The sequence below is a fragment of the Burkholderia metallica genome (genome assembly GCF_902832845.1).
In the GTDB taxonomy this organism is placed as follows: Bacteria; Pseudomonadota; Gammaproteobacteria; order Burkholderiales; family Burkholderiaceae; genus Burkholderia; species Burkholderia metallica.
Map to the genome: position 1 here is coordinate 342,731 of NZ_CADFDB010000001.1, position 57,671 is coordinate 400,401.

A 57,671-nucleotide genomic window follows, 5' to 3' on the forward strand; every position below is an offset into this window, starting at 1 on the left:
GTCAGGCCCTGGCGCTTCGCAGCCTTGGTCGCGGCCTTGATTTCCTTCTTCAGCGTGTTGCGTGCGCGGCGCGTTTCGCGTGCCTCGTCGCTCGCCCATCTGCGCAGCGACGCAAAGGTGCTCGGCGACGGATCCTGCTCGATCCCTTCCAGATACTCGACGCGCCGGTTCAACGCGGCAAGGCGCGTGCCGCGCGCGTGATCCGCCAGTTCGTTCGGCGTGAGCTCGGTGAGCAGCAAATGGGTGTCGGCGCCGTAGGGCCCGGCGCCGATCGGCGAGGACTCGAGCGGCACACCCGGCGCGCCCGGATTCTGCCCGTCGTGCCAGGTCAGCTTGCCCTTCGCGTCCGGCACCAGCACGCCCCGCGGTGTGTCGAGCCGGTACGTGAGCGCGTCGCTCGTGTCGTACACGTAGATGCGATGCTTGCCCGCATCGAGTGCGCCGAACTCGGCCGCACTCAGCAGATGCACGGCATTGTGGCCGCTGAAATCGAGCGCCGCATGCTTGCCCGCCGGCAGCACGTTCTGGTCGAACAGCGGCACGGTCGCGGCCGCGGCGGCGGGCAGCGCGGCGCCGGCGCGTGCGCGCCCGAGCAGCGCCGCGGTGCGGTTGCGCGTCAACAGCGCGACGCGGCGCGGCGCGTTCAGCGTCCTGGTGAGACCGAGATGGCCGAGATAGCGCAGCCCCGGCCGCGGCAGCTTGTCCGGCTTGTCCGCTTTCGGCGGCTTCGGCGGATCGAAGCGATTGCCGACCTGCTCGAGCATGGCCGGATCGACGCTGCTGACCACGAACGACACGCCGTGCCGGCGCGCGCGCGTGAGCGGCACGCCGTGCGGTTTGCCGTGCGGCCGCACGCGCACCTGCGCGCGCCGCGGATACGCGTCGCGCAGCGGACGGTTCTCGATGCGGGTCTTCGCAAGCGGCGCATTCTCGTGGTACTTCCACGACCCCGTCGCGGCATCGTACGTCGCATGGCCGCGAATCTCGCCGCTCGTGCGATCGATCGCGTAGAGGGTGTCCGACGGGCCGGCCGCGCCAATGGCCTTGTGCGCGCTGCGGAAGTGCTTCGAATCCGCGAGCGCGCCGATCGCATCGACGTACCGGCTGCTCACGCGGCCGCGTCGCGTGAATTCGACTACGTTGCCGTCGCTCGCATGCTCGATCTTCGACACCCCGCCGAGCGCCTGCAGCTGCGTGAGCGGCACCGGCGACGCATGGAACGCGAAGCCCGCGCGTGCCGCCGCGGCCTGCGCGGGTTGCGCCGCATCATGCGCGGCATCGAGCGCGGCGGCGAGCGATTGCTGCTCGTCGGGCGTCAGCTTCCGGCCGATGAACCTCGGCGCCGTGATCGCGCCGTTCGCATCGATCCGTGCGGTCGCGACGAAATCGGGCGCCGTCGCCGGCGTGAGCTTGCCGGCGCGCGTGATCAGCAGCGCGGTATCGACGCCGGCCTGCCGCACGAGCGTGCGCAGCGACGACGCATCCGCGCCGTCGATGCGCTTGAGCGTGCGCATCCCGCGCGCGTCGAGCCACGCGCGCGCGCGCGTCATCTCCGCGCTGTCGAGCGCATAGCGGCCGCGCCGGGCGCCGCCGGCCCGCGCGCCGCCACGCGCCGGCGCCGCGAGCGTGAGCGGCGCCGGCGCACCGGCGAGATCGGCCCGCGCCTGCTCGCCGTACAGGGCGCGATAGGTCGGCCGGCCCGGCAGCGACGTGCGCATCTCGCCGAACGCGTCGGCGAGTGCGTCGAGCGCGGCCGGATCGCCGCTTGCAAACGCGTGTTCCGCCGCGCGCGCGAGCGCCGGCGGCAGCTGCACGTGCATGGCGATGTCGGGGCCGCCCGCAGCGAGGATTTCGGCGCGCACGCGATACGCGTTGAGTTGCGCACGGGCTTCGGCCAGCAGCAGGCTCTTTACATACGCGTCGTGGCTGCTGCGGTCGAGGCCGAGCGTGTCCGTCGCGAGGTCGACGCTGTGCTGCGCTTCGTGCGCGAGCGCGAACACGAGCGTGCCGGCGCGGCGCGTGTTGCCGTCGAGGACGATCCTGCGCCGCGCCGCATCGACGTACTGACCGCCGTCGGGCGCACCGAGCTTCACCTTCCAGCCGTCGGCGCGCGCGAGCCGCATCTGGGCACGCAGCGTCGGCGAACGGCGCGCCAGCGCATGCGCCTGCATCGTCAGCACGATGCCGCGGAAGGTCATGACGACGCGCGCGATCGCGCCGCGCCGCGGTGCGTACGCGCCGGCCTCGTCGAACGCGGGATGCGCGAGCTTGATGCGGCCGTGCGCGATCCCGGAATGGATTTTCGCGGCGACTTCGTCGATTCGCCCGAGTACGCTGCCGTCCGGGTCGGCGCCCGGCATCACTTCGCCGGGATCGTGCAGCATCACGTCGCCGTTGCGGCCGAACAGGACCTGGAAGTCGTACAGCAGGTGGTGGGCCTGCGTGACGCGGCGAATGCGCGCGAGATCCGCCAGACCGCGGCTCGACACCACGGCCGGCAGGCCGATGTCGAACTCCACGTCGACGCTGCTGAGTTGCGCGGACGGCTTCAGCACGACGCCGACGCGGTTGGCGACCGAGAACGGCCCGTCGGTGGTGCTGGTCGGCAGCTCGTACGCCTCCTTCAGCATCCTGAGCCCGTCCTGCTCGAGCTCGACGGCTTCGTACGCGTCGGCGAGGCCCTCGATCGAGCCGTCGCGATATACGCCGATCGCCTGGCCGGCGCCGCCGTCGAACACCGTCTTGTACGCGCCCGAGCCGAGCACCGGCCCGAGGAAATCCGCAGGGTCGGCAGGCCGCGCGGGATCGCCGTCGCGGTAGAGCGTGCGGTGCACGCTGTCGACCGACAGCTCGCCGAGCGACGGCTGCCGATAGCTGGCCGGGCGGTAGCGGTTCAGCCCGGACAGGTCGTCCGGCAGGCCGCCCGCGCCGATTGTGTCCGGATGGACGGTGTAGATCGCGCGCTGCCACAGGTTCGCGAGCTGCGCGGCCGCCCCTTCGTTCGCATGCCGCGCCGACAGGATCGTCGTGTAGCCAGGGTCGGACGGCGGCGCGTTGAGCAGCGTGAATTCGTGCGGATCGACCGGCTGCCCGTCGGGCCCGAGCAGCGTGCCGTCGCGCAACGTGTCGGCCGGCACGATCGCGATGCGCTGGCCGACGTCGAGCAGCACGCGGCCGTCGCGCAGCAGCGCCAGCGTGTCGACCGCCGGCGGGCCGCCTGCGCCGAACGGCGACGCGTCGTGTTCCGCGTGGGCCTGCGACCATGCCGCGCGCTGCGCCTGGATCTCGCGCATCGATGGCGGTGCGTCGCCGCCGTCGCGCGCGGCGCGCGTCTCCGGTGCCGGCATCGCGCGCGTGCGCCGGCCGGGGCCGCGCTCATACGCGTTACCGTAAAACTCGGCGTAGGTCTTGCCGCGGCCGCCCGACACCGGCGCATCGGCGAACGCGTCGACGAGCCGTGCGAGCGCGCCGTCGTTGCCGCGCGCCGTCTGCCATGCGTCCGCTTCCGCCTGCAGCGCGTCCGGCAGCCGCACCTTCGCGGCGATGTCGACGCCGCTCGCCATCCGGATCTCGTAGCGTGCCTCGAACGCGCTGAGCTGCGCGCGCGCTTCGGCTTCGAGCGCCGTGCGCACGAAGCGCCCGCGGCCGCTGTAGTCGAGGCCGAGCGTCCCCTCGATCGCGTCCACCGCATGTTTCGCTTCATGCGCGAGCACGTACGTCATCCATCCGGGGCCGGCCGCCGCGCCGTCGATCGTCACGCGCTTGCGCTTCGTGTCGATCCGGCTGCCGCCGCCGCGCTTGCCGACCTTCACGCGCCAGCCGTTCGCGTCGAGCATGCGCAGTTGCGTCGCGAGCGTGCCGGAGCGCTGCGCGAGCGCGCTGACCTCGACCGGCAGCGGCGCGCCGCCGACCCGCATCCGCACGCGCGTGATCACCGACGGCTTCTGCACGAACGCGTCGTCGGCAACCGGTGTCGTGTCGCGTTGCGAATCGAGCGCGTCTTCGCCGTGCAACTCGATCCAGCGCATCATGCCTTTTTCGATCTCGAACAGACGCGATTGCGACAGCGCGTGCGCCGCGTAGGTGTGCAGGATCGGGCCCGGATCGCAGACGAGGAAGTCGCCCGTGCGCGTGAAGATGCCCTGCAGGTCGAAACCGATTTCGAATTGCGTGAGCAGTTCGCGCAGCTTCACCACGTTCCGGATGCCCGCGCGCGACAGCGCGGGCGGCAGGCGGCCGGTCGCGAACTCGTCGCTGTGGAACACGCCGAGCGGGCGGGACAGCGCGGAGACGCGCTCGCCGAGCGCGCGAAACGGCCCGTCCAGCCGAACGGTGCGGATGCCCCACTGTTCCAGCTGCGCGAGCGCCCGTTGCTCGTCGATCACGAGCTGCTCGTTGGCCGCGCGCTGCGCTTCGGGCGTCAACGGTTCCTGCGGCGCGCCGGGCGGCGGCGGACTGCGGTCGACGGTGGCGAGCGCGGCGTCGTCGCCGAGCGCGAACGCGGTCTTGCGCGCGCCTGCGCCCAGCAGTTCGCCGACGTTGCCGTCGATGTCGATCCGGGTGGCCGGATCGCCGTCGAGATGAACGCCGTCGGCGTCGGCCGCGAGTTCGCCGAGGGCGTGCGGTGCGGCAGGGGCCGGGTCGAAGCGGCGGAACACGCGCGCGTCGTGCACCGTCGCATCGGCGCCGGCCGCATGCTCGGGCGGCGCGTAGACGGCGCGCCGCCACACGTTCGAGAGCCGCGCGGCCGCTTCGTAGCCGCCGTGCCCGGCGGACAGCACGATCGCATCCGCCTGCTTGACCGTATGCCACGGCGCCATCGCGATCGCGTATTCGTGCGCACCGACCGGCTGGCCGTCGACGAGCAGCGTGCCGTCCGGCAGCGTGTCCGCGTGCAGCATCAGCACGTTGCCGTCCGCAAGCGTCGACAGGTGTCCGTCGCGGCGCGCCTGCAACGTGGCGGCATCGGGCGCCGGGCCGTCGCCGAACGGCGACGCGAACACCGCATGCGCGTAGCTCCACGCGGTGCGCTCGTCGAGGTGCTGCCGCCCGGCCGGCGCGGTGCCGTCCCGGCCGTCGCCGGCGTGCATCCGCGGCACGGGCATCCGGTGCGGGATGCCGCCCCGGCGTTGCTGGCGCGACCATACGTCGTCGTAGAATTCGCGGTAGGTCTGCTCGTCGCGGCCGGAGACCGGCGCATCGGCGACGTTGTCGGCGAGTCGCGCGACCGTACCCGTGTAATCGCTCGTCGGGCCGTGCCAGTCCACGCCTTCGCGCGCGATCGCGTCGGGCAGATGCGCGTGTTCGGCGATGTCGACGCCGGTCGACAGCGCGATCTCGTAGCGTGCCTCGAACGCGTTGATCTGGGCGCGCGCCTGCGCTTCGAGCGCCTTGCGCGTAAAGCGGCCGCGGCTGCCGTAGTCGAGGTTCAGCACGCCGGCCATCGCTTCGACCGCCTGGCGCGCCTCGCTCGCGAGCGTGTACGTGATGCTGCCGGGGTCCTGGAGCGCGCCGTCGATCGTCATCACGCGCTTGCGCGAATCGATGTGGCTGCCGCCGCCGCGCTTGCCGACCTTCACGCGCCAGCCGGCCTCGCTCAGCATGCGCAACTGCGTGACGAGCGTCGCCGACTGCCCCGCGAGTGCCCGCGCGGCCTCCGGCACCGGCGCGCCGCCGAAGCGCATCTGCATCCGCGTGAACCAGCCCGGCCCGGACGCGGCCGCGTCGGGCGGCGCGGCTTCGGTCGTCTCCGGATGCGCGGCCACGAGATCGGCATCGTAGGCGCCGGCGACCTCGTGGTCCGACACCGGGCGCGGGTGGGCGCCGTCCGCGCGGGATCGCGCCGGCGCGCTCTCGTCGTGCGCCGGCGCGCGCTCGGGCGCGGCGGCGCGTTCGGGCCTGACCAGCACCAGGACCCGGTTCGGCGGGCTGAAGCGGCCGTCGAGTGCCTTCATCGGCTGCGGCGTCGCGGCGGGGCGCGGCATCGCGGGCGCGTTCGGTCCGCGCTTGCCGGCGAGCACGATCACCGGCCCGTCGTTCGCGTCGCGCGCCGGCGCGGCGTGCGACGCCTGTTCGGCGGCGTCGCCGCCGGCCGGGCCGCCTGCGACCGCGACGCCGTCCGGTGCCGGATCGAAGCGCAGCATGCGCGCGTCGGTGCGCAGCTGACCGTCGGCGCCGAATGCGTCGGGCGTCGCCGCGTAGACCGGCTTCTGCCAGCGGTTCGCGAGTTCGGGCGCGAGTTGCGCGTCACGCTCGCCCGCGACGACGACGATCGGTTCGTCGAAGTTCTGCGCGCGCGCGGTGGCGGGCGACGCCGCGTGCGGCGCGTCGCCGTCGCGGACGATGTAGAGCGTGCGACCGCCGACCTCGAGCGGCTCCGCGCCTGGGCCGCGCGGCACCGAGATGCCGGCCGGATCGGCCGTGGCCGCGCGCGCGGCGGGCTCGGCGCCGGTCAGGTCGACGACCCGGATGTCGACGCGCGGGCGTGCGGCGGTGGGCGTCGCGCGCGCGAGCGCACCGGCCGGCGCGTCGGTATCCAGCGGCCGGTACCGCATCGCCTGTGCGTCGGCGCTGCGCCGGTCGAGGTTCGCGTCGGTCACGTGCTCGGCAGCGCGCTCGTCTTGCTGCGCGTCGACGCGCGCGCGTTCCTCGCTGGTGCGCCGGGTGCTGCGCGCGTCGTTCGCGGCGCTGGCCGTCTCGCCTTGCTGCGCCGCTTGCGCGAGGCTGCGCGGCGCCTGTTCGCCGCGAGCGGCGACGTACTCGTCGCGCGCCTGCTGCAGCGCACTGTCGAGCAGGTCGAGCGGCGTTCTCGCGAGAATCTTCGGCGTCGCGCTCATTCGGCCGCCGGGGCCGAACGACAGCCGTTCGCCGGTGTCGGTCACCGAGTCGACCCGCGTGCCGTTGGTCCAGTTCTTGTCGGAAGCGGAGACGACCGACAACTTGCCGTCGTCGCCGAGCACCACGGATTTGCCCGCGGGCAACGCGTTGCGCGATGCGCCGTCGAGCACGCGAATCGGCTGGTCTTCGTAGGTCAGGATCTTGTCGCCGACCCTCAGCGTGCCGTCGGGCGCGACCGTCACGCGCTCGCCGTCGAACGTCGCGCGATTGCGGCCGGCGGCGAGCGATGCGTCGTCGCCTTGATTGAGCAGTCGCCCGATCGTCCGGCCGTCCACGGTGACCGTGCGGCCGTCGGGCGTGCGCGCGGCGAACGGCCTGCCGGTGCGCTTGACGACGCTCGTGACCGCACGCTCCTTGAGCCCGCCTGCGCCCATCAGCGCGAGATTCGTGACGCCGCCGACGAGCGCCTGGTTGCCTGCCTTGGTGTCGTGATTCCAGTAGTCGACGCCGGCCTCGACGAACGATTCGCCCGCACCGATCGCGCCCGTCGTGATCGCCGTGGCCTTCATCGCGCCCCTGAAGACCGACGCCACTTTCGGCGTGCGCGTCAGCGCCGTGACGGTGCGCGTGAACAGTTTGCTGCCGGCCAGCTTCGCGGCGCCGGCGGCGCCCATCGGCACCAGGTTGATGAAGTCCGCGCGCGCGCCCGGGTCGGTCAGCGGATTGATGCTGCGGCCGTGATCGAGGCGGGTCTTGATGTCGAGCGCCGAGCTCGTCATCGTCGCGGCGATCGACGTGTACGTCATGCCGGCGCCGACGACGTTCAGCGTCGCGCCGAGCGGCAGCCCGACGCCGGTCGCGTCGAGCACGCCGCCGATGCCTTCGAGCACCATCCCGCCGATCAGCATGCCGAGATTGACCTTGGTGCCGGTCAGCGTTTTCATCAGGCTGTCGAAGCCGCTGTCGTGGTGCGCGGCGCGCGACGTGATCTGCAGCGTGCCGTTGTCGTTGTGGCCGGTCGCGATGTCGACCGTGCCGTCCGACGACAGTTCGTTGTTGTCGATGTAATCGTTGATGTCGTTGTACGTGCTGGCGGTCTCGTCGACGAACTGGGTGTCCCCGTCCTTGTCCTTGACCTTGAACATCGCGGTCGTCTGCATGCCGGCGTCCTTCGCCGCATACACGATCGGCAGCACGTTGATCTGCGTGGCCGCGCCGCCACCGATCTTCAGCAGCTTGTCGCGCACGCCGTCGATCGTCGACAGTTTGTCCTTGTTGGTGAAATGCGTCTGCGTGTCGGTGGCGATGGACGGGTTCGACGACGGGTCGCCGGCGACGTCCGGCTCCATGCCGAGCGCGACGCCGATCAGGTTGCGCTGCTGTGTGTCGCTCAGCTTGCCGAAGTCGATGGTCGCGCCGTTGCCGGTGCTCGCGCTCGCCGCGTCGAGCAGCGTGTTCGACAGTTCGCTGCGATGCGCCTCGTAGAAGTCGTGCTGCGCCTTCTGGTAGTCCTTGTACGCGTCCGAATCCGGCGCGGCATAGCGCAGCCGCTCGTCGAGCCCCGCATCGAACTGGTCCAGCAACACCTGCTGGTGAGCCGACTCGCTCAGCAACTGCAGCCGCTGCACGGTGTTGTCGGCGTTCTGCGCGTCCTTTTTGGCCTGATCGAGCTGGCTCTGGTTCGGGTTCGGCAGCGGCGGCGTATACGCGGGCAGGATGTCGCCGTCGGCGAGTTTCCGAATGCGCAGCGGCGCCGGATGCGCGGCCTGCCAGTCGTCGTATTGCTGCTGGATCGTCGCGAGCGCCGCGTGTTTCTGCGATTGCTGGTTGCGCGCTTCGGTGAGCGCCGCGCCGGTCGCGCGCTCGTTGACCAGATTCGACAGCCGGTTGTCGGCGGCGCGGATGGCGCCCGCGGCGACGCGCAGGCGCTTCGCATCGAGCAGCGTCGGGCCGGACGGCGTGGCCGGGTTCGCGGCCGCATTCGCCGGCGGGTACGGGAGCGCGCCGTTCAGTAGCGGCGACGTGTTCCACAACGGCTGGCTGCCGTTCGGGGCGCCTGCGGCGTTCGTCGTCGGCAGCGGCGACGAAAACAGCGGCGCCGCGCCGGGCAGCTTCGACGTGCCGTTCGCGGGCGTGCCGGTGGTGTTCCACGGCGGCGGCGCGAACAGCTGCGACGGGTTCGCCGTGCCGAACGGCGAGGTTCGCGCGGGCGGCTTGACGGTGGCCTCGATCTGCGCGGCCTGGTCGTCGTACTGCTGCGCGAGCGATGTGCCGTACGCGACGACGAACGCGTCGTGCGCGATGCTCGCCTGCTGCTTCGCGAGCTGGAGCTGCCGGTACGGGTCGCTCGGATCGTCGGAGAGGCGCGCGAGCTTGCCGTTGTAGTTCGCCTGCAACGTGTCGGCCTGCTGTTGCGCGGCCAGCATCTGCAGATAGCTGCTGCTCGTGCCTGCCGCGACCTGCGCGTGATCGAGCGCCGTCTTGTCCTTCTCGATCGCGCCGGGCACGATCACCGTCGGGCCGTCCTTGCCGTTGTCGGCATCGGACTGCTGCTGCGCCCGTGCGAGCGTCACGTTGTCGTTCGCCGCCGCAAGCGCGGCATTCGCGTAGTTCGCATCCTTGGCGGCGGCCGTGACGGCTTTTTGCGCGGCATCCGCGGAATCCGGCGGGTCGGGCATCGACACCTGCAGGTCGAAAGGCTGCAACGCATCGTTGAGCCGGCCGACGCCGGCGTCGAGCGCCGCCTTGTAGTCGGGGTCGGCGAGGGTCGACTGGAACTGCGCGTACGCGAGATTCGAGTTTGCGACGTCCGCGAAATATTTCGCCGAGCCGGCCGACGCATGCGCCTGCGCGGTCTGCCAGTCGTCGTATGCGCGGATCTGCAGCGGGTTCTTGCAGTCGCTCGCCTGCGGCACCCAGTTCGGATCGTCCGGATGATCGGGGAACGCCGCGAGCAGCGTCTTGAGCTGCTGGTCGGCCGCATGCTGCGCGTCGCCCGGGTCCGTCACCTTGCCGGAATCGTCGATCTTCATCCCGGCCGGCATGTCGGCGTTTGCCTGTTCGCCGTACAGGATCATGTAACCGGCGTCGGTCGTCACGTTGAGTTCGCGCTGCGCGGTATCGGCGGCAGTGCGTGCCTTCGCATAGTCGGCCTGCGCGGTCTTGCGCTCGTCGGCTGTCGTCTCCGGGTCGCGGTTCGCCAGGTGCAGCACGTTCTGCGCGCCCTGCAGCGCCTGTGACGCGTTGTCGTACTTCGTCTGCGCGTCCTGGATCGCCTTCTGCACGGCGGTCGTCTTGTCGTTCTCCACCGTGATGTCGGGCGGTGGCGGCGTGTACTGCGCGGCCATGCTCTGGATCAACGCCGTGGCCGACTGGATTTCCGCGTTGGTCGGCTTGGACGGATCGGTCGACGGCGTCGCGGTGACCGGAATCGGCGGCGTGACGGTCGGGTTCGCGGGCCCGGCCGCGGGATCGTCCTTCTTCGGCGGCGGGGGAGGCGGCGGCGCGACGACCGGATCCAGCGTTTCCGACAGGAAGCGCTGCCAGTTGACACCCAGTCCCAATCCGTCGATCAACAGCATGCTCGTCTCCGATGAACCGCGCGATGCGCGGCACCCACGGCGCGCTGCACGCCGCGCCGCGATCGTTCGAGTGTACGGACGCGTCCGGCGGCGGGAACGCCGCTGTTTCGTAGCGATGACGGGCGGCCGGCGAACCGGCGCCGCGCCCGCTACGAGACGGGCGCGGCGTCGTTCGGGCCCCTGAAAGCGGTACGGGCGCGAGCCGATGGCGCCGCGCGCGATCCCGCGCTCACTGATCGAGACAGCGCACGCACAGCCGCTTCGCCTGGCTCGCCGGCAGCCCGCGGCACATCATCACGACCGGGCGCGCATGGCACGACGGCGCGTCCGCGGAGGCGGCCGGCGCTGCCAGCCGGCGGGCGCGTTCGGGCGGCGTGACGGCCGCCGCGTCCATGCGCCGCTGCCGCGCGGGCGGCGGCACGTCGCGCACCACCGGAATCGGCTCGATGCCGCCTTCGCGCGCGTTGCGCTGCGCGCTGGCGACGACGCGGCTCACGTAGCCGGTCGAGAAGCCGGTCGTGAAGTTGCCGCTGTAGTAGCACGACAGCGCCGCGCGCAACGCGGCCTGCGCGGCACGCCCGGTATTCGCGGAACGCGCGAAGCATTCGGTCAGGATCGCGCCGCCGGCCCGCAGGTTGCGGCACGGCTCGAACATCGTCGCCTCGTCGAGCCCGTATTTCGTGAAATTGCGCTCGTTCACCTGCGCGAGCCCGACGCTGTAGCTGAAGCCGCGTGCGGCCAACTCGCGCGCGGTCGCGCGCGCTTCGTCGAGCGACGCGGGCTGGCGTGCCAGATGGCCGCCGACCACGCCGATCGCATACGGATTGAAGCCCGACTCGGTGCGCACGAGCGCGGCGAGCGTATCGGGATCGACGTTCGGCGCGCACGCGCGCGCGAGCTGCGCGAAGCCTGCACCGCCGGCCGCATGCGCGACGCGCGGCTGCCAGCACGCGAACGCGAGCGCGACCAGCGCGCACAGGCACGCGGCGGCGTGGCGCAGGCGGTGCGCGTCCATCATCCGGCTCCCGTCACCCGGTACGACATCACGAGCCCGTGCACGAGCAGCGACCAGCCGTCGAGCGCGACGAACAGCAACAGCTTGAACGGCACCGAGATCGTGGTCGGCGAAATCATCTGCATGCCGAGCGCGAGCAGGATGTTCGCGACCAGCAGGTCGACGACGATGAACACGATATAGATCACGAAGCCGATCTGGAACGCCTTCGTCAGCTCGGCGAGCGTAAAGCTCGGCACCAGCACCAGCAGGTCGTCGTCCTTGATGCCGTCCGCGCGGTTCTTCGGCCACACCGAGGTGGCGGTGCGCACGAAGAATTCGCGATCGCGCTGCCGCGTGTGCGACACGAGGAAATCCTTGATCGGCGGCAGCGCGGCATCGGCGAGCGCGCCGACGTCGGCGGTCGACAGCTGCCCCGACGCATCGAAGTGGCGCGCCTGCAGCGCGTCGCGGATCGACATCCCGACGGGCGCCATGATGAACAGCGACAGGATCAGCGCGATGCCGTTCAGCACGAGGTTCGGCGGCACCTGCTGGATCCCGAGCGCGGAGCGCAACAGGCCGAGCACGACGACGAGCTTCGTGTAGCTCGTGACCATCAGCGCGGCGAACGGCGCGATGCCGAGCGCGGCGATCACCGCGATCAGCGCGACCGGATTCGGCAGGTTGCCCATCGTTCAGCGCTCGCGCGGCGCGGGCTGGGTCAGCGTGACGACCCGCACGCCGAGCTTCTGGCCGACCGCGATCAGGTGCCCCGTGCCGATCAGCATCCCGTTCGCGACGAGATGGATCACGCTCTGGTTGATCCCTTGCTGCAGCTCGATCACGGCGCCGGGCTGCAGCGCGCTCAGCTCGCCGAGCGGCATCGACGTGGGCGGCAGCTCGAAGCGCAGGTCGACCGCGAGGCCGTCGAGCGGGCGCGGCGCATCGGCGGGCGGCGCGTCGGGCGTCGTCGCGGACGCGATGTCGGTGCGGGTCGGTTCCAAAGGCATCTCCCTGATTCGTTCGACGGTCAGCCGGTTGCCCGATGGCCGTCCGGTAATCTCCCACGCCGGCGCGGCCGGCAGCCGCGCGACGCACAGCAGGTTCTGCTCGTGCGCGTGCCAGTGCTCGATCGCGATGATGTCGCCGCCGACGACGTCGGCCAGCTCGGCCGTCGTCAGCTCGGTGCGGCCGATCTCGAACACGAGCGGCACGGGCAGGTTCGCGTAGGCTGCGCGCGCGTCGGCGGGTGCGGCGGGCGCAGCCGCGAAGAACACGGCGAGCGCATCCGGCGCGTCGAACAGCAGCGCGCCGTGGCAGCGCCATGCGGCGTCGGCGCGCCGCAGCTCGAAGCGCAGCGCGGCCGGCGACGCGCGCCAGGCGGGCACGCTGTCGGGCGGCGGCAGCAATTCCACGCGCTGCCGCGTCGCGGACTGCAGCACGGTCGCGAGCGGCGCGCCCAGATCGGCGAGCAGCGCCGCGCGGATCACGGCCGGCACGGCCGGATCGGCCGCGTCGCCCAGCCATGCCGCTTCCGCGACCGGGTCGATCCACAGCGTGCCGGCGGCCGGGCCGACGACGAAGCGGTATGCGTGCGCATCGGCGGCCGGCTCGGCGTCGACACGCCAGCGCACGTCGTACGCGTGTTCGCCGAGCGTGACCGGAACGGCGCCGGGCGCGCAGTAGGCGTGCGACAGCCCGCGCGCGGCGGCAGCGGACAGGCGCGGCAGATGGGGCGACGCGTCGAGCGCGACCGCGGTCGGCGATGCGGCGGGTGGCGCGCAAGCGTCGGGCGTCTCCCGGTTCGCGGCATCGCCGGCGTCGGCATTCGTCAGGAACAGCGCAGGCACGGCGGGATCGGGGCGGATTCGGCGTTGGTTCGACGGGTTGTTCCGGGGCCCGCGGCACTCAGGGGCGCGCGCGGCTGCTGCGTCGATTGTAGGGACGGCCATGGCCGTGTGCCGCGCCGGAATCCGTAGTCGCGCGCATCGCGACACGGGCGCCGAAGCGGGGTGCTACGAAGCGTGGCGAAGCCGGCCGGCTGCATGCGCCGCCCAAAAGCAACCGCCGCCCGGAGGCGGCGGTCGGGTCGCGACTGGCTGGCGGGCCGGGCGGCAGGGAGGCCGCGCCCGACGGGCGGGCCGCGACGCGCTGCGGATCGGCCGCAGCGCGGTGGGGGGAGCGTGGCACGCGCGCCGCGAGCCGGCGGCGCGCGGGTGAGTCGTCAGGCGTAGTCGGCGGCCATCGCGGGCTGCGGTGCCGCGCGCAGGATCGGCGCCGCATCGTGGCGCTCGACGTGCGTCATCGCCGCACCGAACAGCACCAGGCGATAGCCGACCGCGTAGATCGGGATGATGCGCAGGTTCTTGTCGTGATCGAGCTGCAGCTTCGAGCGGATCCGCGAGATATGGGTGTCGAGCGTGCGCGACGACACGCCGAGTTCACGGCCCCACACGGCTTCCTGGATTGCCTGCCGCGGCACGATCTTGTTCATGTTGTCGAGCAGGAATTCGACGACGTCGAATTCACGCGGCGTGACATCAATGATCTTGTTGTCGATTTCGATCGTGCGGCGCACGAAATTGATTTTTATGTTGTCGATGTACAGGTATTTGCAATCCATGGTGGCCCTCTCATGTCCATAAAGGAGTGTTTGCAGGTCCTGTGCTGCAACTTCCGGGCCAGGGAGGGCGGCTCGGGTATCGATCGGGAGCGGGATCGCCGCAGACGCCGCGGCGGCCTTGAATTTAAAAGAATTTTTAACGGGAGGCGCGGCGCGGATTAAAAAAGGGGCCGGGCAATCTTGAAGGATTGTTACGTAGCATCGGCGGGCGGCGTTACGGGACGTTACGTCCGTTACGTCCGACGTAACGTAGGGGGGCGAGGGGCGGAGCATCGCTCCGGCCGAGTGGCGAACCCGGCAGCGAACCCTGCACGGATCGACGGGTTCTCTGATGGATCAATGCGTTACGCGCGATTTTTGCCGACATCGAACGCCGCATCGGCCGCGTCCGGCAAAAAACGCCGGCCGTGAGACGTTTCCGCCCCGCGGCCGGCATTGCGGCCCGTCGTCAAGCCTTAGCGCTATCCGCCGAATCGAACGGCAGCACGTAATGCCGCTTGCCCGTCGCCGCGAAGATCGCGTTCGCGACCGCCGGCCCGATCGGCGCGACGCCCGGCTCGCCGACGCCGGTCGGCGCCTCGGCCGACGGCACGATATGCACTTCGACCTTCGGCATTTCGGCCATCCGCAGCACGTTGTAGCCGTCGAAGTTGCGCTGCTCGACGTGGCCGTCCTTCAGCGTGATCGCGCTGTGCATCGCCGCGCCGAGCCCGAAGCCGATGCCGCCTTCCATCTGCGCGGCGACGATGTCGGGATTGATCGCGACCCCGCAATCGACCGCGCAGACCACGCGCTCGACCTTCACCTTGCCGTCCGCGTCGACCGACACCTCGGCCACCTGCGCGACATAGCTCTTGAACGCCTCGGCGACCGCGATCCCGCGCCCGCGGCCCTTCGGCAGCGGCTTGGCCGGATCCCAGCCGGCCTTCTGCGCGGCCAGATCCAGCACCGCGCGCATGCGCGGCTCCTTCGCGAGCAGGTCGCGGCGGAACGCGTACGGGTCCTTGCCGGCCGTGTGCGCGGCTTCGTCGATGAACGCCTCGACCGCGTACGCCGTGTGCGAGCTGCCGACCACGCGCCACCACAGCACGGGCAGGCCGACCTGGGTGGTGGTGAGCTCGACCGACACGTTCGGCACCGCATACGGCAGGTTCGCCGCGCCCTCGACCGACGTGGCGTCGATGCCGTTCTTCACCATGAACGCCGCGAACGGCGTGCCGGCGAGGATCGACTGGCCGACGATCCGGTGGCGCCAGCCGACCAGCTTGCCGTCCGCGGTCAGCCCCGCCTCGAGCTTGTGGAAGTACATCGGCCGGTAGAAGCCGCCCTGGATGTCGTCCTCGCGCGTCCACTGCAGCTTCACCGGCTTGCCGTCCGCGCCGAGCGCCTTCGCGATCGACACGGCCTCGACCACGTAGTCGGACCACGCGTTCGCGCGCCGGCCGAAGCTGCCGCCCGCGTACAGCGTGTGGATCTGCACCTGCTCGGGCTTCAGGCCCGCCGTGCGGGCCGCGTTCGCCTGGTCGACCGTCTGGAACTGGTCGCCGGCCCAGATTTCGCAGCTGTTCGCGGTGAGCTTGACGACCGCATCGAGCGGCTCCATCGGCGCATGCGCGAGATACGGGAATTCGTACGTCGCGGCGATCTTGCGCGCGGCGCCCGCGATCGCCGCATCGGCATCGCCGTCCTTGCGTGCCGACGTGCCCGGCTTGTCGGCGAGCTGCCGGTATTCGCGCATGATCTCGTCCGAGCTGCGCTTTTCCGCGTTCGTTTCGTCCCACTCGACCTTCAGCGCGTCGCGGCCCTGTTTCGCGGCCCAGAAGCCGGTTCCGACGACCGCGACGCCGCCCGGCACCTGCACGACCGACACGACGCCCGGCACGGCCTTGGCCGCCGTCGCGTCGAACGACTTCACCTTCGCGCCGAAGCGCGGCGGGCGCTGCAACAATGCGACGCGCATGCCGGGGAAGGTCGTGTCGAGCGTGAAATGCGCGGTGCCGTTCGATTTCGCCGACGCGTCGACGCGCGGAATCCGGTGGCCGATCAGCTTGAAATCGGCCGGCTGCTTCAGCGTGACGGTGTCGGGTACCGGCAGCTTCGACGCGTCGGCGACGAGCGTGCCGTACGCGGCCGTCCTGCCGCTCTTCGCGTGCGTGACGACGCCGTTGGCCGTCGTCAGTTCGCCGGCCGGCACCTTCCAGCGGGCCGCCGCGGCCGAGACCAGCATCGCGCGGGCCTTGCCGCCCGCTTCGCGCAGTTGCTGCCACGAGTTCGACATGGCCGAGCTGCCGCCCGTGCCCTGCATCGTGCCGAACGCGAGGTTCGCGTAGCGTTTCGCATCGGCCGGCGCGCTTTCGACGCGCACGTGCGACCAGTCGGCGTCGAGTTCCTCGGCGACGATCGTCGCGATGCCGGTATACGCGCCCTGGCCCATTTCGACGTGCTTCGCGATGACCGTGACGGCGCCGTCGGGCGTGATGCGCAGGAACGCGTTCGGCGCGAAGTCGGCGGCGGGGGCGGTCGCCGCCAGCGCGCGGCGGCCGAGGCCGGCCCATTCGAAGCCGATGGTCAGGCTGACGGCGGCGGCTGCACCCGCGGCCTTCAGGAACGTGCGGCGCGACGGACGCACCGAACCGGTATTGTCGAGTTCGATCGTCATGGTCACGCTCCCAGCGTCGCGGCCGCGTCGTGGATCGCCGCCCGGATGCGGGCGTAGGTCGCACAGCGGCACAGGTTGCCGTTCATCGCGGCGTCGATGTCCGCGTCGGTCGGCTTCGGGTTCTGTTCGAGCAGCGCGGTGGCCGACATGATCTGGCCGGACTGGCAGTAGCCGCACTGCGGCACCTGCAACTTGACCCATGCGGCCTGCACGGCCTGCGCGGGCTTGCTCTGCAGCCCTTCGATCGTTGTCACGTGCTTGCCGGCGATGCCGGCGAGCGGCAGCACGCACGAGCGCACGGCCTGGCCTTCGAGATGCACGGTGCACGCGCCGCACTGCGCCATGCCGCAGCCGAACTTCGTGCCGGTCAGTCCCGCGTGTTCGCGTATCGCCCAGAGGACGGGCATCGACGGATCGGCGTCGAGCGTCACGTTCTTGCCGTTCAGGACAAAGGAGGTAGGCATTTTGATTGTCTCCGTGGGGAAAACCCGGCATACGCCCGGTTAGCGGGGAGTGTGCGCGACGCGCCGGTTTTTGCGTCTACCCAATCCTGCAAATTTATTGAACAATCCTGCAAATCCCCGGCGGGCCGCGGGCGGTTTCGCTATGCTCCCGCGACATGGGGAAATCTATCGAGGAAGCATCATGGACATGACCGATATCGTGGCGTCGCGCGAAGCCGGGCGGCGCGAACTGGCAATGCTGATCGGTCGCTTCGCGCCGGCGGACGGCTCGCATTCCACGGCCGTGCCGGGCCTGATGCTGCACCGGCACACGCGGCCGGTCGATCTCGGCTGCGGCGTGTCGCGGGCCGCGCTCGTGATCGCCGCGCAGGGCGCGAAGCGCGTGATCGTGGCCGGCCACGCGTACGAATACGACACGCAGAATTGCCTGATTACCTCCATCGACTTGCCGATCCTGTCGCGCGTGACGAACGCGTCGCCGGACGCGCCGTACCTGTGCCTGTCGCTGACGCTCGATCCGCAGCGCATCGTCGAGCTGGCGGCCGAGATGCGGCTGCCCGAACCCGACGCGGGCCCCGAAGGCGAGGGAATCGCGCTCGCCGAGCTGACGCCGCCGCTGCTCGACGCCGCGCTGCGGCTGCTGCGCCTGCTCGATACGCCGGCCGACATTCCGGTGGTCGCGCCGCTGATCGAAAAGGAGCTGCTGTACCGGCTGATGACGAGCGGGCAGGGCACGCGGCTGCGGCACATGGCGATCGCCGGCAGCCAGACCCACCGGATCGCGCGCGCGATCGAATGGATTCGCGACCATTTCGCGGAGCCGATGCGCGTCGAGTCGCTCGCGCAGGCGGTCAACATGAGCGTGTCGTCGCTGCACCATCACTTCAAGCACGTGACGACGCTGAGCCCGCTGCAGTACCAGAAGCAGCTGCGGCTGCACGAGGCGCGGCGGCTGTTGCTGCGGCAGGGCGGCGACGTCGGGTCGGTGGCGGCCGTCGTCGGCTACGAAAGCGCGTCGCAGTTCAGCCGCGAATACAGCCGGCTGTTCGGCGCGCCGCCGATGCGCGACGTCGTGCAGTTGCGCAGGAAGGAACTGCTCGGCTGACCGCGGATGGCCGGCAGCCGCTGCGCGGCCGCGCCACCGGTCGCCGGTCATTTCACTTGGCGACCACCGTCGTCTGCAGGAACGTCGGCGCGATCCGCCAGTCCGGCACGTAGTGCCCCGGCCACGCGCCGGGCGTATCGACCGCGTTGAAATACACGACGGCCTTCAGCAGCGGGTAGCGCCACAGCGAGCGCTGCAATGCGTCGAGCGCGTCGCGCTTGCGCGCATCCGACCCGTCGACGCCGAGTTCCGTGACCATCACCGGCAGCCCGTAGTCGGCCACCCGCTCGTACTTGGTCCGCAGGATGCTCGCGGCGGACGCACGGCCGCCGCTCGACCAGGCCGACCACGTCGACCAGGTTGCGCAGCGCGGGCAGTCGAACACGGACAGGCCGATGTCGTCCACATAGCCGCGGCCGGGGAAATAGTCGTCGAGGTTCCGGTTGCCGGCCGGCGACCACACGAAGCGGATCTGGTCGGTCATCGAGCGGCAGGCGCTCACGAATCGCCGGTACGCCGCGATGTACGCCGATGCATCGCCGACGGCCCACGGATAGCGGCCGGTGTCGGCCTCCATCTCGTGGCCCCAGCGCACGAACACGGGACGCTTCAACGCGGCGAGCGCCGAGCAGGTGGCCGCGATCCGCGCATCGTAGCGCCCGTGCGCGATATCGTCGAGCAGTGCGCGTTGCCGCGTGTCGCCGGCGGCCCACGGCTCGACGGTCAGGATCAGCGAGCGGTTGCGCGCCTGCGCGCTTCGGTACGCATCGTCGATTTCCGCGTGGACGTCGGGCGCGTTCCACGACACGAACACATGGTCGAACGCGAGATCCCGGTCGGCCGCGAGCGCGTTCCCGGGATCGTAGGCGCCGAGTTCGGGCTGCTTAACCGGTTCGCCCGGCGCGGGCGCGACCACGGCCGGCAACCCCGTGCGCCACATCATCGCCTGCCAGCCTTGCGGCGCGCGCAGCCCGATGCCCGACAGCAGCATCGCGAGCGCGATCGCGAACAGCGCATTGCGCACGGGCAGGCGGCTGAAGAACATCTGCGTGAACGCCGACGCGTCGAGCCCCTGCTCCCTGCCGTGATTCACCGCGACGACGGCCGCGATCACGAGATACAGGATGCTCGTCAGCGTCGAGAACAGATAGAAGCCGGCGGCGTTGCGCGGATTCTCGACCATCACGACGGGCAGGCTGCAGAACAGCGAGATCAGCAGATACGGCGCGACCACGCGCAGCGGCGCGTCCTGTTCGATCGTGCCGCCTTTCGGCGTGACCTTGAACGGAAATTCCTTGCCGCGTACGCAGTCGAACACTGCCGACACGCAGCCGAGCACGACCCACGGCCAGCGCGCGAACACGAACGACAGCCCTTCCCACGACAGCAGCTTCGTATTCAGCGGGCGGCACGAGCGGGTCGTCTGCGTGGCCCAGGTCACGACGCACAGGATCAGCACGGACAGCGGCAGCGCATAGGTGAGGTAGGTGAGGAAGTCGACGTGTGCCCACACGCGGCCGGTGAGCAGCGCGACGACCGGAATCAGCACGCCGCCGGCCATCGCGAGCGCGCACAGCGGGTACCACAGCTGGCAGAACAGGAACTGCGCCTTCAGTTTCAGCGGCAGGCCCATGAAATAGTGGCGCGTGTAGCGCAGCATGATGATCATCACGCTCTTGGACCACTGGAATTCCTGCGTGGCCAGGTCGCCGAACGTGCGCGGCCCTTCGCCGTTCGCGATCGCGTTCAGCGCGTGCATGCCGCGCCAGCCCTTCGAATTGAAGATCATCGTGGTCGAGTGATCCTCGGCGAGCTCGGGGCCGAGCCCGCCGATCTCGCGCAGCGCGCGGCAGCGCACCGCATAGTGCGAGCCGATGCACAGCGGCGCGAGGCCGCCCGCATAGCCGGCCTGCATCGTGCCGTGCAGCGGCCCCTCGACGTTCATGCGCCCGCGTGCGCTCCAGCTCTCGGCCGCATTGCTGTCGCAGATGCTCGGCGCCGACACGTAGCCGATTTCCGGGTCGACGAACGGCCGCAGCATCTCCTCGAGATAGGTGCGGGTCGGCACGTGGTCGGCATCGAGCTGCGACACGAAATCGTAGTTGTCGTAGCCGACCGTGTCGTAGAAGTACGCGAGATTGCCTTCCTTGCACCGGGTCCGGCGCGGCCAGCTCGGCCGGTGGTACGCGGAGACGCCGCGCCGCGTCGACACCGATACGCCGTGCGCGCGGCACCAGTCGAGCGTCTCGGGCGACGGGTCTTCGTCGGCGAGCCAGGTGCCGTGCGGGTAAGTCTGGTCGAGCATCGCGAGCAGCGTCGTGCGGACGATGTCGAACGGCTCGGACGGCGCCTTGGTGACGACCATCGCGACGCGCCAGTCGCGCGGCACCGGCAGCGCGGGATTCGGTACGACCGCCGAGCGGATGATGCAGATGAAGTAGCCGGGAATGAAGGTGGTCCAGAACAGCACGAAGCCGTTCACGCCGAAGCGGAATGCGTCGACGTAGTGCTCGTCGCGCAGCCACCAGCGCCAGAAGATGCCCAGCGCGACGAACCAGCCCAGCGCGAGCAGATGGAAGACGATCCTGGTCCCGCCGTCCATCAGCGGGACGACGAGCGGGACGTCCGGGTGCCGCGTGGCGGCGCGCGCCGCTTCGGCGTCGGCGGTGTCGGCGGTATCCGGCGCAGGGCCGCCGGCAAGCGACGCAGCCAGCTTCTCCATGGTGTTCTCCCGTCGAGGTCGGAATCAGTCTTGAAGCAGGCCGCGCCGCGGCCGGGTGTCCTCGCCTGCGTACTGTTGTTCCGGCTGGTGTTCCGGCGCCGGGTCGGCCGGCGCGCTTCCGACGCACGAGCGGCCCACGCGTTCGTAGCGGCGAAAGCCGCTGTCGACGGCCAGCCGTTCGCTGAACAGGTTGCGCATGTCGAGCATCACGGGGTCGGCCATGTGGTCCGCGAGGTCGGCGAGATCGAGTGTCTCGAACGCTTTCCATTCGGTCATCACGACGACGGCGTCCGCGCTGCGCACCGCGTCGATCGCCGAGCCTTCCATGAATACCTGCGGCAGCAGCCGCGACGCCTCGTGCGGACGCGCCGGGTCGTACGCGCGGATATGCGCGCCCGCGCCGACGAGCAGCTGAATCACGTCGATGCTCGGGCTTTCGCGCACGTCGTCGGTCTGGCCTTTGAACGTGAGGCCGAGCACCGCGATGCGCTTGCCCTTGATCGAGCCGCCGCAGGCTTTCTCGATGCGGCGCAGGATCTGCTCCTTGCGCAGCGTGTTCGATTCGATCGCCGCGCTGACGATGCGCAGCGGCACCGCATGTTCGGACGCGGTCGCTTTCAGCGCGCGCGTGTCCTTCGGGAAGCACGAGCCGCCCCAGCCGGGGCCGGCCTTCAGGAACGACGCGCCGATGCGGCGGTCGAGGCCCATGCCGTTCGCGACCAGCTCCACGTCGGCGCCGACGGCTTCGCACAGGTCCGAGATCTCGTTGATGTAGCTGATCTTCACCGCGAGGAACGCATTCGCCGCGTATTTCACGAGTTCGGCCGTTTCGATCTCGGTCGCGAGCACGAGATGGCCCGCCGCTTCCAGCGGCGCATAGATCGCCTTCATGATCTCGATCGCGCGCGGATGCTCGGCGCCGAACACGACGCGGTCGGGATGCATGAAATCGTCGATCGCCGAGCCTTCGCGCAGGAACTCGGGATTCGACGCGATCGCCGCATCGACGCCGTCCGGCGCGCAGCGCTCGACGATCTGCTGGACGATCCGGTTGGTGCCGACCGGCACCGTCGACTTCGTGACGACGACCGCGAAGCCGGTGAGATTCGCCGCGATTTCCCGCGCGGCCGCCTCGACGTACCGCAGGTCGGCCTGGTCGGTGCCCGGCAGCGTCGGCGTGCCGACCGCGATGAATACCGCGTCGCGCTCGCGCACGGCCGTCGCGAGGTCGCTGCTGAAGCGAAGCGTGCCGCGCGCCACGTTGCGCGCGACGACGGCGTCGAGGCCCGGTTCGTAGATCGGCATGTGGCCTTCGTTCAGCGCGTCGATCTTGCCGCGATTGTTGTCGATGCAGACGACGTCGTGCCCGAGGTCCGCAAAGCATGCACCGCTGACCAGCCCGACGTAGCCCGTGCCGACGATGGCGATTCGTACGTTCATGGTGATTCCCCCGAGTGCTTGCAACGCAACCTGCCTACTTGCCCGATTCGAATTGAAGTGCTTTCTGAAACCATGCCGCGGCGTGTTCGACCATCGGCTCGATCGCGGTGAAACGCGGCCGCCAGCCGAGCACGAGCGCGGCTTTCGTCGCATCGGCGTACAGCTCGGGCGGGTCGCCCGGGCGGCGCGCGGCGATCACCGTCGGCACGCGGCGGCCCGTCACGGCTTCGACGGCACGCAGCGCGTCGAGCACCGACGTCCCGTTGCCGGTCCCGAGATTCAATGCGATGCTGGGGCCGCCGCTGCACAGATAGGCGGTCGCCTTCAGGTGCGCGTCGGCGAGGTCGCTCACGTGCACGTAGTCGCGAATCGCCGAACCGTCGGGTGTCGGATAGTCGGTGCCCATTACCTGGAATGCGTCGCCCGTGCCGAGCGCCGCGCGGATCGCGAGCGGCAGCGCGTGTGTTTCCGGTTCGTGGCATTCGCCGATCATGCCGTCCGGGTCCGCGCCCGCCGCGTTGAAGTAGCGCAGCGCGACCCACTTCAGCCCGTACGCGCGCTCGAAATCGACGGCCATCCGCTCCATCGCGTACTTCGTGAAGCCGTACGGATTGATCGGCCGCTGCGGCGTGCGCTCCGAGATCGGCAGCACGTCCGGGATGCCGTACGTCGCGCACGACGACGACATCACGATCCGGCCGACGCCGGCATCGCGCATCGCGCTCAGCAGCGTGCAGGTGCCGGCGACGTTGACCGTGTAGTAGCGCTCGGGCGCGAGCACCGATTCGCCGACGTAGGCGAGGGCAGCGAAATGGATCACGACGTCGGGCCGGTGCAAGGCGAACGCCCTCGACAATGCAGCGCGGTCGAGAATGTCGGCCACGACGAGCGGCCCCCATCGAACGGCGTCGCGATGGCCGGTCGACAGATCGTCGTACGCGACCGGCTCGTGTCCCGCTGCCGCGAGCGCCTTGCAGGTATGGCTGCCGATATAGCCCGCTCCGCCTGTCACGAGCACCTTCATGCGGCGGCCCCGGTCATGCGCAGCACCGGCTCGAGCCACAGCTCCCGGCTGAAATAATCGATGGTCCGACGCAGCCCTTCGTCGAGATCGACGGTCGGCCGCCAGCCGAGCTCGGCCGACGCGATCGAGATGTCGGGCCTGCGCTGGTGCGGATCGTCGATCGGCAGCGGCCGGAACACGATCTCCGATTTCGAGCCGGTCATCGCCAGCACTTTCTGCGCGAGTTCGATCATCGTGAATTCGCCGGGGTTGCCGAGGTTGACCGGAGCGCCGATGTTGCGCTCGGCGCCCATCAGGCAGAAGAAGCCGTCGATCAGGTCGCTGGCGAAGCAGAACGAGCGCGTCTGCCGGCCGTCGCCGTAGATCTCGAGCGGCGCGCCGTTGAGCGCAGCGACGATGAAGTTCGACACGACGCGGCCGTCGCGCGGCGACATCCGCGGGCCGTAGGTGTTGAAGATGCGCGCGACGCGCACGTCGATGCCGTGCGTGCGGTAGTAGTCGTAACACAGCGCTTCGGCCGCGCGCTTGCCTTCGTCGTAGCATGCGCGCGGGCCGATCGTGTTCACGTTGCCGCGATAGGTTTCCGCCTGCGGATGCACGTCCGGGTCGCCGTAGATCTCGCTGGTGGACGCCTGGAACACGCGTGCGCCCGTCTTGCGTGCGAGGGCGAGGCAGTGGTGCATGCCGAGCACGTTGGTCATCATCGTATGCACGGGATCGATCTGGTAGGTGGGCGGCGACGCCGCGCACGCGAGATTCCAGATCTCGTCCACCTGCAGCTGCGGCAGGCCGAGCGCTACGTCGCCCTTCACGAATTCGAAGCGGCCGGACGCCTTCAGGTCGGCGACGTTGAGCTTGCGTCCCGTCAGCAGGCTGTCGACACAGGTGACGAATGCGCCTTCCATGATCAGGCGCTCGCAGACATAGCTGCCGAGAAAGCCGGCGCCGCCCGTCACGAGGGCGCGCACACCGACGCGCGTTTCGAGCGCGACCCTGTCATTCATGGCGCTCTCCGTCGTCGATCAGCTCGAGGAACCACTCGTCGATCAGCTCGACGGCGGCGCGCACGTGCCCCATCCCGCTGCACGGACAGCGTTTCGGCGAGCGCCGGTCCACGTGTGCTGTCGTCGACGAAGCGCCGCGACAGGCGCTCCGGTTTCGCTGACTACCCCGTTGATGCTTGAACGACGCAAGCGTCGATCGATCGGTGGTGATCTTCATCGCCGTTTCCCCGATGCGCTGATTGACGAGCCGGCCGCCGTTCGTGATCTCGTGCCGCGGCGTATCGCTCGGTTAGAGCCGGACATCAGGCAATCGGCATGCCATGGACGATGCGGCCGCGATGCGCGCCGCAGCGGCGGCGCAATCGCCGCGCGATACGCGTGCTTCTGTTTCATATCTGTATCGTGGGGACAGGAATGCGGTCGTCCAGATACCGGATCGACGCGATTCGATACGACGAAATGCGCGATAAATCAGGCTTTTGCGGGATTGCGTTCGTCAAGCAGGTGTTGAAGCGGAATGTTTCATCGATGAGAAATTCGTCGATAACGCGTGAAAAACGTTTCTCAAATGGACGGTCGAACGGCTGATGCGATGTATGAAAAGCGAGCGAATGGCAGCGAATAAATGACGGACGAGATCAGGGTGGGGTCGTGCGTTTTCATTTGTTTTAATTGTTACAGCGGCATGCGGTTTATTTGCGGCTCATTTCGACGCTTGAGCGGCTTGTGATCCTGCCGGTATTTTCACGAATGAATCAAATTCGTCTGGGTTGTCGGAGGAAATGCGTGTCGACCGCACGTCGGAGGCCGCCGCGTCGGGCTCCCGGCATCCGGCGCCGGGCGAACCGATTTTCGTTTGTAACGGCACGGAAGGGAACGGCACGCGCCGCGCCCCACGGTTTGCACGCGGGATGGCCCGTGCCGCCGGCCTTGCGCGGCCATCTGCTTCTCAAGTTTGAAACATTTGTTCAAGCGTCCGTGCGGCCCGGGCTCACGGCCCGGATTCGTCCGTCTAATCCGGCGATTGCTTCGCGACGCTCAACGGCGGCGGCGGGCGCCGCCCCGTTATCGCGATACATTCCTGAAACAAAAAGAGCTATTCCCGGCGAAGCGGGCTGTCGCGGCGGTCGTTTGCCGTGGGCAATCTGCGGTGGAATAACGGGTGGCACGCGCCTTGCGGTACAGGACGCACCGGCGGGCGGTCGACACGAAGTCACGAAGAGGTGGGGCGGCCAGCTCGTCAATAAGCAGTCGGGGAAACGGCGATGAAGACCAAAAGCATCAGTACGATCGGTGCGTACTTTGCGCATCGATGGGGTAGTCGGAAAGGCCGGGGTGACGCATGCGACGCGGTGTCAGCGTCGCGGGATGCCGCGCCCCGGTTCCTTGCCCGCCGCGCGCTTCGCGTGCTGGCGCGGCTGTCGCGTCGCACGGTGCTCGGGCGACAGCAGTACGCGCCTTCGTTCAGCTCAACCGGATGGATCAGGCTGTTCATGCCGGACAGCGTGATGCCGGTTCGTCTTCGGCCGTGCAGGGTCGCCTCGATTGCGCCTGGCCCATGCCGGCGCCGGCCGGATTAGATCGAGCGCCCGTCGGCCGGATTATCCGGACGACCCTTCGTCGACAGCTCAGGGAGAACCCATGCCACCTGGTTGCAGTGCAGGGCCGTTGTCGCCCCGATAAAGGGGGTATTTTCAACGGCGCTGCGTTTTGCGGTGGTTAATGTATTCGCGAATTTTCGATTCCGGAAAGGTATGCCGCACGTCGACATGCTTTTCTAATGGGTATCGAATATCGCGGGGTGGAATGATGTGCGCATCGTTCCGGTTTGTCGGGTAATGGTGTTTTATTTTATTTGACAATGTTCATAAAAATAATCGAAAACACCTACCAAAAAAATTTGGATAACTAAAAATTGCGAAGCTAAGCTTCGTCTGGCCGAAATAACAAACAACGGAATCGAAAAAGTAATCAGTATTTTGCTAATTGAATAGTGATCCTTAATTTAAGGGATTGCTCAAGTCTGGAAGGTCGATGGCGTGCGATCTTCCCGATTCACTCCGTTCACGCCGTTTTGGAGTCGACCATGAAGAAGCTTCTGATTGCAGCAGCAGTTCTGGCGGTTTCGGGTGCAGCGTTTGCCGGCAGCGGCACGGTGTCGAGCAGCAGCTCGTCGAGCGGCGGTTCGACGATGGCTGGCGTTGCAGGGTTCGGTCATTTCTCCGCGACCGATTCCGGCTCGGCACTCGGTGCAGCCGGCGCCGTTGCAGGCGGCCCGGGCAGCGGTTCGATCTCGTACACGAACCACACCCAATCGTCGTCGGTGGGCGGGTTCGGCTTCGGTGGCGCACAAGCTGGCGGCACCAGCGGTGCGAATGCCGGTTCGATCGGCTGGACGACGCACCACTAAGCCGCGACGCGTAGCGTTCGTCACTGGCTGGCGGTACGGATGCCGGGTTCCGCTCGATGGGGGTAGGCCCGGCTCCGCCACCGCTAAACCTACTCACAGCAAGGAATTGCTATGAAAGCCAACGTGATTTTCGCGACAGCGCTCACCGTCCTATCGTCAGCTGCATTGGCGGCAGGCCCCTCCACGACGAACCAGACGCAATCCGTTGCGGCGGGTGTTTCCGGTTCGGTCGTGGTCGGCTCCGGCAGCTATACCAGCAATTCGACTTCGACGGCGGGCGCGAACGCGGGCAGTACGGTGACACCCGCTGGTTCCGCCGGCACGGCATCCGCCTTCCACAACACGACTTCGACGGCCAGCGGTTCGGGCACGAACGGGGGCGCGTTCGCGGCCGGCGGCGGTATCGGTGCCGCAGGCTCGTACGGTGGAAACAGCAGCACAAACGAGAACGCGAACGCGTTGTCGGGCGGGGTAAGCGCCACGATCGTCCTTGGTGCCAATCACTACACGGCCTCGAGCGCGAACGACCAGGGCAATGCCAATGCAGGCGCCGCAGGGCTGACCGGCAGTGGTGGGTCAGGCGCGATCGCGGGTTCGAATCACTACAACTCGTCGACCGTGTGGAGTACCGGTTCGGCTGGCTCGCCGTCCGCATCGGGTGGAAGCCAGGCCAGTTCAAGTGCGACCGGAAGCAGTCATTAGTCTGGTGTGGGGGGACCAGTTTCCCAGCGACTCTGGTCTCTTTTCCACATCGTTGTCACGTAAGGAGTTGGCATGAAGCAGAAACTGATTGCCGCCGCTCTGATGCTCGCGTCTTTGACGGCGTATGGCGCTGACCGTATCGCCAACGACGTGCAATCGAATTTGCAGACGTCAAACAACCCTGACCAGACAACCAAACCGTCAGAACAACAAACGCTTTCGTCGGGCAGTGCCATCGGCGGACCAGATGCCCAGCAGTGGCAGGGCATGTCGGCCGGCTCGTGGTCCCAGCTGGGCAACGGCTGGAAACAGTTCGGGGAAGCAGGCAAAGCTGAAGGGAATCAGGGGAATTAGTACGGTTGGCTGGGTGGGAGGTAAAACCTCGTCCGGAGAGTGAAATGAACAGCAACAGGATCAAGGTGGCATGCGCGGCGATGTTCGCGATGACCACGATCGGGGCCCACGCGCAAACCGCCGATTCGACTTCGAGCGCGCAGTCGTCGACGTCGTCGACAGCCATCAGCCAGGGCGGCGGCTCGAGCATGAACACGAACACCTCGAGTTCGCGCGGCGGCAATGCCACCAGCTCCAGCGGCGTTCGCGGCAGCGGCAATTCGAGCGTGAACGTGAACGTGACGATGCCGTCCGGCACGAGCGGCGGTTCGAGCGTCACGCCGCAGAGCACCAACTCGCTCCAGTCGTCCGGCGCGCCCGGCACCAACCCGTACAACACCCAGTCGGCGGAAAACGTCAATTACTCCGGGACGCAGACGATCAAGACGAACCCCTCGATCCAGGCGCCGGGCCTCACGACCACGCTGTCCGATACCTGCATGGGATCGGTGAGCGTCGGCGTGTCGTTCCCGGGGTTCGGCGCGACGGGCGGCACGACGCTGGTCGACCAGGCCTGCGTGCGGCGTCTCGATGCGCGTGAATTCCGTGCGATGGGCCTGACCGACGTGGCGCTCGCGCTGCTCTGCCAGAGCGACGCGAACCGGCGTGCGGTGGAAGCGACCGGGCACCTGTGCCCGGGCACGACCGCGCCGCTCGCACGGTCGAACGTGGCGCCGAGCGTCGAAGCGACGGTCGCCGACGACCTGAAGTATCGCGACCCGATCGTGCGCGACCGCATGGGCCTGCCGCCGCTGGGCGCTGCCGCGCCGGCACCGGCGCAGCCGCGCCCGGTGGCGACGACGTCGGTACAGGCGGCGCCCGTGTCGGTGCCGGTCCCGGTGCCCGTGCCGTCAATCGCACCGGTTGCCGCCGCGCCGGCCATTGCCGCGCCGGCAGCCGCAGCCGTACCGGCAGTCGCTGCCGCCCCGGCCGTGGCCGCACCCGCCGTCGCAGCCGCGGCGCCGGCCGCAGCTGCAGCGCCGGTCGCAGCCGCAGCGCCTGCGGTGGCCGCCGCACCGGCCGTCGCCGCCGCGCCTGCCGCGTCGGTCGTACCGGCGGCCGCGATCGCAGCCGTCCCGGCTGCCGCCGTGCTCGCCGCACCGGCTGTGGCGGACAAGGCATCGCCCGCGCCTGCCGAGCCGGTCGCCGACACGAAGGCGCCCGAGCCCGTGCCGCCCGTCGCCGACAAGGCGCCGGAACCGGCACCGGCAGTTGCCGACAAGGCGCCCGAACCGGCCCCGGCGGTCGCCGACAAGGCCCCGGAACCCGTGCAGCCCGTCGCCGACAAGGCACCGGAGCCGATGCCGGCCGCGACCGACAACGCAGCGCAGGCCGCTGCCGCGCCGGCGGCCGACCCGGCACCGGCCGCTGCCGTCGTCGCGGCGCCCGCAGCCGAGGCCGCGATGCCCGCGCCGAGCGCGGATGCGAAAGCACCCGAGCCGGCTCCGGTCGCCGCCGAAGCGCCCGCGCCGGAAGCCGCGCAGCCTGCCGTAGCCGCGGCGCCTGCCGACATGCCGAGCGCCGACGCGAAGGCGCCGGCGGAGGCCGCGGCGCAGCCCGCCGACATGCCGGCGTTGTCCGATCCGGCGCAAGGATTGCCGGCGGCGCCGGTCGACCAGCAGGCCGCCCCGGCTGCCCCGGTCGTGCCGGCTCCGGCGGTCATCTCGACGAGCACGTCGTCGTAAGCACGCGGGCCGGCCTCCCGTGCCGCCGGTACGCCGGCTGCACGAGAGCGTCCGGACCCGATGCCCGACGGTCGTTTCCTGTTTGACGGGTGTTGGTCCCATCCCCGAGGTCAACACCTCTTTTTGCCTGACGAGGATGCAAGGAGGCCTCAATCATGAGGATCTTTTTGGTCGCTCTGTTGTTGTACAGCGCGCAAGCCGCCGCGCAGGCGGTATTCCAGAACCCGGCGGTCTTCGTGATCCTGGGCGAGCAGACCGCCGCGAATGCCGTGAGCATCCAGCAGGCGTTGACGACGCTCGGTCGCGCCGACAACACGGCATGCGCGCCGATGATGATGATCGGCGATCCGCAGATGGTCTACATGATGCCGGAGGAAGGTCACGCGCCGTCGTGGCAATCGCCGGTGTACGGCCGAGGCGCGCCGTTCGCCGCGCAGAACGGGCCGACACCTACCGGCAAGACGGTCGGCGCGATGCAGCACGCCGAGGACATGCAGACGCAGCCGTGGAGCGACGGCAGCGCGATCACGCAGAAGATCGCCGGCGAGTCGAGCGTGATGGCCGACGACCGGGTGAGCGGGTGGCAGCAGCGCGGGCTCAACGCGATCGAGACGGCCCCCGCGACGGAGGTCACGGTGAACGGCAAGACCTACCGCGCCTATCGTGACGACCTCAACCATGCAGCGAAGCCGGTCGTCGAGCCGCAGATCTACACGCAGCGCGTCGTTTTCTGCCGATAACGAAACGTCAGTCCGGGGACGGCCCGGCGCTGCGCCGCGAGGGCCACGATGCCCCGTGCTGAGCGCCCCCGCAACGGCCGTTTCGACAACCAACCCAAGCGACGAGGCCATCGTGAACGATTGCTGCCAGATCAGGGTGTCGGGCCCGCAGGATCTCGAATGCGATGCGGTGGCGCCGCCGCTCGTCGCCATCCGCCGCAACCCGGTCGCACCGTCGCGGCCGCTCGTCTATCTGTCGCAGCAGCACGATGCCGCACTCGTCGACTGTCTCGCGTCGCGCGGCTGGGACGTGTGGCGCGCGAAAACCGTTGCGGACGCACTGAATCTCGTCAGGGCCAACCGGCCGCATGCGGGCATCGTCGATTTCGGCAGCTTCGCGTCGCCCGACCTCGCGTTGTTCGAGACGCTGTTGCGCGACCCGCGCGTCGGCTGGGTCGCGTTCGCCGACAACGAGCGGCTGCGCGATCTGACGATCGCGCGCCTGATTCGTCACTGCTGCTTCGACTACGTGCGCAATGCGAGCGCCTATACGACGATCGGCTATCTGGTCGGCCATGCGTACGGCATGCTGAAGCTCGCGGACGGCAGCCCGGACGCCGATGCGGCGCCGCCCGGCGGCGCGATGATCGGCACGTGCGACGCGATGCGGCGGTTGTTCGCGACGATCCGCAAGGTCGCGAACACGGACGCCACCGTATTCGTCGCCGGCGAATCCGGCACCGGCAAGGAACTGACGGCGGCGGCGATCCACCGGCAGTCGTCGCGCGCCGACGCGCCGTTCGTCGCCGTGAACTGCGCGGCCATTCCGTCGACGCTGTTGCAGGCCGAGCTGTTCGGCCACGAGCGCGGCGCGTTCACGGGCGCGCACCAGCGCAAGATCGGCCGGATCGAATCGGCGCACGGCGGCACGCTGTTTCTCGATGAAATCGGCGACATGCCGTTCGAGAGCCAGGCGAGCCTGCTGCGTTTCCTGCAGGAAGGCACGATCGAGCGGCTCGGCGGCCACGCGTCGATTCCGGTCGACGTGCGGATCGTGTCGGCGACCCATGTCGATCTCGAGGCCGCGATGCGGGCGGGGCGGTTCCGCGCCGATCTGTACTACCGCCTGTGCGTGCTGCGCATCGACGAGCCGCCGCTGCGCGTGCGCGGCCGCGACATCATGCTGCTCGCCGACCACGTGCTGCGGCGCTATCGCGGCGACAATTCGCACCGGATTCGCGGCTTCACGCCGTGCGCGATCGAAGCGATCCACAACTATCCGTGGCCCGGCAACGTGCGCGAGCTGATCAACCGGATCCGGTTCGCGGTCGTGATGACGAACGGCCCGATGATCTCGGCCACCGATCTCGAACTGCACGCGTACACGTCGCGGCACCCGCCGACGCTCGCGCAGGCGCGCCGGCAGGCCGAGCGGCATGCGATCGAGGAAACGCTGATGCGCCATCGCCACCAGCATGCGGACGTGGCGGCCGAGCTGGGCATCTCGCGCGCGACGCTGTACCGGCTGATGACCGCGCACGGGCTGCACGACTGACGCGCCGCGGCACCGCCGCTCAAGACCGCGCGGCGTCGGCCGTTAAGACGGGAAACAGCCCGTGCGCCGCGCCGGCGCACCCTGCGCGCGCGGCCCGCACGCGGCGCAGCCCGCTTATCCGAGGTTACCGTGGCAGAGTGCAGTCACTGCGGCAGGACGTTCCTGACCGGCGGCCGGTCGATCGACGGCCGCCGCTATTGCCGTGCGGCGTGCGTGCGCGCGCATCCGGTCGTCGTCGAGGCGGAACGGGTGTCCGACGAGCAGGTCTGGGAGGTCGTGCACGACTGGCGTTACGGGCCGTGCCCGATCTGCCGTCGCGACGATCGGCCGGTCGACGTGCATGCGTCGCATCGCATCGTGTCGCTGTTGTTCGTCACGCGCTGGGCGACGCGGCACCACGTGTGCTGCCGGCGCTGCGGCCGCAGGCAACAGGCGGTCGCGTTGCTCGCGTCGGCCGCGTTCGGCTGGTGGGCGCTGCCGTGGGGGCTCGTGCTGACGCCGATCCAGCTCGCGCGCAACGTGCTCGGGCTGGCCGCGCGCGATCCGCAGGTCGCGACGCGGCAGTTCGAGCAGCTCGTGCGTCGCAAGCTCGCGGCGCGCCGGCTGCGGCGCGCGCGGCAGGGCGCCGGCGCCTGAGTCGAGCCGGGCCGGGCCGGGCCGAACCCGGGCAGGCACGCGCGCGCCGCGCGCGATCAGCCGGCCGGCCGCTCGAAGCCCGATGCGACCCAGCGTTCGGCGCTGGCCTTGTTGAGCTTGAATCCGGCCGACACCTTCGCGTCGGCCAGCAGCTCGCCGTACGGATCGAAGGCCTTGAGCTGCGCGTACGGCTCGAATTCGTCCGGCACGATGTCGAGCGTCACCGACACCTCGTGGCCGTCGTCGCCCTGAACCGTCACTTCCTTGTGCAGCATCGCGCGCCGCTGCTGCTCGTGCCGCATCAGCACCTCGGTCGCGGTCTTCACGAGCGTGCGGAACGCGTTCGCGTCCATCGGCTTCGGGTTCTTCTTGTCGCGGCCCATGGTCCACGGCCCGACGAGCGCGGGTTCGGACTCGCCGTCCTTGATCATCTCGACGGCCCAGCCGTCGTCGTCCTCGTTCTTGATGATGCGGGCCGTCCAGCCGTTGTCGCGCCAGAGGCCGTCTTCGTGGAGGGTGGTGTCGTCGGGTTGCAGGTCGGATTCGGTCATGAGGAGCGGAGGAAGTCGGGCAGCCGGCCGACGGGCGGCGGCGCGCGGCCGGCATCGGCGCGTCGCTCGCCGCCGGTGGCCCGGCGCGGCATGCAAAGGGGGCAATTTTACCTGCTGGCCGGCCGCGTGGCCCGGACGACCCGCGACGTCGGCCATCCGGCCGATGCTCGCCGCTGCCGATCGTCGTATGTCGGCGTCTCGAACCGACGCAAATATCAAACTCGTATTACGTCCCGGACGGCCGATCCCGATGCCGTCCGATATCCCGACCGCACACGGCTTCATAGAATCGACGTTCAGGATAAAAATATCCTGAGTGTCCTTTCAACACTCAATCGGCCGCGCGCGTTTCGCGTCGCGCGGCCGATGATTCACCAGGAACCGTGCATGAGGAAATTCAATGTTCGTGTGGTTGTCGCGTACGACTGGCCGTTGACGCTGGCCGGGATCGAGCAGGTCGCGGGCAGCGGCTGTGCGATCGAGCTCGTCGCGGTCTACCGGAGTGCGGCCGAACTGGTCGCGTCGCTCGGCGGCGTCGACTGCGACGTCGTGCTGGTCGACTATGCGACGCCCGGAGACGAGCGGATGGACGGTCTCGCGCTGTTCGACTGGCTGCGGCGCATGCGTCCGAACGTCAGGGTCGTCACGCTGGTCGCGAACGAGAATCCGCTGATCTTCGGATCGATCCTCGCGATCGGCGGCGTGAGCATCGTCAGCAAGTTCGACGAGGTCGGCCATATCGTCACGGCCATTCATTCGAGCTACAGCGGCGGGCGCTACCTGTCGCCGCTCGTCAGGCGCGCGGTCGACGCGATCGGCGAGCGCAGCGAAGTGCCCGTGAAGCTGTCGGCGCGCGAGATCGAGGTCATTCGCCTGTATCTGTCGGGCGTGCCGATCAAGACGATCGCGCAGCGCCTGAGCAAGGGCAAGCAGACGGTCAGCGCGCAGAAGATCAGCGCGATGAGGAAGCTCGGCGCGAACAACGACGTCGAGCTGATCCAGCGCGCGGCGGGGCTCGGGCTGGGCACCGGCGCCGCCGCGGCATCGAGGCCCGGCGGCGCCGCGTGAGCGGGCGCGCGCCGGGCGGCCGCCGTCACGCGGGCGGCAGCGCGAAGCGCGTCACCGCGTCGCGCAACGCCTCGGCCTGGTCGCGCAGCGAATGCGCGGCGGCCGCGGCCTCTTCGACGAGCGCCGCGTTCTGCTGCGTGACCTGATCCATCTCGCCCACCGCGCGATTGACCTGCTCGATCCCGGCGCTCTGTTCGCGCGACGCATGGCTGATTTCGTCGAGGATTTCGTTTACGCGCCGTACCGACTGCACGATCTCGGCCATCGTTTCGCCGGCGTTCGTGACGAGCGTCGCGCCTTGCTCGACGGTCTCGTTTGACGACACGATCAGCGACTTGATTTCCTTCGCGGCCGTCGCCGAGCGCTGCGCGAGCGAGCGCACTTCGGCCGCGACCACCGCGAAGCCGCGGCCCTGTTCGCCCGCACGCGCGGCCTCGACGGCCGCGTTCAGCGCGAGGATGTTGGTCTGGAACGCGATCCCGTCGATCACGCCGATGATGTCGCCGATCTTGTGCGAGCGGTCGGTAATTTCGTTCATCGTGCGCACGACGTCGTCGACCACCGCGCTGCCGCGCGTCGCGACCTGCGCGGCCTGGCTCGCGAGCGACGCGGCCTGCGCGGCGCTGTCCGCGTTCTGCTTCACGTTCGCGGTCATCTGGTCCATGCTCGACGCCGTCTGCACGAGCGCGGCCGCCTGTTCCTCGGTGCGCTGCGACAGGTCCGTGTTGCCGGACGCGATCTCGCTCGCGCCGACGTTGATGTTCTCGGTGCCCGTCCGCACGCGCGACACCATGTCGATCAGCCCGCTCTGCATCGTGTGCAGCGCGTGCAGCAGGCTGCCGCGATCGTCGTGCTTCACGGCGACGTGCGCGGTCAGGTCGCCCTGCGCGATGCGCTGCGCGGCGTCGAGCGCCACTTCCAGCTCGCCGCCGAGGTTTGCGCGCACGCTTTTCAGCACCAGCACCATCACGGCGGTCGCGATCCCGCCGAGCACGGCGGTCATCGCGAGCCAGCGGCCGATGCTTTCGAGCACGGCCGAGCGCACGTCGTTCATGTACATCCCGGTCACGAGATACCAGTCCCACGGCGCGAAGCGCTGCACGGCGCTGGTCTTTTCCTGCGGCTTGTCGGCGCCCGGCTTCGGCCACAGATACTCGACGAAGCCCTTGCCGCCGTCCGCGTTGCCGGCCTTCACGATCTCGACGAACAGGTGCTTGCCGTTCGGATCGGCGAAATTCGACACGTCCTTGCCGTTGAGCTCGGTCTTGATCGGATGCATCACGATCACCGGCTTCGAGTCGTTGATCGAGATGTAGCCGTCGGCGCCGTGGCGCATCGCGGCGATCGCCTCGAGCGCCTTCTGCTTCGCGTCTGCTTCCGGCAGCGCGTTCTGCTGCGACAGCTTGTAGAAATGGTCGGTCACGCTCGCGGCCTGCGCGACCAGCGACGCGAGCTGGTCGCGGCGGTCCGCGATCATCGACGCGCGCGTCTGCCATGCGCCGAGCCCGGCAATCACGAGCAGGCCGAGCCAGAGAATGACGATCATCGAAGCGAGTTTCTGATTCAGGGAAAGTTGGCGCATGGTGTGAGGTCGGTCAGTCGGTCGTGGAAGCTCGCCGGAGCGGCGTGACGGGATAAGTGTCTTGACGGCGCCGCGCGGGCATCGCCGTAGACGGGTTATCCCTAGGAACCGGTACCGTTGCCGGTGCCGCCCACGTCGAAACGGGTATCTATGCATATGCATAACGCGCATCGCTATACTGTCGGGGCGATCGCGTGCGCGCCGCGTTCGGCGTGGCGGCGCGACGGCGAATGAAACCGAAAGGAGGCAACGATGCGAATTCTGGTGGTAGGGGCCGGCGCGGTCGGCGGGTACTTCGGCGGCCGGCTGGCCGCGGCGGGGCGCGACGTGACGTTCCTGGTGCGCGACGGCCGCGCGGCCGCGCTCGCGCGCGACGGGCTGCTGATCCGCAGCCCGCGCGGCGACCTGACGCTCGCGAACGTGCAGACCGTGCGCGCGGGCGATGCCGGCGCCGGCGTCGCGCCGTTCGACCTCGTGCTGCTGAGCTGCAAGGCGTACAGCCTCGACGATGCGATTCGCTCGTTCGCGCCGTTCGTCGGCCCGCAGACGCTGATCCTGCCGATGCTCAACGGCATGCGCCATCTCGACGTGCTGCGCGAGCGCTTCGGCGCCGCGCAGGTGCTCGGCGGGCTGTGCGTGATCGCGGCGACGCTCGATCGCGAGCAGCGCATCGTGCACCTGAACGACACGCACGGGGTCACCTTCGGCGAACTCGCGGGCGGCGAATCGCCGCGCGTGCGCGCGCTGGCCGACGTGCTCGGCGGCGCGGGGTTCGATGCGACGCTCAGCGACGACGTGGCCGCGCGGATGTGGGAAAAGTGGGTGTTCCTCGCGACGCTCGCCGCGAGCACGTCGCTGTTTCGCGGCTCGGTGGGCGACATTCTCGCCGCGCCGGACGGCCGCCGCCTGCTCGAGACGATGCTCGCCGAATGCAGCGCGATCGCCGAACACAACGGCCACCGGCCCGAACCGGCGGCGATCGAGCGGATGCAGAAGATGGTGCTGACGCCGTCGCCGCTGACCGCGTCGATGCTGCGCGACGTCGAGAATCATGCGCGCGTCGAAGCCGATCACGTGATCGGCGACCTGCTCGCGCGCCGCGACCCGCAGTCGGCCGATGCGCTGTCGCTGCTGCGGATCGCGTACAACCACCTGAAGGCGTACGAAGTACGTACCGCGCGCGAGCACGCGGGCGCATGAGCGCCGGCGCGCGCGGCCGCCCGGCCGTTGCGCGCTGCACAAATTTGCCGTCCGGCGCCGTTTGCGGCCGGAATACGCAAAAAAGTATCGGAAATCAGGCGTAAAGTTGGTGGAGCCGCGCGCTCGATCGACCTACATTGCTTCCCATGCGACCGGCCGCGTCGCCGCGTGAAACGCGCGGCGCAGCCGACGAGGCCGGCCGACGAGACATGGGAATGGAGACGCCAACATGATGCACCCCGATCTGGAAGTGGTCGACGTGCGACGCGACGAGTCGTTCAAGGTGTGGTCGCACGGCTATCCGTATCGCACGATCCGCTGGCACTTCCATCCCGAATTCGAACTGCACCTGATCGTCGCGACCCGCGGCAAGTATTTCGTCGGCGACCACATCGGCTCGTTCGGCCCCGGCCATCTCGTGCTGCTCGGCCCGAACCTGCCGCACAACTGGGTCAGCGACATGGCCGAAGGCGAGACCGTCGAACGCCGCAATCTCGTGATCCAGTTCGATCCCGCGTTCGTGCGCCGCTGCATGGACGCGTTTCCCGAATGCCGCGACGCGCAGGCGCTGCTCGACGATGCGCGGCGCGGCGTCGGTTTCGACGCGGCAACCAGCGCCGCGATCGCGCCGCTGTTCGACGAACTGCTGACGGCGCGCGGCATGCGCCGCATCGCGCTGTTCATGACGATCCTCGAACGCCTTTGCGGCGCGGCCGAACGCACGCTGCTCGCGAGCCCCGCGTACGATCAGGCCGACGTCACGCCCACGCGGCTCAGCCATGCGCTGTCTTACATCGGCAAGAACCTCGCGTCCGACCTGCGCGAATCCGAACTCGCGCAACTGACCGGGCAGAGCGTCAGCGCGTTTTCGCGCGCGTTCCATCGCCATACGGGCATGCCGTTCGTCCAGTACGTGAATCGTCTGCGGGTCGAATCCGCGTGCCAGATGCTGCTCGCCGACGACGCGAGCATCACCGACATCTGCTTCCAGGCCGGCTTCAACAACGTGTCGAACTTCAACCGCCAGTTCCGCGCGCTGAAGGGGATGGCGCCGTCCGAATTCCGCGCGCTGCAACGCCTGAACGCGCGCAGCCGAGACCTGGCGCTGCATGCGGCGCCCACCGGCAATCCGCTGCCGCCGCGCGTCGTCACGCCCGGCGTGCCGGCGCTCGCGCCGCAGCCGGGATGATCGCCGGGCCGCGGCCCGCCTGAATTTTCCCCCCCCCGTTTTACCCAGCCGATCGCGCCGTTCACGTCGCGAGGGGCGCATTCACCCACGAAAAAGCCGCACACGATTGGAGACACCGTCATGACGCACGCATCATCCGCTTCATTCCCTCGTCGCGCCGCCCGCATCGCGGCCGTTGCCGCGCTCGCCGTTGCGGCGCTGTTGCCCGCCGCCGCGCACGCCGCGCCGTTGCGCATCGGCATGACGTTCCAGGAGCTGAACAACCCGTATTTCGTGACGATGCAGAAGGCGTTGAACGACGCGGCCGCGTCGATCGGCGCGCAGGTCGTCGTCACCGACGCGCATCACGACGTCAGCAAGCAGGTGAGCGACGTCGAGGACATGCTGCAGAAGAAGATCGACATCCTGCTCGTGAACCCGACCGATTCGACCGGCATCCAGTCGGCGATCACGCAGGCGAAGAAAGCCGGCGCGGTGGTCGTGGCCGTCGACGCGAACGCGAACGGCCCGGTCGATTCGTTCGTGGGCTCGAAGAACTACGACGCGGGCGTGATGTCGTGCGACTACCTCGCGAAAGCGATCGGCGGCAGCGGCGAGGTCGCGATCCTCGACGGCATTCCGGTCGTGCCGATTCTCGAACGCGTGCGCGGCTGCAAGGCGGGGCTCGCGAAATACCCGAACGTGAAGCTGGTCGACACGCAGAACGGCAAGCAGGAGCGCGCGAGCGCGCTGTCGGTCACCGAAAACATGATCTCCGCGCATCCGAACCTGAAGGGCATCTTCAGCGTGAACGACGGCGGCTCGATGGGCGCGCTCGCCGCGATCGAGGGTTCCGGCAAGGACATCAAGCTGACGAGCGTCGACGGTGCGCCCGAGGCGATCGCCGCGATCCAGAAGCCGAATTCGAAGTTCATCGAGACGACCGCGCAGTTCCCGGCCGACCAGGTGCGCATCGCGCTCGGCATCGCGATCGCGCGCAAGTGGGGCGCGACGGTGCCGAAGGCGATCCCGGTCGACGTGAAGGTCGTCGATCGCGGCAATGCGAAGGGCTTCAGCTGGTGAACGACGTGCGATGCGACGCGAAGGGCGGCGGCGCGGCCGGCGCCCCTCGTACGGAGAAGCCGATGGACACGATACTCAGGCTCAGCCACATCACGAAAAGCTTTCCGGGCGTGAAGGCGCTGTCCGACATTCATCTGCAGATCGCGCGCGGCGAGATTCACGCGCTGCTCGGCGAGAACGGCGCGGGCAAGTCGACGCTGATGAAGATTCTGTGCGGCATTCATCAGCCGGATACCGGCACGATCGAGATCGACGGCGCGCCACGTCATTTTGCGGACTATCGCGACGCGGTCGCGGCGGGCGTCGGCATCGTGTTCCAGGAGTTCAGCCTGATTCCGCACCTCGACGCCGTCGACAACCTGTTCCTCGGCCGCGAACTGCGCAATCGCTGGGGCGCGCGCGATCGCAGGCGGATGCGCGACGCGGCGGCCCGGATCTTCGCGCGGCTCGGCGTCGCGATCGATCTCGATGCGCCGATCCGCACGCTGTCGGTCGCGCAGCAGCAGTTCGTCGAGATCGGCAAGGCGCTGTCGCTCGACGCGCGTATCCTGATCCTCGACGAACCGACCGCGACGCTCACGCCGGCCGAGGCCGAACACCTGTTCGCGATCATGCGGGAGCTGAAGCGGCAGGGCGTCGCGATGATCTTCATCTCGCACCACCTCGACGAGATCTTCGCGGTGTGCGATCGCATCACGGTGCTGCGCGACGGCCAGTACGTGGCGACGACCGACGTCGCGCACACCGACGTCGAGCAACTGGTGCGGATGATGGTCGGCCGCCGGATCGAAAGCAGCTTTCCGCCGAAGCCGGCGCGTGCGGCCGATGCGCCGCGGGTGCTGGAGGTCGACGCGCTGCAGATCGAGCGCGGCGGCCCGGTGAACCGCTTCACGCTGCATGCCGGCGAGATCCTCGGGTTCGCCGGGCTGGTCGGCTCGGGCCGCACCGAGACCGCGCTCGCGGTGATCGGCGCGACGCGCGCGCATCGCAAGGACGTGCGCGTGCGCGGCGCGGCCGCGAAGCTCGCCGACCCGGCCGACGCGCTGCGCGCGGGCATCGGCATCCTGCCGGAGAGCCGCAAGACGGAAGGGCTCGTCACGTCGTTCTCGATCCGCGACAACATTTCGCTGAACAACCTCGGCAAGTACCGGTCGATGCGCTGGCTGATCGACCGCCGCGGCGAGGCGCGCACGACGCACGACGTGATGCGGCGCGTCGGCGTGAAGGCGCCGTCGATCCACACCGAGGTCGCGACGCTGTCCGGCGGCAACCAGCAGAAGGTCGTGATCGCGCGCTGGCTGAACCATCACACGTCGGTGCTGATCTTCGACGAGCCGACGCGCGGCATCGACGTCGGCGCGAAAGCCGAAATCTACGGGCTGATGCGCGAACTCACCGCGCGCGGCTACGCCATCATCATGATCTCGTCCGAACTGCCGGAGATCGTCGGCATGTGCGATCGCGTCGCCGTGTTCCGGCAGGGCCGCATCGAGGCGACGCTCGAAGGCGACGAGATCGATCCCGACACGGTCATGACCTATGCCACGGCCGGCACGCGAGGAGCGACCCATGAACCTGCCTGATTCTTCTTCCACGCCTTCCACGACGCTCGCGGCCGACGGAAACGGCGCCGCACCGCCGCCGCGCGCGATGTGGGCGCAGTTGCGCCGCTCGACGCTGTTCTATCCGCTCGTCGGCCTTGTCGTCGTGTGCATCGCGATGATGATCGCGAGCCCGAGCTTCCTGTCCGCCGCGAACCTCGAGAACGTGCTGCGGCAGGTGTCGATCAACGCGATCATCGCGGTCGGCATGACCTGCGTGATCCTGACCGGCGGGATCGACCTGTCGGTCGGCTCGGTGATGGCGCTGTCGGGCACGCTCGCGGCCGGGCTGATGGTCGCGGGCGTCAACGCGGCGGCCGCGCTCGCGATCGGCATCGCGGTCGGCCTCGGCTTCGGCTTCCTGAACGGCGTGTTCGTCGCGTTCGCGGGGATGCCGCCGATCATCGTCACGCTCGCGACGATGGGCATCGCGCGCGGCCTCGCGCTGATCTACACGGGCGGCTACCCGATCGACGGCTTGCCCGACTGGGTCGCGTTCTTCGGCAGCGGCAAGGTGCTCGGCATTCAGGCGCCGGTTCTGATCATGCTCGCGGTCTACGCGATCGCGTGGCTGCTGCTCGACCGGATGCCGTTCGGCCGCTACGTGTATGCGATCGGCGGCAACGAACAGGCGACGCGGCTCACCGGCGTGCGCGTCGCGCGCGTGAAGCTGATCGTCTACACGCTGGCCGGGCTCACGTCGGCGCTCGCCGCGATCGTGCTGACCGGACGGCTGATGAGCGGGCAGCCGAACGCGGGCGTGGGCTTCGAGCTCGACGCGATCGCGGCCGTCGTGATGGGCGGCACGTCGATCTCGGGCGGGCGCGGCGCGATCCTCGGCACGCTGGTCGGCGCGCTGCTGCTCGGCGTGCTCAACAACGGGCTGAACATGATCGGCGTGAACCCGTATGTGCAGAACGTGATCAAGGGCGGAATCATCCTGCTCGCGATCTATATCAGCCGGGAACGGTCGCGGTAACGACCGATTCATCGGCAATCCATATCATCCACGAAAGAGACAACCCATGACGACACCCGAAGCCCCGCCGCGGATGACCGCGGTCGTCTGCCACGGCCCCGAGGACTATCGCGTCGAACAGGTCGCGAAGCCGCGCCCCGGCGCGAACGAGCTCGTGATCCGCATTGCCGCATGCGGAATCTGCGCGAGCGACTGCAAGTGCTATATGGGGGCGAAGATGTTCTGGGGCGGCCCGAGCCCGTGGGTGAAGGCGCCCGTGATACCCGGCCACGAATTCTTCGGCTACGTCGAAGCGCTCGGCGAAGGCGCGGCCGAGCACTTCGGCGTGGCGCTCGGCGACCGCGTGATCGCCGAGCAGATCGTGCCTTGCGGCAAGTGCCGCTACTGCAAGTCGGGCCAGTACTGGATGTGCGAAGTGCACAACATCTTCGGCTTCCAGCGCGAGGTCGCGGACGGCGGCATGGCCGAATACATGCGCATTCCGCCGACCGCGATCGTCCACCGGATTCCGCTCGGCGTGTCGCTCGAGGATGCGGCGATCATCGAGCCGCTGTCGTGCGCGATCCACACGGTGAACCGCGGCGACGTCCAGCTCGACGACGTGGTCGTGATCGCGGGCGCGGGCCCGCTCGGGCTGATGATGACGCAGGTCGCGCACCTGAAGACGCCGAAGAAGCTGGTCGTGATCGACCTGATCGACGAGCGGCTCGAACTGGCGCGCGAGTACGGCGCCGACGTGACGATCAACCCGAAGCGCGACGATGCGCGCGAGATCGTCAGGTCGCTCACCGACGGCTACGGCTGCGACGTCTACATCGAGACGACCGGCGCGCCGGTCGGCGTGAGCCAGGGGCTCGACCTGATCCGCAAGCTCGGCCGCTTCGTCGAATTCAGCGTGTTCGGCGAGGACGCGACCGTCGACTGGTCGATCATCGGCGATCGCAAGGAGCTCGACGTGCGCGGTGCACACCTGGGGCCCTACTGTTACCCGATCGCGATCGATTTGCTCGCGCGCGGGCTCGTCACGTCGAAAGGCATCGTCACGCACGATTTCGCGTTCGAGGACTGGGACGACGCGATCCGCGTCGCGAAATCGCCCGAATCGATCAAGGTGCTGCTGAAGCCGGCGAACTGACGGTTGCGCCTCACCGGAGACATCATGGACTACGTCATAGGCGTCGACATCGGCACGCAGAGCACCAAGGCGCTGCTGGTCGACCGGCACGGCACGATCGTCGCGCGGCGCTCGGCCGGCTACCAGCCCGATACGCCGCGCCCGCTATGGGCCGAGCAATGGCCGCAGGTGTGGTTCGATGCCGTGCTCGCGTGCATCGCGGGCTGCGTGAGCGATGCGCGCGCGCAGGGCGTGCCGGCCGACGCGATTCGCGCGGTGTGCGTCGGCAGCCTGTACGGCGGCTCGGGCATTCCGGTGGACAGCGACATGCGACCGCTTCATCCGTGCCTGATCTGGATGGACCGGCGCGCGACCGCGGAAGTCGACTGGGTCAACGCGAACGTGAACGTCGAGCGGCTGCGCGTGATCACCGGCAACGGCGTCGACAGCTATTACGGCTTCACGAAAATGCTGTGGCTGCGCGGCCAGCGGCCCGACGTGTGGGCGAACGTGCGCTATTTCCTGCCGCCGAACGCGTACGTGATCTATCTGCTGACCGGCGAGGTCGCGGTCGATCACAGCTCGGCAGGCAACATCGGCGGCGTGTACGACGTCGCGCGCCGCGAGTGGTCCGACGACGCGCTCGACATGCTCGGCATTCCGGCGACGATGATGCCCGAGCGGCTCGTCGAATCGACGGACGTCGTCGGCGGGCTGCTGTCGCAATGGACGGAGCAACTCGGGCTGCCGGCGGGCACGCCCATCGTCGCGGGCGGCGTCGATGCGGCCGTCGCGACCTTCGCGGCCGGCGCGACGCGCACGGGGCAGCATGTCGCGATGATCGGTACCAGCATGTGCTGGGGCTACGTGAGCCGGCACGTCGATGCGCGTCACGGGCTCGTCAGCATGCCGCACGTGTTCAACGGGCAGCGCGACCTGTACGTGTTCGGCGGGGCGATCACGGCAGGCGCGTCGGTTGCCTGGTTTCGCGACCAGTTCTGTCAGGCCGAAATCGATGCGGCGCGCCTGCTGCCGCACGGCGACCCGCACGCGCTGCTCGAGGAGGCGGCCGAAAGCGTGCCGCCGGGCGCCGACGGCGTGCTGTTCCTGCCGTACCTGATGGGCGAACGCAGCCCCGTGTGGGACGCGAAGGCGAGCGGCGCGTTCGTCGGGCTGAGCCTCGCGCATACGCGCGCGCACCTGTATCGCGCGGTGCTCGAAGGCGTCGCGTTCGCGTTGCGGCACAACATCGAGGCCGGGCGCCGCGGTGCGACGGCGCTCGACGACCGGCTGATCGTCGTCGGGGGCGCCGCGCATTCGCCGCTGTGGATGCAGATCATCGCGGACGTGACGGGCTTCCCGGTGTGGACGATCGAGCAGGACGTCGAAGCCGCGATGGGCGCCGCGCTGCTCGCGGGCGTCGGCGCCGGGCTCGTGTCGCACGACGACGCGCAGCGCGGATGGGTCACGCTCGTCGAGCGCGCGCGGCCCGATGCCGAACGCGCGAAAGCGTACGCGGCGCGCTTTGCGCTTTATACGGCGCTGTATCCGGCGCTCCAACCGATCATGCACGGGTTGCACACGCCATCATGAAGACACGATTCGATTTCAGCGGTTCGCGGATGCTCGTCACGGGCGCGTCGAGCGGGATCGGGCGCGCGTGCGCGGTCGCGCTCGTGCAGGCCGGCGCTCAGGTCGTCGCGGCGGGGCGCGACACGGCTGCGCTCGACGCGCTGGCCGGCGAGACCGGATGCGAGACGCTGCGCCTGGATGTCGGCGCAGACGAGCAGGCGATCGACGTGGCGATCGGCGCATACGATGGGTTCGACGGCCTCGTGAACTGTGCGGGGATCGCATCGCTCGAAGCGGCGCTCGACGTGAGCGCCGCGCATTTCGATCGCGTGATGGCCGTCAACGCGCGCGGCGCTGCGCTCGTCGCGCGGGCCGTCGCGCGGAAGATGATCGCGCGTGACGCACGCGGCGTCGCGCACGCGCGGGGCAGCATCGTCAACGTATCGAGCCAGGCCGCGCTCGTCGGCCTGCCCGCGCATCTGAGCTATTGCGCGTCGAAGGCGGCGATGGACGCGATCACGCGCGTGCTGTGCATCGAACTCGGGCCGCACGGCATTCGTGTGAACAGCGTGAACCCGACCGTCACGCTCACGCCGATGGCGCAGTTCGCGTGGAGCGAACCGGAAAAGCGTGCGCCGATGCTGGCCGCGATTCCGCTCGGCCGATTTGCGGAGCCGGACGAGGTCGTCGAGCCGATCCTGTTCTTGCTGAGCGATGCGGCGTCGATGGTCAGCGGTGTTTCGCTGCCGATCGACGGGGGGTATACGGCGCGCTAGACGACGGCGTGCGGAGACGGCGCGCGGCCGGAACCGGCGGCGAGTGCGCGGCGCTGCCGCGTTGCCGCTAGACCGGATCCTTGCTCGGCGGTCCGTCCGGCTGCTGCGGGTTGTCGTGATGGCCGGGCGGCGACCACAGCGGGTCGTCTTCCGGGTCGCGGTTCGGGTCGGCAGGGGGCTCGGGCGTCGGGGTCGTGTGGTCGCTCATGGAGAACTCGCGCAGTGCGTGACGGCGGTGGTGCGGCGGGTGCGCCTCGTCTCCGTTATAGCCAATCGGGCGTGCGTTTGCTGCGGGATTCTTGCAGCAGGTGGTCCGGCGTCTGCGCAATCCGCGCGGGGGCGGCTTTCTTGCGGATATCTGCCGCGCGGAAGCGGGGCATGCGTTGCAGTATGCGCTTCGCGCGCGCCCGGTCAGCGCAAATCCGCCGGCGTATCGACGTCGCGCACGATGCCGGGATCGTCGACGTCGAGCAGCCTGACCGGTGCGCTGGCGAACAGCGCGCGGGCGCCCGTGTCGCCGTCGAGGGCGGCGAGCGCATCGAAGTGGTGCGCGGCGAACCCGACCGGATGGCCGCGCACGCCGCGATGCGCGGGCGCGACGATCGATGCGTCGTCGGCGTCGAGCGCGCGTGTGACGGTTTCGTAGGTGGAAGCCGCAATCCACGGCATGTCGCCGAGCGCGACGAGCCAGCCGTTCGCGTCGGGCGTCGCGCGCACGCCGGCGGCGAGGCTCGCGCCCATGCCGCGCTCGGCGTCGGGTGCGTAGACGACGTGGCAGCCGGCTTCGTTCAGCAGCATCGCGAGTTTTTCGGCACCGGGACGCACGACCGCGATCACGTCGGCCGTGGCCGCCGCCAGATGGCGGGCGGCCGCGACCGCCACCGGCGTGCCGTCGGGAAGCAGCGCGAGGAGTTTGCTGTGCAGGCCGCTCGGATCGAAGCGTTGACCGAGGCCGCCGGCGAGCAGGACGCCGGTGGCGAGTGACGCATAGGGCATCGGCGCGGAGGGAATGAGACAGGTGCTGCGATTGTGCGGGAGCACACGGGGATCGGCAAGTGCGGATGTTACCGGGACGGGCGCATTTCGTCGGAAAGAATGTCAGCGCGCGGCTTCGTCGAGCATGTTTTCCTCGACGGGGCCGTAGATCGCGTGCGATTGATCGTGCATGACGGCCCAATAGCGGTCGCCGAATGACCAATGCCACCATTCCGACGGGTAATTCGTGAGGCCGGCGCCCGTCAACGCGGCGATCAGCACCTGGCGATTGCGGGCGGCTGCGCGGCTGATGAACGGGTTGTGCGTGTAGCACGCGCCGGACGATTCCTGGTCGGTGGCGTCGAGCACGCAGCCCATGTCGAGTTCGGTGCCTTCCGCCGACATCAGCGTCAGGTCGACGGCCGCACCCGTCGGATGGGCGGCGACTTCCGGCGGCGCGACGTAGTGGCTCGCGAGTGCGATCAGTGTGTCGTCGTCCGGCAGCGGATTCAGCGTCTGGCGCAGGTGCGCGAGGTGCCCGGCGAAGTAGTGGCGCTGCAAGGCCGGCGGACGATAGCCTTCCTTCACGTACAGGCGCAGGCCGTCGGGCAGCGCGTGCGCGGCGGCGACCAGCCGTTGCGCCACGCCACGACGCACTTTCAGGAAATGCGGGCTTCTGCCTGGGGCGTTGCGGGGATCGAGATCGACGGCGATGCGGTCATGGAAACCTTCGAGATCGACAAACCCTTCGTGCGATTCCAGCAGGGCGATCGACCGGACAACGGGATCGGAGAGCGAGATCACGATAGCGGACGAACTGGCGCGATGACGGTTGCGGGCCGCGAGCCGGCGCCGAGGCGGGCCGGTCGAGGTCGTTTTTGTCAGATGAATCGCCAATATGCCAGAGTCCGGCAGCGTATGCGCAGCCGTTGCGCCCTCGGGCGGATGACGCTCACCAGAGCGTCTTGACGTGCGCGTAGGCGCGGATTTTTTCGTCGCGGGTGACGAGCGGCGCGCCGAGACGCCGTGCGGTCGCGACGATCATGCGATCGGCCGGGTCCTTGTGGAACGTGCCGGGCAGGTCGGTGGATTTCGCGGCGATGTCGGCGTCGACGGGCACGAAGCGCATGCCGTCGATCTGCGCGACGGTGGCGAGCCACGCGTCGACATCCATCGTCAGCGCAAGACGCTCGTTGCGCACCAGCATCGCAATCTCCCATGCGGAAATCGCTGATGCCGCGAGCGCGCCTTCGCTGCGCGCGCGATCGATCGCGCTTTTCGCCTTCTTGCTGAGCGACGAATCGCCCGCCACCCACCACACCAATGCATGCGTATCCAGCACGATCACCGCGACGCCTCCCAATCATCTTCCGCAATCGGATCGAGAGGTTTGTCGTAGCGCATGACCGAACCGCGCAATATCTCCAACGGCTGAGCGTCGCGTGCGTGGTAGGGCCGGATTTCGAGCGTCGGCTTGCCGTGATCGGTGACGATCAGGCTTTCTCCGGACGCTTCGACGAGCCGGAAGTATTCGAGTGCGCGAGCCTTGAATTCGGATTTCGATACGGGAGCGTGCGGCATCATGATATGAGCATGGTCATTTGACGATGGTCATTTTAGTCATGGATGACGGTACGGTGCAAGCTCGGGGCGCGGGCAGTGTCACGCGTTGGGATGCCTATTCGCCCACTTCGTCAGATGGTTGTGATGGATCGCCACCCTTGAGCGGTGACTTGTATCGACCAAGTTCCGCGCTTGGCCTCTGCGCTGATACGCAAACCAGCAAATCCGTCGATCGGCTCGTCAGTACCCGTGAACCATACGCCGGATTTTGTTCGCATCAAATTTCATTTCCACCCCCAAATTACCTACGCCTTGGCTTGGGTTGGAGTGATCCTCACGTCGCTATGACGAACGCCTGCATCAGGCGCTACGCATCCGCCCACTTCCTCAACAAGTTGTGATAAATCCCGGTGAGCGAAATGACCATCGGATCCTTCGCCCCTTTCTCGGCGGAAAGCGTCTGAATCTGCGTATCCAGCTGAAACAGCAGCGTGCGGTCGCCATCGTCGCGCACCATGCTCTGAATCCAGAAGAACGACGCGACACGCTCGCCGCGCGTCACCGGCGTCACCCGATGCAGGCTCGATGCCGGATACAGCACGAGATCGCCCGCCGGCAGCTTCGCGCGATGCGTACCGTACGTATCCTCGACGCACAGCTCGCCGCCGTCATACGCATCGGGTTCTTCGAGAAACAGCGTCGCCGACAGATCGCTGCGCACGCGGAAATCCGTGCCGCGCAGCAGCCGGATCGCGTTGTCGACATGCGTGTCGAACGTCTCGCCGCCTTCATAGCGATTGAACAGCGGCGGAAACACCTTCAGCGGCAGCGCGGCCGAAAAGAACAGCGCGTTGCGCGCGAGCGCATCCTGAATCGCATCGCCGACCGCGCGCGCGGCGGGCGAGTGCTCCGGCAACTGCCGGTTGCGTTTCGCGAGCGCCGATTGCGCACCGGACGTCGCGTTGCCGTCGACCCATTCGGCGGCATCGAGCAGCTCGCGGCATTGCGCGACCTGCGTGCTGGTCAGTACGCAGGGGATATGAAGCATCATGTTGCGGATTCCATGGCCGGGGTGTGCGGCCGCAGTTGCAGCGCCGCCTTACGAAATGCGTCGATCGGCGACGATGCGAGATACGCGACCATCTTCGCGACGAACGCGGGCGTAGCGCTGGCCGGCACATGCGCGAGCCATTCGAGTGCCTCGTCGATGTGCCCGCGTTCGCCAAGCAGTCGTGCGTAATTGAACTGGCCGCGGAAATCGCCGGCAACTGCGGCGCGACGATAGTGGTCGAACGCGGCGTCGGTGTCGACCGGTACGACCCAGCCATCCTCGTAGAAACCGCCGATCAGGTTGATCGACTTCGCATGGCCGAGCGCGGCCGCGCGGCGAAACCAGTCGAGCGCATCGGCGCGGTTCTCGTCGACGCCGTTGCCGAGCGCGAGCGCCGTCGCGTAGTTGTACATCCCCCAGTCGAGCCCCGCCTGCGCGGCGAGCCGGTACCAGTACACGGCGACCGGTGCGCACGCGGCCGTGCCCCAGCCGAACTCGTAGCAGCGGCCGAGCATGTTCATCGCCATCGGGTGGGCGGCGCGCGCCGCGTGCCGGAACCAGTTGAACGCGGCTGCCGGATCGCGCGCGACGCCATGCCCGTCGAGCAGGTATTGCCCGTAGACGGCCTGCGCATCGACGATGCCATTGTCGGCCGCCGCCGCGACCCACGCGGCGGCGCGCTCGGGCGGCCCGGCCAGGATGTCCGCGAACTCGCGCGGCGACACCGACGCGAGTGCCTTCAGCGACACGGCCTCCATCGATCAGTAGCGCGCGTTCAGCGTGACGAACGCCGAGCGGCCCGGTGCGATCGACGCATAGTGCGCCGGATACGCCTGGTCGAAGTAGGTGCGGTTGAACAGGTTGTTCACGTTCAGCTGCAGGTCGAGCTTCTTGTTGATCCGGTACTGCGCCATCGCATCGAAGCGCCAGTACGACGGCACCGCGCGCAGGTTCGCGGGATCGCCGAACACTTCCGACATGTAGAACGCGCCGCCGCCGACGGTGAATTTCGGCGTCACGTCGTAGTTCGACCACATCGTGAAGCTGTGCTTCGGCGTGTTCGGGAAGCGGTTGCCGTTGTTCGCGGTGTCCTTGCCGTTGTCGCGCAACTCGCTCTTCATGTACGTATAGCCGCCGAACACCTGCCACTGCTTGGTGATCTGGCCGGCGACGCCGAGCTCGAGACCCTGCACGCGCTTGTTGCCCACCATCGCGTACTGGTTGTTCGGCAGCGTCACGCGCGCGTTCGTCGTGTCGATCTGGAACAGCGCGCCGGTGAGCGACAGCTTGTCGTTCAGCACGTCCCACTTCGTGCCGAGCTCGATGCTGCGGTTCTTTTCCGGCGACAGTTGATCGGCGTTCGAGCCGACGCCGCCGCGTCCCGGCGTGAGCGACTGCGTTTCGCTGCCTTCGCCGAGCAGCATGCCGGCCGGCGTCGACGACGTCGCATACGACGCGTAGATGCTGCCGTTCTGCGCCGGTTTGAACACGAGGCCGGCCTGCCAGTTCACGAGCGTGTCGTCGCGCGTGTAGGTCTTGCCGCCGTTGGCCTGGGTGTCGGTGAAGCGGGTCGAGTAGTCGTCGACGCGCACGCCGGCGTTGACCTGCCAGCGCGGCGTGATCTCGATCGTGTCGAAGCCGTAGATCGACTTCGTCGTGGTGCGCGCATGCGCGTAGTCGTTGTTGCGCGTGATCGAACCGGCCCACGGGTCGTTCGGATTCGGCGACCAGAGGCTCGTGCAGTTGTAACCCGACGCGGCACCGATCCCTTGCTGGCAGATCTTGCCGGTGCCGGTCGCGACCGTGTACGAATCGCGCTTGCCCCATTCGCGCGACAGCTCGATGCCGGTCGTGAAGCTGTGCTTGAGCGGGCCGGTGCGGAATTCGCCGAACAGCTCGGTCAGGTTCGCGAGGCTGTTGATCGAGCTGTTGCGGTTGTTGTTGCGGCGCCAGACCTTGCCGTTCACCACGTTGCCCTGGCTGTCGTCCGGCTGCGTCCAGATGTAGTCCTGCGTGGATTCCGTGTAGCGCGTGGTGTTGCGGACCGTCAGCGACGACGTGATGTCGTGCTCGATCCTGATCGTGCTGATGTCCGACGTGGTCTTGCGGAAGTCACGGTCGATCAGGCCGTAGAAGTTGTGGCGATCGACGGGCGCCGGATAGATCGTGCCGACGTTCGCGGGCTTGTTCGACGTCGTGTAGAAGTACGGGATGCCGCCGTCCGGCATGTCGTCCGTCGACAGGTGGTAGTAGCTCGCGGTTACGCGCGTCGGCGTGCCGAGGCCGAACGCGATCGACGGCGCGACGCCCCAACGCTCGTTGTTGACCGCGTCGCGGCCGGCGACGTCGTTGTTGTGGCTCATCAGGTTCAGGCGGAACGCGGCGTGATCGGCGAACTGCCAGTTGCCGTCGGCCGTGAAGCGGCGATAGCGGTCGGTGCCGAGGCCCGCGCTCGCGGCGGCCGTGGTGCCGAGATGCGGGGCCTTCGTGATCAGGTTGATGCTGCCGCCCGCGCCGCCGCGGCCGCCGAATGCGCCGTCGGAACCCTTGGTGATCTCGATGCGTTCGGTGTTGAAGATCTCGCGCGTGGTGGCGCCCGTGTCGCGCATGCCGTCGACGAACATGCTGCCCTGCGTGTCGTAGCCGCGGATGAACGGACGATCGCCGAGCGGGTTGCCGCCTTCGCCGGCGCCGAACGTGATGCCGGGCGTGGTGCGCAGCGCTTCGGTCAGCGTCGACGCGCCGCTGTTCCGGATCAGTTCCTGCGGAATCACGGTGACGGATTTCGGGGTATCGACGAGCGGCGCGGTGAATTTCGCGGACGCGGAGAAGTCGGCCTTGTAGCTGTGCTCGGCCTTGCCCTGGACCTCGATCGGTGCGAGATGGCCGTCGGTGCCGGTCGGGGCGGGCGGCGGCGTGCCGTCCGCCGCGAACGCCGGGCTCGCGGCGAGCACGCTGCACAGGGTGGTGAACTTGCCGAGCTTCAGCTCGTCGGGACGTGACTTCATGGTGCGCTTCGACCTCGCGGTGTGGCCCCAGGGCGCTGCGCTGCGGAAATGTGCATGCCGCCGGGAATTATTACGATTTGTTTTCAGTCAGCATTCTATGTAATTTCAACTTGAATGAGAAGCGTTCTTGTTCTCGTTTGTTGTGGAATTGTTGACGAATGTTGCGGCCCGCGGGGCGGGCGATGGCCGTTCGGCCAGGTATGACGGGCTTCCCGGGCGGTTTAGAGTGATGGCATCGCGGCTCGCCCGCAATGACAGCAAGGTGATAATATGACTGCATTGAAAGCAATCGTCTCGGGGTGCATCATGCCTGTCATTACCGTTCGGAATTTGCCCGATGAAGTGCATCGGGCGCTTCGGATTCGTGCGGCCCAGCACGGGCGCAGTACCGAAGCGGAAGTGCGTGACATTCTCGAGCAGGCGGTATTGCCGGGCGGTCGGCTGAAGCTGGGAACGCTGCTGGCGGAAATCGGGCGGGAGGCGGGAGGTGTCGATTTCGACGTTCAACGCGACAAGACGCCAACCGGTCCGATGAGCTTCGAATGATTCTGGTCGACACGAACGTCATGTCCGAGCCGCTGCGGCGCGAGCCGAGTGCGGCCGTGATCGAGTGGCTCGATGCGCAGAACGTCGAGACGCTATTCGTTGCCGCGATCAGTCTTGCCGAAATGCGGTCCGGCGTCGCGGCGCTGCCGGAAGGGCGCCGGCGCGACTGGTTGCATCAAAGCATCGAGCAGCGTGTCGTGCCGTTGTTTCGCGGCCGGATCCTGCCGTTCGACGATGCGGCGAGCAAAGCGTATGCGGGTCTTCGCGCGCGGGCCCGGGCTGCGGGCAGTGCGATCGCGCCCGCCGACTGCTTCATTGCCGCGACGGCCGAGGCGAACGGATTGATGATTGCGACGCGCGACGTCGCGCCATTTCAGGCGGTCGGCTTGCGCGTGATCGATCCGTGGGCGTCTTAGGCGCCGATTGCCGCCATGTTTGCCGCGCGCAAAAAATAAAGCGCGCCGGGCAGCCCGGCGCGCTTGCCGTTGAGCGTGGTGCGCCGCGTGGCGCGCCCCGGCTGTTCCTGCTCAATCGACGCCGTGAAACACCGCGTCTTCCGGCCCGAGGTACGCCGGCGGGCGCCACGTCGCGTCGCGCATCGAATGCTGAACGAGGTTCTCGACGCCGAGCAGTACCGCGAAGATCGCCATCCGCACCGGAATACCGTTGTCGGTCTGGCGGAAGATCGCGAGGCGCGGGTCCCGGTTCAGGTCGACCGACAGGTCGTTCGCGCCGGGCCGGCTGTCGCGCGGCAGCGGGTGCATGATCAACGTGTCAGGTTTGCACACCGTGTCGACGAGCGCCTGGTTGATCTGGAAATCCGGCGTGTAGCCTTCGAACGACTCGTCGGTGAAGCGCTCCTTCTGGATCCGCGTTGCATAGACGACGTCCGCGCCGTGCAGCCCGGCCGCGAGGTCGGTCGTCTGCTCGATCACGTGCCCGTTGGTCGCGATCTGGTCGATGATGTAGGCCGGCATCTCGAGCGTCGGCGGAGACACGAGCGTGAACTTGAGCCCGCGGTACAGCGCGAGCAGCTTCACGAGCGAATGCACGGTGCGGCCGTACTTGAGGTCGCCGACCAGCGCGATGTGCGCGCCGTCGACGATCTTGCCGAGCCGCGAGAATTCGCGCTGGATCGTATAGAGGTCGAGCAGCGCCTGGCTCGGGTGCTCGCCGGGGCCGTCGCCGCCGTTGATCACCGGCAGGTTGGTCGCGCGGGCGAATTCGGCCACGGAGCCTTTCTCCGGATGGCGGATGACCAGCGCGTCGACGTAGCCGGCCATCACGCGGCTCGTGTCGTAGATCGATTCGCCCTTTGCCATCGACGAGAACGTGAAGCCCGTCGTGTCGCACACCGAGCCGCCGAGCCGGCAGAAGGCGGCGCCGAACGAGACGCGCGTACGCGTGCTGGCCTCGAAGAACAGGTTGCCGAGCACCGCGCCTTCCAGCACGCGCGAAATCTTGTGGCGGCGCGCGATCGGCTGCATCACGTCGGCCACGCGGAACAGCGCCTCGACCGAGTCCCGCGAGAACTGGTCGACCGACAGCAGTTGCGGCTTGCCTTCAAAAAAGAACTGCTTCGCGAGCCCCTGGTTGTCTACGCTTTGCGTATATTCACCGCCTTCCGGTGTGGCGCGCTCGACGATTTCCGAGACGAAGCGCTCGACGATCTCGGGCATCCCGCGCGATTCCTGCGAATCGTCGGGCAACAGCCAGGTGTCCAGCGCGCGCCGGCTGACGCCGATGCGATTGGCGAACGCTTCGCGGGTCATGTTGAGGCGGCGCATGGCGTCGCGAAGGAAGGCTTGCTGGGGAACGGTCATCGGCGGCTCCTGACGAAAATATACGCGGTGCGTATATTAGTTCGTGGCGCGTTGAAGTCAAGAAAAATCTGCGCGAACCGGTTGTGGGGCCCAGATGACATGTGGCGGCTTTGTACTGGCGTGCGCGGCGGCCGTCTCCGTATAATCAGGTCAGGCCCCGTGCCCGGCATGTTGCCGGGCGCCATGCCGAACACGATTCGCCCGTCGGGCATGTTGATTCCAAGGAGAATGAGAATGACGCGTACGATTGCTGCAATGCTGCTGGTGGTGACCGCCGCGCTTGCCGGTTGCAACACGGTTGCCGGCGTGGGGCAGGACCTTTCGAAGGGCGGCCAGGCAATCAGCGATACGGCTGAAAAGGCCAAGTAAGCCAGCTGGTTCCGGAATGCCGAAGGCGCCGGGCCGTCCCGCAATCGCGGGGCGGCCCGGCGCCTTTTTTACGGCCCGGATTCGATGCCGGTGGCGTCAGGCGTGCTCGACGAACGCGTAACGGCCGTCGACCTTGCGCGGCGCAAACCAGCCGTAGTCGGGGAACAGGCGGTTGCGGACGAACCACACGTAGCCCACCAGCAAAAGCGTGATCACGAGGCCGGGCAACGCAGTTGCCGGATCGCGCCCGAGTGCGCCGATGGTCTTCGGCAGCTGCAGCAGCGACAGCAGGATGAACGCGTGGTAAGCGCCGACGCGGTTGGTCGCAAAGCCCCAGATGAACAGCAGCGACAGCGGCACGGTCAATGCGAGGAACACGAGCGCCAGGCCACTGCCGGCACCCGTCGCGAAGAAGTAGTACGCGAGCATGACGCTGATCGCGAGCTGGGCGATGCCGAGAGCGATCAGGATCCGGATGTGCACCTTGTTCCTGCGGCAGCGTTCGGGGTCGGGCCGCGACGCGATCAGGTGCGCGAGCACGCGATCCTTGAGCCCCTGTCCGGACAGTTCGGCCAGTGCGTCGGCCTTCCTCGTTCCCGCGGACAGCAGCACCGCGATTCTTGTTTTGGCTTCCTTCCTGTTCATTGCGTGGCGGATTGTTGTTCGTTGGTTGTCAAAGGTCCCGGTCACGCGAATATTGCATCTTGCGGGGTGCGGCGCAACGGTTTTGCGATGCGCGGACACATTCCTACAGTCGCCGGCCGCGGATGGCGCGGACGCGGGGGACGACAGGTCGTGCGGCGGGGTGGCGCCGCCGCCGTTTCGGCAGCGGCACGATGAGCGCAAATCAGTCGGCTGCAGTCGGTGCGGGGCCGGCTGGCCGACCCGGATTCACCGGGTGCGTTTCGGGTGCGCCGGCTGCTCCGGCCGCCGGATCGCGCCGCCGCGTCGCGCCGACGACCACACCCGCGACGACGAGCGCGATGCCCGCGACCCGCGTGCCGCTGAGCGTTTCGCCGAAAAGCGCGACCGCGAACAGCACGGCCGAGACCGGCGCGACCGCCGTGAACAGCGCGGCCTCGGTGCCGCTCGTGCGGGCCGAACCCGCATACCAGCACAGGTAGCCGAGCACGGTCGGCACCAGCGCGTAGTACGCGATCGCCGACACCGCGCCGACGGTCCAGCCGGTCGCCACCGCGTGCCATTCGAACGCGGCCGGTACGAGTGCGAGCACGAAGCCGAGGCCCGACATCGCGGTCGACAGCGCCAGCGGCGGCCACGGCGCGGCAAGCCGCCGGTTGAGCAGGATGAACACCGCTTCGCACGCGACCGCGGCCAGCACCAGCGCGTCGCCGGCCAGCGAGCGGAGTGACGGCATGGCCTGGCCCGGCGCGAACGTGACGAACAGCACACCGGCCGTGGCGAGCGCGGCGGCCATCCAGTCGCGCGGCGTCTGCCGCTCGCGCAGCACGACGGCAGCGATCAGCGTCGACATCGCGGGCAGCGTGCCGAGCATCACGCCCGCATCGAGCGGCGACGACAACTTCGTGCCGCAGATCAGCAGCACCGTGTAACCGACACCGCCCGCCGCCGCCTGGATGACCAGCAGCATGGCGTCGCGCGTGGAGATGCGTGGCCAGCGCATGCGCTGCGCGCGCATCAGCGCGAACAGCAGCGGCGTCGCGATCAGGAAGCGCAGCGCCGTGGCCGCGAACGGCGGCAGGCCGCCTGCCGCGAGACGGCTCGCGACGACGGTGCTGCCGACACCCGCCATCGCGGCGGCGAGATAGAGATAGCCGATCAGTCGTGTCTTCATGCGCCGCATCGTCGCGTGGCGCAGCCGTGCGCGTCTTGAACGAAATTGCAGCGTGCTCGGGCGCATCTCCTCTGGTGTGCCGGGCACGGGAACCTTGACCGTCGCGTTCCAGATGCCGGCGACGTCGCCGTCGGACGCTTCGAGCACTTCGGCCTTGAAGCCCTTGCGCTCGCTATGCGTGCGCCACGGCGGGGCGCATATCGTTACCGTCGACGCGGCAACGTCTTCGAAGGGGGTTCGCATGCGCATGGCAGTCGTCACGCGGCATGGCCGTGGCGTCAGACCGCCTGAGTGAACCGCCCCGGCGTGATCCCGAACTGGCGCGCGAACGCACGCGTCAGGTGGCTTTGATCGGCAAAGCCGGCTTCGGCCGCGGCATCGGCGATCGGCAGGCCGCCGGCGAGCAGCGCGCGCGCCAGCCGCGCACGCGACTGGATCAGGTACGCGTGCGGCGTGATGCCGAGTTCGCGGGCGAACCCGCGCAGCAGCTGGAAGCGGCTCACGCCGCTCAAGTCGGCCAGTTCGGCGAGCGAAACGGGCGCGGCCGGCGCCGCGTCGAGCCGCTCCCGGGCGATGCGGATCGCCGGGGCGACGCCCGCCGCCGGCAGCGAGCGGTTCGCGTGCCGGGCGAGCAGCCCGGCGACGAGCATCACGAGCGCCTCGTCGCGGGCGAGCGGCGGGGATTCTCCCGCGACGATGCGCGCATGCAGCCGGCCGACGGCGGCCGCGAGCCGCGCGTCGCGCACCGCCGGATGGGCGAGCTCGACGCCGCCGACACCTTCTTCCGCCGCGACACCCGCGACCAGCGCGGGGGCGAGGTACAGCATCCGCCAGCGCCGGCCCGTGCCGGCCTCTATCGGCGCGCCGTCGTGCATCTCGCCCGGGTTGACCATGATCGCGTCGCCGGCCAGTGCGTCGACCTGCCCGCGGCCGCTCCACGACCGGTGCGCGCCGCTGACGATCACGCCGACCCCGAATTCGTCGTGCGCGTGGCGCGGAAACGCGCGGTCGGATTCGAGGCTGATGGCCTCGATGCCTTCGCCGGTCCGTCGGTAATGGGTGACGCGGTGCATGTGCGCTCCTCGCGCCGGGCGCGGCGCGGATTTCGTGCACTTTAGCGCGTTCCGGCGCCGCGCGCCCTTCATCCTTTTGGCCGATACCGCGCGGCGCACGCAGCCCCCACCATGTGCACATGAGCAGCGTACACGGCCCGCCGGGCATGAAGCTGCGCGGGAGACGGCAGGTGGAACGACAGGATCCGGTATTCATT

47 protein-coding genes (2 of these 47 running past the window's edge) are annotated in these 57,671 nt (G+C 68.7%); 21 read left to right on the plus strand and 26 right to left on the minus strand.

Annotated elements, in window-relative coordinates; all coding sequences use genetic code 11:
* The 7 genes from HWX08_RS01555 to HWX08_RS01585 all read right to left on the minus strand — a co-directional run.
* Positions 1 to 10,418, minus strand: the 5' portion of a protein-coding gene (locus HWX08_RS01555) for an LWXIA domain-containing protein (RefSeq protein ID WP_175806968.1). 3,025 nt of this gene lie to the left of the window's left edge; 10,418 of the gene's 13,443 nt are visible here — the first part of the coding sequence; its start codon is at positions 10,416 to 10,418; its stop codon lies off the left edge, out of view.
* Positions 10,419 to 10,647: 229 nt separating this feature from the next.
* Complete coding sequence (locus HWX08_RS01560) at positions 10,648 to 11,433, minus strand: lytic transglycosylase domain-containing protein (protein ID WP_069260400.1); 786 nt, start codon at positions 11,431 to 11,433, stop codon at positions 10,648 to 10,650.
* Positions 11,433 to 12,107 carry a type III secretion system export apparatus subunit SctR gene (gene sctR, locus HWX08_RS01565; protein WP_069260399.1) on the minus strand — a complete coding sequence of 225 codons (675 nt, stop codon included), beginning with the start codon at positions 12,105 to 12,107 and terminating at the stop codon, positions 11,433 to 11,435. Before sctR ends, HWX08_RS01560 begins: the two co-directional genes overlap by 1 nt.
* Before the next feature lie 3 nt (positions 12,108 to 12,110).
* Positions 12,111 to 13,265 (minus strand): type III secretion system cytoplasmic ring protein SctQ, encoded by a 1,155-nt coding sequence (sctQ, locus tag HWX08_RS01570; RefSeq protein ID WP_174923033.1) that lies wholly within the window; start codon positions 13,263 to 13,265, stop codon positions 12,111 to 12,113.
* A 374-nt stretch (positions 13,266 to 13,639) separates the two neighbouring features.
* Positions 13,640 to 14,038, minus strand: a complete 399-nt coding sequence (locus tag HWX08_RS01575; protein ID WP_069260397.1) for a winged helix-turn-helix domain-containing protein — start codon at positions 14,036 to 14,038, stop codon at positions 13,640 to 13,642.
* Between the two features lie 448 nt (positions 14,039 to 14,486).
* On the minus strand, positions 14,487 to 16,697 hold the full coding sequence (locus tag HWX08_RS01580) for a xanthine dehydrogenase family protein molybdopterin-binding subunit (protein WP_069260396.1): 2,211 nt from the start codon (positions 16,695 to 16,697) through the stop codon (positions 14,487 to 14,489).
* A 2-nt stretch (positions 16,698 to 16,699) separates the two neighbouring features.
* Positions 16,700 to 17,161: a (2Fe-2S)-binding protein gene (locus HWX08_RS01585; protein WP_006480868.1), complete on the minus strand. Its 462-nt coding sequence runs from the start codon at positions 17,159 to 17,161 to the stop codon at positions 16,700 to 16,702.
* A gap of 181 nt (positions 17,162 to 17,342) precedes the next feature.
* On the opposite strand from HWX08_RS01585, the gene HWX08_RS01590 reads away from it, so the two are divergent.
* Complete coding sequence (locus HWX08_RS01590) at positions 17,343 to 18,266, plus strand: AraC family transcriptional regulator (protein ID WP_069260395.1); 924 nt, start codon at positions 17,343 to 17,345, stop codon at positions 18,264 to 18,266.
* A 52-nt stretch (positions 18,267 to 18,318) separates the two neighbouring features.
* Here the strand turns inward: HWX08_RS01590 and HWX08_RS01595 are convergent, their stop codons facing one another.
* From HWX08_RS01595 to HWX08_RS01615, 5 genes are read right to left on the minus strand one after another with little or no spacing between them, the layout of a single operon-like run.
* A complete protein-coding gene (locus HWX08_RS01595) occupies positions 18,319 to 20,988 on the minus strand; it encodes a glycosyltransferase family 2 protein (protein ID WP_174923031.1) in 2,670 nt (889 codons plus the stop codon).
* A gap of 24 nt (positions 20,989 to 21,012) precedes the next feature.
* Positions 21,013 to 22,428: a UDP-glucose dehydrogenase family protein gene (locus tag HWX08_RS01600; RefSeq protein WP_069260393.1), complete on the minus strand. Its 1,416-nt coding sequence runs from the start codon at positions 22,426 to 22,428 to the stop codon at positions 21,013 to 21,015.
* A gap of 34 nt (positions 22,429 to 22,462) precedes the next feature.
* A complete protein-coding gene (gene galE / locus HWX08_RS01605; RefSeq protein ID WP_174923029.1) occupies positions 22,463 to 23,452 on the minus strand; it encodes a UDP-glucose 4-epimerase GalE in 990 nt (329 codons plus the stop codon).
* Entirely contained in the window at positions 23,449 to 24,456 is a 1,008-nt protein-coding gene (locus HWX08_RS01610) for a UDP-glucuronic acid decarboxylase family protein (RefSeq protein WP_174923027.1), read from the minus strand. The genes galE and HWX08_RS01610 overlap by 4 nt, the downstream gene beginning before the upstream one ends.
* Positions 24,449 to 24,673, minus strand: coding sequence for a hypothetical protein (locus tag HWX08_RS01615; RefSeq protein ID WP_226243760.1), 225 nt, complete (start codon positions 24,671 to 24,673; stop codon positions 24,449 to 24,451). Before HWX08_RS01615 ends, HWX08_RS01610 begins: the two co-directional genes overlap by 8 nt.
* A 1,869-nt stretch (positions 24,674 to 26,542) precedes the next feature.
* Here HWX08_RS01615 and HWX08_RS01620 point away from each other — a divergent pair.
* From HWX08_RS01620 to HWX08_RS01650, 7 genes are all read left to right on the plus strand, one after another.
* Positions 26,543 to 26,866, plus strand: a complete 324-nt coding sequence (locus HWX08_RS01620) for a hypothetical protein (protein WP_174923025.1) — start codon at positions 26,543 to 26,545, stop codon at positions 26,864 to 26,866.
* 111 nt (positions 26,867 to 26,977) lie between these two features.
* Positions 26,978 to 27,568 carry a hypothetical protein gene (locus HWX08_RS01625; protein ID WP_174923023.1) on the plus strand — a complete coding sequence of 197 codons (591 nt, stop codon included), beginning with the start codon at positions 26,978 to 26,980 and terminating at the stop codon, positions 27,566 to 27,568.
* Positions 27,569 to 27,640: 72 nt separating this feature from the next.
* A complete protein-coding gene (locus HWX08_RS01630) occupies positions 27,641 to 27,922 on the plus strand; it encodes a hypothetical protein (RefSeq protein WP_011354481.1) in 282 nt (93 codons plus the stop codon).
* A gap of 44 nt (positions 27,923 to 27,966) precedes the next feature.
* Positions 27,967 to 29,646 (plus strand): chemotaxis protein CheA, encoded by a 1,680-nt coding sequence (locus tag HWX08_RS01635; RefSeq protein WP_175806970.1) that lies wholly within the window; start codon positions 27,967 to 27,969, stop codon positions 29,644 to 29,646.
* A 155-nt stretch (positions 29,647 to 29,801) separates the two neighbouring features.
* Positions 29,802 to 30,386, plus strand: a complete 585-nt coding sequence (locus tag HWX08_RS01640) for a hypothetical protein (RefSeq protein ID WP_174923241.1) — start codon at positions 29,802 to 29,804, stop codon at positions 30,384 to 30,386.
* A gap of 112 nt (positions 30,387 to 30,498) precedes the next feature.
* Entirely contained in the window at positions 30,499 to 31,920 is a 1,422-nt protein-coding gene (locus HWX08_RS01645) for a sigma-54 dependent transcriptional regulator (protein ID WP_157126876.1), read from the plus strand.
* A 129-nt stretch (positions 31,921 to 32,049) separates the two neighbouring features.
* Positions 32,050 to 32,556, plus strand: coding sequence for a hypothetical protein (locus tag HWX08_RS01650; protein WP_069260386.1), 507 nt, complete (start codon positions 32,050 to 32,052; stop codon positions 32,554 to 32,556).
* A 56-nt stretch (positions 32,557 to 32,612) separates the two neighbouring features.
* Here HWX08_RS01650 and HWX08_RS01655 read toward each other — a convergent pair whose 3' ends face one another.
* Positions 32,613 to 33,107, minus strand: coding sequence for a hypothetical protein (locus tag HWX08_RS01655; RefSeq protein WP_069260385.1), 495 nt, complete (start codon positions 33,105 to 33,107; stop codon positions 32,613 to 32,615).
* Between the two features lie 387 nt (positions 33,108 to 33,494).
* Here HWX08_RS01655 and HWX08_RS01660 point away from each other — a divergent pair, with 387 nt between their 5' ends.
* Positions 33,495 to 34,175 (plus strand): LuxR C-terminal-related transcriptional regulator, encoded by a 681-nt coding sequence (locus tag HWX08_RS01660; RefSeq protein WP_069261199.1) that lies wholly within the window; start codon positions 33,495 to 33,497, stop codon positions 34,173 to 34,175.
* A gap of 25 nt (positions 34,176 to 34,200) precedes the next feature.
* Here the strand turns inward: HWX08_RS01660 and HWX08_RS01665 are convergent, their stop codons facing one another.
* Complete coding sequence (locus HWX08_RS01665) at positions 34,201 to 35,757, minus strand: methyl-accepting chemotaxis protein (RefSeq protein WP_069260384.1); 1,557 nt, start codon at positions 35,755 to 35,757, stop codon at positions 34,201 to 34,203.
* A gap of 252 nt (positions 35,758 to 36,009) precedes the next feature.
* On the opposite strand from HWX08_RS01665, the gene panE reads away from it, so the two are divergent.
* From panE to HWX08_RS01705, 8 genes are all read left to right on the plus strand, one after another.
* Positions 36,010 to 36,957: a 2-dehydropantoate 2-reductase gene (panE, locus tag HWX08_RS01670; RefSeq protein ID WP_069260383.1), complete on the plus strand. Its 948-nt coding sequence runs from the start codon at positions 36,010 to 36,012 to the stop codon at positions 36,955 to 36,957.
* Positions 36,958 to 37,186: 229 nt separating this feature from the next.
* Positions 37,187 to 38,146, plus strand: a complete 960-nt coding sequence (locus HWX08_RS01675) for an AraC family transcriptional regulator (RefSeq protein WP_174922776.1) — start codon at positions 37,187 to 37,189, stop codon at positions 38,144 to 38,146.
* Between the two features lie 120 nt (positions 38,147 to 38,266).
* Positions 38,267 to 39,208 (plus strand): substrate-binding domain-containing protein, encoded by a 942-nt coding sequence (locus HWX08_RS01680; protein WP_069260381.1) that lies wholly within the window; start codon positions 38,267 to 38,269, stop codon positions 39,206 to 39,208.
* Between the two features lie 62 nt (positions 39,209 to 39,270).
* Complete coding sequence (locus HWX08_RS01685) at positions 39,271 to 40,791, plus strand: sugar ABC transporter ATP-binding protein (RefSeq protein ID WP_174922777.1); 1,521 nt, start codon at positions 39,271 to 39,273, stop codon at positions 40,789 to 40,791.
* A complete protein-coding gene (locus tag HWX08_RS01690) occupies positions 40,778 to 41,788 on the plus strand; it encodes an ABC transporter permease (protein WP_069260380.1) in 1,011 nt (336 codons plus the stop codon). Before HWX08_RS01685 ends, HWX08_RS01690 begins: the two co-directional genes overlap by 14 nt.
* Positions 41,789 to 41,834: 46 nt before the next feature.
* Complete coding sequence (locus tag HWX08_RS01695; RefSeq protein ID WP_174922778.1) at positions 41,835 to 42,923, plus strand: alcohol dehydrogenase catalytic domain-containing protein; 1,089 nt, start codon at positions 41,835 to 41,837, stop codon at positions 42,921 to 42,923.
* A gap of 24 nt (positions 42,924 to 42,947) precedes the next feature.
* On the plus strand, positions 42,948 to 44,495 hold the full coding sequence (locus HWX08_RS01700) for an FGGY-family carbohydrate kinase (protein WP_174922779.1): 1,548 nt from the start codon (positions 42,948 to 42,950) through the stop codon (positions 44,493 to 44,495).
* On the plus strand, positions 44,492 to 45,250 hold the full coding sequence (locus HWX08_RS01705; RefSeq protein WP_174922780.1) for an SDR family oxidoreductase: 759 nt from the start codon (positions 44,492 to 44,494) through the stop codon (positions 45,248 to 45,250). Before HWX08_RS01700 ends, HWX08_RS01705 begins: the two co-directional genes overlap by 4 nt.
* Before the next feature lie 67 nt (positions 45,251 to 45,317).
* Here the strand turns inward: HWX08_RS01705 and HWX08_RS01710 are convergent, their stop codons facing one another.
* From HWX08_RS01710 to HWX08_RS01745, 8 genes are all read right to left on the minus strand, one after another.
* Positions 45,318 to 45,458: a hypothetical protein gene (locus HWX08_RS01710; protein WP_174922781.1), complete on the minus strand. Its 141-nt coding sequence runs from the start codon at positions 45,456 to 45,458 to the stop codon at positions 45,318 to 45,320.
* A gap of 203 nt (positions 45,459 to 45,661) precedes the next feature.
* Positions 45,662 to 46,246: a nucleotidyltransferase family protein gene (locus tag HWX08_RS01715; RefSeq protein ID WP_069260376.1), complete on the minus strand. Its 585-nt coding sequence runs from the start codon at positions 46,244 to 46,246 to the stop codon at positions 45,662 to 45,664.
* A 102-nt stretch (positions 46,247 to 46,348) separates the two neighbouring features.
* Positions 46,349 to 47,029, minus strand: a complete 681-nt coding sequence (locus HWX08_RS01720) for a M15 family metallopeptidase (protein ID WP_244122669.1) — start codon at positions 47,027 to 47,029, stop codon at positions 46,349 to 46,351.
* Between the two features lie 148 nt (positions 47,030 to 47,177).
* Complete coding sequence (locus HWX08_RS01725; protein WP_069261196.1) at positions 47,178 to 47,573, minus strand: type II toxin-antitoxin system VapC family toxin; 396 nt, start codon at positions 47,571 to 47,573, stop codon at positions 47,178 to 47,180.
* Positions 47,570 to 47,809 carry a type II toxin-antitoxin system Phd/YefM family antitoxin gene (locus tag HWX08_RS01730; protein ID WP_174922782.1) on the minus strand — a complete coding sequence of 80 codons (240 nt, stop codon included), beginning with the start codon at positions 47,807 to 47,809 and terminating at the stop codon, positions 47,570 to 47,572. The genes HWX08_RS01725 and HWX08_RS01730 overlap by 4 nt, the downstream gene beginning before the upstream one ends.
* Positions 47,810 to 48,155: 346 nt before the next feature.
* Positions 48,156 to 48,839 (minus strand): Fe2+-dependent dioxygenase, encoded by a 684-nt coding sequence (locus HWX08_RS01735; RefSeq protein WP_174922783.1) that lies wholly within the window; start codon positions 48,837 to 48,839, stop codon positions 48,156 to 48,158.
* The gene (locus HWX08_RS01740) at positions 48,836 to 49,597 is read right to left on the minus strand and encodes a tetratricopeptide repeat protein (protein WP_174922784.1); all 762 of its coding nucleotides are present in this window, start codon (positions 49,595 to 49,597) and stop codon (positions 48,836 to 48,838) included. The genes HWX08_RS01735 and HWX08_RS01740 overlap by 4 nt, the downstream gene beginning before the upstream one ends.
* 3 nt (positions 49,598 to 49,600) lie before the next feature.
* Entirely contained in the window at positions 49,601 to 51,847 is a 2,247-nt protein-coding gene (locus HWX08_RS01745; protein ID WP_174922785.1) for a TonB-dependent receptor, read from the minus strand.
* Between the two features lie 306 nt (positions 51,848 to 52,153).
* Between HWX08_RS01745 and HWX08_RS01750 the strand changes: the two genes are divergently transcribed.
* Positions 52,154 to 52,393, plus strand: coding sequence for a FitA-like ribbon-helix-helix domain-containing protein (locus HWX08_RS01750; protein WP_107314447.1), 240 nt, complete (start codon positions 52,154 to 52,156; stop codon positions 52,391 to 52,393).
* Complete coding sequence (locus HWX08_RS01755; protein ID WP_069260373.1) at positions 52,390 to 52,809, plus strand: type II toxin-antitoxin system VapC family toxin; 420 nt, start codon at positions 52,390 to 52,392, stop codon at positions 52,807 to 52,809. Before HWX08_RS01750 ends, HWX08_RS01755 begins: the two co-directional genes overlap by 4 nt.
* Positions 52,810 to 52,920: 111 nt before the next feature.
* Here HWX08_RS01755 and HWX08_RS01760 read toward each other — a convergent pair whose 3' ends face one another.
* Positions 52,921 to 54,216, minus strand: a complete 1,296-nt coding sequence (locus HWX08_RS01760; RefSeq protein WP_069260372.1) for an aspartate carbamoyltransferase — start codon at positions 54,214 to 54,216, stop codon at positions 52,921 to 52,923.
* A 234-nt stretch (positions 54,217 to 54,450) separates the two neighbouring features.
* Between HWX08_RS01760 and HWX08_RS01765 the strand changes: the two genes are divergently transcribed.
* Positions 54,451 to 54,585: an entericidin A/B family lipoprotein gene (locus HWX08_RS01765; protein ID WP_069261192.1), complete on the plus strand. Its 135-nt coding sequence runs from the start codon at positions 54,451 to 54,453 to the stop codon at positions 54,583 to 54,585.
* Between the two features lie 96 nt (positions 54,586 to 54,681).
* Here HWX08_RS01765 and HWX08_RS01770 read toward each other — a convergent pair whose 3' ends face one another.
* The 3 genes from HWX08_RS01770 to HWX08_RS01780 all read right to left on the minus strand — a co-directional run bounded on the left by HWX08_RS01770 (position 54,682) and on the right by HWX08_RS01780 (position 57,474).
* On the minus strand, positions 54,682 to 55,230 hold the full coding sequence (locus HWX08_RS01770) for a permease (RefSeq protein WP_174922786.1): 549 nt from the start codon (positions 55,228 to 55,230) through the stop codon (positions 54,682 to 54,684).
* A gap of 202 nt (positions 55,231 to 55,432) precedes the next feature.
* A complete protein-coding gene (locus tag HWX08_RS01775; protein WP_174922799.1) occupies positions 55,433 to 56,401 on the minus strand; it encodes a DMT family transporter in 969 nt (322 codons plus the stop codon).
* Positions 56,402 to 56,679: 278 nt separating this feature from the next.
* Entirely contained in the window at positions 56,680 to 57,474 is a 795-nt protein-coding gene (locus tag HWX08_RS01780) for an AraC family transcriptional regulator (protein ID WP_069260370.1), read from the minus strand.
* A 170-nt stretch (positions 57,475 to 57,644) separates the two neighbouring features.
* Here HWX08_RS01780 and HWX08_RS01785 point away from each other — a divergent pair, with 170 nt between their 5' ends.
* Positions 57,645 to 57,671: the start of a molybdenum cofactor biosynthesis F family protein gene (locus tag HWX08_RS01785; protein WP_174922787.1), read on the plus strand. Its footprint extends 807 nt past the window's final position; only the first 27 of its 834 coding nucleotides appear in the window; the start codon lies at positions 57,645 to 57,647; its stop codon lies beyond the right edge, outside the window.

Excerpts from the sequence above, each read along its gene's own strand:
- HWX08_RS01560 (WP_069260400.1), bottom strand. The coding sequence starts at position 11,433 with ATGGACGCGCACCGCCTGCGCCACGCCGCCGCGTGCCTGTGCGCGCTG.
- sctR (WP_069260399.1), bottom strand. The coding sequence starts at position 12,107 with ATGGGCAACCTGCCGAATCCGGTCGCGCTGATCGCGGTGATCGCCGCG.
- HWX08_RS01575 (WP_069260397.1), bottom strand. The coding sequence starts at position 14,038 with ATGGATTGCAAATACCTGTACATCGACAACATAAAAATCAATTTCGTG.
- HWX08_RS01580 (WP_069260396.1), bottom strand. The coding sequence starts at position 16,697 with ATGACGATCGAACTCGACAATACCGGTTCGGTGCGTCCGTCGCGCCGC.
- HWX08_RS01585 (WP_006480868.1), bottom strand. The coding sequence starts at position 17,161 with ATGCCTACCTCCTTTGTCCTGAACGGCAAGAACGTGACGCTCGACGCC.
- HWX08_RS01590 (WP_069260395.1), top strand. The coding sequence starts at position 17,343 with ATGGACATGACCGATATCGTGGCGTCGCGCGAAGCCGGGCGGCGCGAA.
- HWX08_RS01595 (WP_174923031.1), bottom strand. The coding sequence starts at position 20,988 with ATGGAGAAGCTGGCTGCGTCGCTTGCCGGCGGCCCTGCGCCGGATACC.
- HWX08_RS01600 (WP_069260393.1), bottom strand. The coding sequence starts at position 22,428 with ATGAACGTACGAATCGCCATCGTCGGCACGGGCTACGTCGGGCTGGTC.
- galE (WP_174923029.1), bottom strand. The coding sequence starts at position 23,452 with ATGAAGGTGCTCGTGACAGGCGGAGCGGGCTATATCGGCAGCCATACC.
- HWX08_RS01610 (WP_174923027.1), bottom strand. The coding sequence starts at position 24,456 with ATGAATGACAGGGTCGCGCTCGAAACGCGCGTCGGTGTGCGCGCCCTC.
- HWX08_RS01615 (WP_226243760.1), bottom strand. The coding sequence starts at position 24,673 with ATGAAGATCACCACCGATCGATCGACGCTTGCGTCGTTCAAGCATCAA.
- HWX08_RS01620 (WP_174923025.1), top strand. The coding sequence starts at position 26,543 with ATGAAGAAGCTTCTGATTGCAGCAGCAGTTCTGGCGGTTTCGGGTGCA.
- HWX08_RS01625 (WP_174923023.1), top strand. The coding sequence starts at position 26,978 with ATGAAAGCCAACGTGATTTTCGCGACAGCGCTCACCGTCCTATCGTCA.
- HWX08_RS01630 (WP_011354481.1), top strand. The coding sequence starts at position 27,641 with ATGAAGCAGAAACTGATTGCCGCCGCTCTGATGCTCGCGTCTTTGACG.
- HWX08_RS01635 (WP_175806970.1), top strand. The coding sequence starts at position 27,967 with ATGAACAGCAACAGGATCAAGGTGGCATGCGCGGCGATGTTCGCGATG.
- HWX08_RS01640 (WP_174923241.1), top strand. The coding sequence starts at position 29,802 with ATGAGGATCTTTTTGGTCGCTCTGTTGTTGTACAGCGCGCAAGCCGCC.
- HWX08_RS01655 (WP_069260385.1), bottom strand. The coding sequence starts at position 33,107 with ATGACCGAATCCGACCTGCAACCCGACGACACCACCCTCCACGAAGAC.
- HWX08_RS01660 (WP_069261199.1), top strand. The coding sequence starts at position 33,495 with ATGAGGAAATTCAATGTTCGTGTGGTTGTCGCGTACGACTGGCCGTTG.
- HWX08_RS01665 (WP_069260384.1), bottom strand. The coding sequence starts at position 35,757 with ATGCGCCAACTTTCCCTGAATCAGAAACTCGCTTCGATGATCGTCATT.
- panE (WP_069260383.1), top strand. The coding sequence starts at position 36,010 with ATGCGAATTCTGGTGGTAGGGGCCGGCGCGGTCGGCGGGTACTTCGGC.
- HWX08_RS01675 (WP_174922776.1), top strand. The coding sequence starts at position 37,187 with ATGATGCACCCCGATCTGGAAGTGGTCGACGTGCGACGCGACGAGTCG.
- HWX08_RS01680 (WP_069260381.1), top strand. The coding sequence starts at position 38,267 with ATGACGCACGCATCATCCGCTTCATTCCCTCGTCGCGCCGCCCGCATC.
- HWX08_RS01685 (WP_174922777.1), top strand. The coding sequence starts at position 39,271 with ATGGACACGATACTCAGGCTCAGCCACATCACGAAAAGCTTTCCGGGC.
- HWX08_RS01690 (WP_069260380.1), top strand. The coding sequence starts at position 40,778 with ATGAACCTGCCTGATTCTTCTTCCACGCCTTCCACGACGCTCGCGGCC.
- HWX08_RS01695 (WP_174922778.1), top strand. The coding sequence starts at position 41,835 with ATGACGACACCCGAAGCCCCGCCGCGGATGACCGCGGTCGTCTGCCAC.
- HWX08_RS01700 (WP_174922779.1), top strand. The coding sequence starts at position 42,948 with ATGGACTACGTCATAGGCGTCGACATCGGCACGCAGAGCACCAAGGCG.
- HWX08_RS01705 (WP_174922780.1), top strand. The coding sequence starts at position 44,492 with ATGAAGACACGATTCGATTTCAGCGGTTCGCGGATGCTCGTCACGGGC.
- HWX08_RS01710 (WP_174922781.1), bottom strand. The coding sequence starts at position 45,458 with ATGAGCGACCACACGACCCCGACGCCCGAGCCCCCTGCCGACCCGAAC.
- HWX08_RS01715 (WP_069260376.1), bottom strand. The coding sequence starts at position 46,246 with ATGCCCTATGCGTCACTCGCCACCGGCGTCCTGCTCGCCGGCGGCCTC.
- HWX08_RS01730 (WP_174922782.1), bottom strand. The coding sequence starts at position 47,809 with ATGATGCCGCACGCTCCCGTATCGAAATCCGAATTCAAGGCTCGCGCA.
- HWX08_RS01735 (WP_174922783.1), bottom strand. The coding sequence starts at position 48,839 with ATGATGCTTCATATCCCCTGCGTACTGACCAGCACGCAGGTCGCGCAA.
- HWX08_RS01740 (WP_174922784.1), bottom strand. The coding sequence starts at position 49,597 with ATGGAGGCCGTGTCGCTGAAGGCACTCGCGTCGGTGTCGCCGCGCGAG.
- HWX08_RS01745 (WP_174922785.1), bottom strand. The coding sequence starts at position 51,847 with ATGAAGTCACGTCCCGACGAGCTGAAGCTCGGCAAGTTCACCACCCTG.
- HWX08_RS01750 (WP_107314447.1), top strand. The coding sequence starts at position 52,154 with ATGCCTGTCATTACCGTTCGGAATTTGCCCGATGAAGTGCATCGGGCG.
- HWX08_RS01755 (WP_069260373.1), top strand. The coding sequence starts at position 52,390 with ATGATTCTGGTCGACACGAACGTCATGTCCGAGCCGCTGCGGCGCGAG.
- HWX08_RS01760 (WP_069260372.1), bottom strand. The coding sequence starts at position 54,216 with ATGACCGTTCCCCAGCAAGCCTTCCTTCGCGACGCCATGCGCCGCCTC.
- HWX08_RS01765 (WP_069261192.1), top strand. The coding sequence starts at position 54,451 with ATGACGCGTACGATTGCTGCAATGCTGCTGGTGGTGACCGCCGCGCTT.
- HWX08_RS01770 (WP_174922786.1), bottom strand. The coding sequence starts at position 55,230 with ATGAACAGGAAGGAAGCCAAAACAAGAATCGCGGTGCTGCTGTCCGCG.
- HWX08_RS01775 (WP_174922799.1), bottom strand. The coding sequence starts at position 56,401 with ATGAAGACACGACTGATCGGCTATCTCTATCTCGCCGCCGCGATGGCG.
- HWX08_RS01780 (WP_069260370.1), bottom strand. The coding sequence starts at position 57,474 with ATGCACCGCGTCACCCATTACCGACGGACCGGCGAAGGCATCGAGGCC.